Source organism: uncultured Bradyrhizobium sp. (assembly GCF_936928535.1).
Taxonomy (GTDB): Bacteria; Pseudomonadota; Alphaproteobacteria; order Rhizobiales; family Xanthobacteraceae; genus Bradyrhizobium.
Genome location: NZ_CAKZHY010000017.1, coordinates 1 through 55063, shown reverse-complemented (window position 1 = coordinate 55063; position 55063 = coordinate 1). Strand labels below are relative to the sequence as shown.

46 protein-coding genes and 1 pseudogene are annotated in these 55063 nt (G+C 64.6%); 24 read left to right on the top strand and 23 right to left on the bottom strand.

Going from position 1 to position 55063, the window contains the following annotated elements; genetic code table 11:
* Positions 1-57: 57 nt before the first annotated feature.
* From hmgA to Q0687_RS01630, 4 genes are read right to left on the bottom strand one after another with little or no spacing between them, the layout of a single operon-like run.
* A complete protein-coding gene (hmgA, locus tag Q0687_RS01645) occupies positions 58-1404 on the bottom strand; it encodes a homogentisate 1,2-dioxygenase (RefSeq protein ID WP_298871335.1) in 1347 nt (448 codons plus the stop codon).
* Between the two features lie 2 nt (positions 1405-1406).
* The gene (locus Q0687_RS01640; protein ID WP_298871332.1) at positions 1407-2363 is read right to left on the bottom strand and encodes an MBL fold metallo-hydrolase; all 957 of its coding nucleotides are present in this window, start codon (positions 2361-2363) and stop codon (positions 1407-1409) included.
* A 23-nt stretch (positions 2364-2386) separates the two neighbouring features.
* Positions 2387-2611 (bottom strand): DUF2783 domain-containing protein, encoded by a 225-nt coding sequence (locus Q0687_RS01635; protein WP_298871330.1) that lies wholly within the window; start codon positions 2609-2611, stop codon positions 2387-2389.
* A gap of 8 nt (positions 2612-2619) precedes the next feature.
* Entirely contained in the window at positions 2620-4248 is a 1629-nt protein-coding gene (locus Q0687_RS01630) for an FAD-dependent oxidoreductase (protein WP_298871328.1), read from the bottom strand.
* Between the two features lie 110 nt (positions 4249-4358).
* Here Q0687_RS01630 and Q0687_RS01625 point away from each other — a divergent pair, with 110 nt between their 5' ends.
* Positions 4359-4901 (top strand): MarR family transcriptional regulator, encoded by a 543-nt coding sequence (locus Q0687_RS01625; RefSeq protein ID WP_298871325.1) that lies wholly within the window; start codon positions 4359-4361, stop codon positions 4899-4901.
* A 121-nt stretch (positions 4902-5022) separates the two neighbouring features.
* On the opposite strand, the gene Q0687_RS01620 is transcribed toward Q0687_RS01625, so the two are convergent.
* Positions 5023-5841: an N-acyl homoserine lactonase family protein gene (locus tag Q0687_RS01620; protein ID WP_298871322.1), complete on the bottom strand. Its 819-nt coding sequence runs from the start codon at positions 5839-5841 to the stop codon at positions 5023-5025.
* A gap of 367 nt (positions 5842-6208) precedes the next feature.
* Here Q0687_RS01620 and Q0687_RS01615 point away from each other — a divergent pair, with 367 nt between their 5' ends.
* From Q0687_RS01615 to Q0687_RS01600, 4 genes are all read left to right on the top strand, one after another.
* Entirely contained in the window at positions 6209-7738 is a 1530-nt protein-coding gene (locus Q0687_RS01615; protein WP_298871320.1) for a caspase family protein, read from the top strand.
* Positions 7739-7891: 153 nt separating this feature from the next.
* Positions 7892-8563, top strand: coding sequence for an OmpA family protein (locus tag Q0687_RS01610; protein WP_298871318.1), 672 nt, complete (start codon positions 7892-7894; stop codon positions 8561-8563).
* 143 nt (positions 8564-8706) lie between these two features.
* The gene (locus tag Q0687_RS01605) at positions 8707-9636 is read left to right on the top strand and encodes an efflux RND transporter periplasmic adaptor subunit (RefSeq protein ID WP_298871315.1); all 930 of its coding nucleotides are present in this window, start codon (positions 8707-8709) and stop codon (positions 9634-9636) included.
* The gene (locus Q0687_RS01600; protein ID WP_298871313.1) at positions 9636-12785 is read left to right on the top strand and encodes an efflux RND transporter permease subunit; all 3150 of its coding nucleotides are present in this window, start codon (positions 9636-9638) and stop codon (positions 12783-12785) included. Before Q0687_RS01605 ends, Q0687_RS01600 begins: the two co-directional genes overlap by 1 nt.
* A gap of 34 nt (positions 12786-12819) precedes the next feature.
* Here the strand turns inward: Q0687_RS01600 and Q0687_RS01595 are convergent, their stop codons facing one another.
* Positions 12820-13494 (bottom strand): Crp/Fnr family transcriptional regulator, encoded by a 675-nt coding sequence (locus Q0687_RS01595; protein ID WP_298871311.1) that lies wholly within the window; start codon positions 13492-13494, stop codon positions 12820-12822.
* A gap of 235 nt (positions 13495-13729) precedes the next feature.
* Between Q0687_RS01595 and Q0687_RS01590 the strand changes: the two genes are divergently transcribed.
* The 3 genes from Q0687_RS01590 (at position 13730) to Q0687_RS01580 (ending at position 19608) form a co-directional block, all read left to right on the top strand.
* Complete coding sequence (locus Q0687_RS01590) at positions 13730-15784, top strand: AsmA family protein (RefSeq protein WP_298871309.1); 2055 nt, start codon at positions 13730-13732, stop codon at positions 15782-15784.
* Positions 15785-16039: 255 nt separating this feature from the next.
* Positions 16040-18487 (top strand): adenylate/guanylate cyclase domain-containing protein, encoded by a 2448-nt coding sequence (locus Q0687_RS01585; RefSeq protein ID WP_298871307.1) that lies wholly within the window; start codon positions 16040-16042, stop codon positions 18485-18487.
* A 254-nt stretch (positions 18488-18741) separates the two neighbouring features.
* Positions 18742-19608 (top strand): hypothetical protein, encoded by an 867-nt coding sequence (locus tag Q0687_RS01580; protein ID WP_298871306.1) that lies wholly within the window; start codon positions 18742-18744, stop codon positions 19606-19608.
* Here Q0687_RS01580 and Q0687_RS01575 read toward each other — a convergent pair whose 3' ends face one another.
* Together Q0687_RS01575 and Q0687_RS01570 are read right to left on the bottom strand one after the other, a co-directional pair.
* Positions 19609-20934: a Spy/CpxP family protein refolding chaperone gene (locus Q0687_RS01575; protein ID WP_298871305.1), complete on the bottom strand. Its 1326-nt coding sequence runs from the start codon at positions 20932-20934 to the stop codon at positions 19609-19611.
* Positions 20935-21217: 283 nt separating this feature from the next.
* Positions 21218-22345, bottom strand: coding sequence for a LysM peptidoglycan-binding domain-containing protein (locus Q0687_RS01570; RefSeq protein ID WP_298871304.1), 1128 nt, complete (start codon positions 22343-22345; stop codon positions 21218-21220).
* A gap of 178 nt (positions 22346-22523) precedes the next feature.
* Between Q0687_RS01570 and Q0687_RS01565 the strand changes: the two genes are divergently transcribed.
* The 5 genes from Q0687_RS01565 to Q0687_RS01545 all read left to right on the top strand — a co-directional run bounded on the left by Q0687_RS01565 (position 22524) and on the right by Q0687_RS01545 (position 28729).
* Positions 22524-23222, top strand: a complete 699-nt coding sequence (locus Q0687_RS01565; RefSeq protein WP_298871301.1) for a hypothetical protein — start codon at positions 22524-22526, stop codon at positions 23220-23222.
* Positions 23223-23357: 135 nt separating this feature from the next.
* Positions 23358-26021, top strand: a complete 2664-nt coding sequence (locus Q0687_RS01560; protein ID WP_298871300.1) for an EAL domain-containing protein — start codon at positions 23358-23360, stop codon at positions 26019-26021.
* Between the two features lie 202 nt (positions 26022-26223).
* A complete protein-coding gene (locus tag Q0687_RS01555; RefSeq protein ID WP_298871297.1) occupies positions 26224-26583 on the top strand; it encodes a hypothetical protein in 360 nt (119 codons plus the stop codon).
* A gap of 90 nt (positions 26584-26673) precedes the next feature.
* Positions 26674-26934, top strand: coding sequence for a hypothetical protein (locus Q0687_RS01550; RefSeq protein ID WP_298871294.1), 261 nt, complete (start codon positions 26674-26676; stop codon positions 26932-26934).
* Positions 26935-27031: 97 nt separating this feature from the next.
* Positions 27032-28729 (top strand): GMC oxidoreductase, encoded by a 1698-nt coding sequence (locus Q0687_RS01545; protein WP_298871291.1) that lies wholly within the window; start codon positions 27032-27034, stop codon positions 28727-28729.
* 6 nt (positions 28730-28735) lie between these two features.
* Here Q0687_RS01545 and Q0687_RS01540 read toward each other — a convergent pair whose 3' ends face one another.
* The 3 genes from Q0687_RS01540 to Q0687_RS01530 all read right to left on the bottom strand — a co-directional run bounded on the left by Q0687_RS01540 (position 28736) and on the right by Q0687_RS01530 (position 30247).
* Complete coding sequence (locus Q0687_RS01540; protein WP_298871289.1) at positions 28736-29584, bottom strand: L,D-transpeptidase; 849 nt, start codon at positions 29582-29584, stop codon at positions 28736-28738.
* Positions 29585-29787: 203 nt separating this feature from the next.
* Entirely contained in the window at positions 29788-29910 is a 123-nt protein-coding gene (locus Q0687_RS01535) for a hypothetical protein (RefSeq protein WP_298871286.1), read from the bottom strand.
* A 145-nt stretch (positions 29911-30055) separates the two neighbouring features.
* Positions 30056-30247: a hypothetical protein gene (locus tag Q0687_RS01530; RefSeq protein ID WP_298871283.1), complete on the bottom strand. Its 192-nt coding sequence runs from the start codon at positions 30245-30247 to the stop codon at positions 30056-30058.
* A 142-nt stretch (positions 30248-30389) separates the two neighbouring features.
* Here Q0687_RS01530 and Q0687_RS01525 point away from each other — a divergent pair, with 142 nt between their 5' ends.
* From Q0687_RS01525 to Q0687_RS01515, 3 genes are all read left to right on the top strand, one after another.
* A complete protein-coding gene (locus tag Q0687_RS01525; RefSeq protein ID WP_298871281.1) occupies positions 30390-30527 on the top strand; it encodes a hypothetical protein in 138 nt (45 codons plus the stop codon).
* A gap of 160 nt (positions 30528-30687) precedes the next feature.
* Positions 30688-31767: a beta-propeller fold lactonase family protein gene (locus Q0687_RS01520; protein ID WP_298871337.1), complete on the top strand. Its 1080-nt coding sequence runs from the start codon at positions 30688-30690 to the stop codon at positions 31765-31767.
* A gap of 73 nt (positions 31768-31840) precedes the next feature.
* Positions 31841-32011 carry a hypothetical protein gene (locus Q0687_RS01515; RefSeq protein WP_298871278.1) on the top strand — a complete coding sequence of 57 codons (171 nt, stop codon included), beginning with the start codon at positions 31841-31843 and terminating at the stop codon, positions 32009-32011.
* 7 nt (positions 32012-32018) lie between these two features.
* Here the strand turns inward: Q0687_RS01515 and Q0687_RS01510 are convergent, their stop codons facing one another.
* Positions 32019-32630, bottom strand: coding sequence for a PAS domain-containing protein (locus Q0687_RS01510; RefSeq protein ID WP_298871275.1), 612 nt, complete (start codon positions 32628-32630; stop codon positions 32019-32021).
* A gap of 283 nt (positions 32631-32913) precedes the next feature.
* Here Q0687_RS01510 and Q0687_RS01505 point away from each other — a divergent pair, with 283 nt between their 5' ends.
* Complete coding sequence (locus Q0687_RS01505) at positions 32914-33804, top strand: HlyD family efflux transporter periplasmic adaptor subunit (protein WP_298871273.1); 891 nt, start codon at positions 32914-32916, stop codon at positions 33802-33804.
* A gap of 231 nt (positions 33805-34035) precedes the next feature.
* Here Q0687_RS01505 and Q0687_RS01500 read toward each other — a convergent pair whose 3' ends face one another.
* Positions 34036-34884 carry a caspase family protein gene (locus Q0687_RS01500; protein WP_298871271.1) on the bottom strand — a complete coding sequence of 283 codons (849 nt, stop codon included), beginning with the start codon at positions 34882-34884 and terminating at the stop codon, positions 34036-34038.
* A 410-nt stretch (positions 34885-35294) separates the two neighbouring features.
* Here Q0687_RS01500 and Q0687_RS01495 point away from each other — a divergent pair, with 410 nt between their 5' ends.
* From Q0687_RS01495 to Q0687_RS01485, 3 genes are all read left to right on the top strand, one after another.
* Positions 35295-37025 (top strand): hypothetical protein, encoded by a 1731-nt coding sequence (locus Q0687_RS01495; protein WP_298871268.1) that lies wholly within the window; start codon positions 35295-35297, stop codon positions 37023-37025.
* 161 nt (positions 37026-37186) lie between these two features.
* Positions 37187-37912, top strand: coding sequence for a thermonuclease family protein (locus Q0687_RS01490; protein WP_298871266.1), 726 nt, complete (start codon positions 37187-37189; stop codon positions 37910-37912).
* Between the two features lie 105 nt (positions 37913-38017).
* Positions 38018-39205 (top strand): aminotransferase class V-fold PLP-dependent enzyme, encoded by a 1188-nt coding sequence (locus Q0687_RS01485; RefSeq protein ID WP_298871263.1) that lies wholly within the window; start codon positions 38018-38020, stop codon positions 39203-39205.
* Positions 39206-39398: 193 nt separating this feature from the next.
* On the opposite strand, the gene Q0687_RS01480 is transcribed toward Q0687_RS01485, so the two are convergent.
* Together Q0687_RS01480 and Q0687_RS01475 are read right to left on the bottom strand one after the other, a co-directional pair.
* Positions 39399-40502, bottom strand: a complete 1104-nt coding sequence (locus Q0687_RS01480) for a hypothetical protein (protein ID WP_298871261.1) — start codon at positions 40500-40502, stop codon at positions 39399-39401.
* A complete protein-coding gene (locus tag Q0687_RS01475; protein ID WP_298871258.1) occupies positions 40502-41938 on the bottom strand; it encodes an MBOAT family protein in 1437 nt (478 codons plus the stop codon). Before Q0687_RS01475 ends, Q0687_RS01480 begins: the two co-directional genes overlap by 1 nt.
* A gap of 326 nt (positions 41939-42264) precedes the next feature.
* Between Q0687_RS01475 and Q0687_RS01470 the strand changes: the two genes are divergently transcribed.
* On the top strand, positions 42265-44370 hold the full coding sequence (locus tag Q0687_RS01470) for a S9 family peptidase (protein WP_298871255.1): 2106 nt from the start codon (positions 42265-42267) through the stop codon (positions 44368-44370).
* Between the two features lie 144 nt (positions 44371-44514).
* On the opposite strand, the gene Q0687_RS01465 is transcribed toward Q0687_RS01470, so the two are convergent.
* Positions 44515-45234: a ribonuclease activity regulator RraA gene (locus Q0687_RS01465; RefSeq protein ID WP_298871253.1), complete on the bottom strand. Its 720-nt coding sequence runs from the start codon at positions 45232-45234 to the stop codon at positions 44515-44517.
* A gap of 123 nt (positions 45235-45357) precedes the next feature.
* Positions 45358-47094, bottom strand: coding sequence for an L-arabinonate dehydratase (gene araD, locus Q0687_RS01460; RefSeq protein ID WP_298871250.1), 1737 nt, complete (start codon positions 47092-47094; stop codon positions 45358-45360).
* A gap of 260 nt (positions 47095-47354) precedes the next feature.
* On the opposite strand from araD, the gene Q0687_RS01455 reads away from it, so the two are divergent.
* Both Q0687_RS01455 and Q0687_RS01450 read left to right on the top strand, forming a co-directional pair.
* Complete coding sequence (locus tag Q0687_RS01455; protein WP_298871247.1) at positions 47355-47774, top strand: response regulator; 420 nt, start codon at positions 47355-47357, stop codon at positions 47772-47774.
* The gene (locus Q0687_RS01450) at positions 47752-51348 is read left to right on the top strand and encodes a PAS domain S-box protein (protein WP_298871244.1); all 3597 of its coding nucleotides are present in this window, start codon (positions 47752-47754) and stop codon (positions 51346-51348) included. Before Q0687_RS01455 ends, Q0687_RS01450 begins: the two co-directional genes overlap by 23 nt.
* Positions 51349-51503: 155 nt before the next feature.
* On the opposite strand, the gene Q0687_RS01445 is transcribed toward Q0687_RS01450, so the two are convergent.
* Positions 51504-52139, bottom strand: coding sequence for a response regulator (locus tag Q0687_RS01445; RefSeq protein WP_092293530.1), 636 nt, complete (start codon positions 52137-52139; stop codon positions 51504-51506).
* A 164-nt stretch (positions 52140-52303) separates the two neighbouring features.
* Here Q0687_RS01445 and Q0687_RS01440 point away from each other — a divergent pair, with 164 nt between their 5' ends.
* Positions 52304-52621, top strand: coding sequence for a hypothetical protein (locus Q0687_RS01440; protein ID WP_298871226.1), 318 nt, complete (start codon positions 52304-52306; stop codon positions 52619-52621).
* Between the two features lie 54 nt (positions 52622-52675).
* Here the strand turns inward: Q0687_RS01440 and Q0687_RS01435 are convergent, their stop codons facing one another.
* The 5 genes and pseudogenes from Q0687_RS01435 to Q0687_RS01415 form a co-directional block, all read right to left on the bottom strand.
* The gene (locus Q0687_RS01435; RefSeq protein ID WP_298871223.1) at positions 52676-53179 is read right to left on the bottom strand and encodes a response regulator; all 504 of its coding nucleotides are present in this window, start codon (positions 53177-53179) and stop codon (positions 52676-52678) included.
* Positions 53180-53321: 142 nt separating this feature from the next.
* On the bottom strand, positions 53322-53639 hold the full coding sequence (locus tag Q0687_RS01430; protein ID WP_298871221.1) for a PilZ domain-containing protein: 318 nt from the start codon (positions 53637-53639) through the stop codon (positions 53322-53324).
* A 2-nt stretch (positions 53640-53641) separates the two neighbouring features.
* The gene (locus Q0687_RS01425) at positions 53642-54523 is read right to left on the bottom strand and encodes a protein-glutamate O-methyltransferase CheR (protein ID WP_298871218.1); all 882 of its coding nucleotides are present in this window, start codon (positions 54521-54523) and stop codon (positions 53642-53644) included.
* Between the two features lie 33 nt (positions 54524-54556).
* The gene (locus tag Q0687_RS01420) at positions 54557-54946 is read right to left on the bottom strand and encodes a response regulator (RefSeq protein ID WP_298871215.1); all 390 of its coding nucleotides are present in this window, start codon (positions 54944-54946) and stop codon (positions 54557-54559) included.
* Between the two features lie 35 nt (positions 54947-54981).
* Positions 54982-55063, bottom strand: a pseudogene (locus Q0687_RS01415) (chemotaxis protein CheW); the annotation flags it as partial.

Below are 55063 nucleotides of genomic sequence, written 5' to 3'. Positions count from 1 at the left end.
GTCTCGCCGCTGCGCGGCGAGCCACCCTCTCCCACAAGGGGAGAGGGGAAGAAAGCTCTACGGCCGGTTCGGGTCGAACCGCTTTTCCAGCCCGTTCCAGCAATCCGCGTAATCGTCCTGCAACGTCGACGCCTTTGCGGCGTGCGCGGTGACGCGCTGCGGGTAGCGGGTCTCGAACATGAAGGCCATGGTACCGGTGAGCTTCACCGGCTTCAGCTCGCCATTGCTGGCATGCTCGAAGGCGTCGCGATCGGGGCCGTGCGGCAGCATGCAATTGTGCAGGCTCATGCCACCGGGCACAAAGCCTTGCGGCTTGGCATCGTAGACGCCGTAGATCAGGCCCATGAACTCGCTCATGATGTTCATGTGATACCAGGGCGGACGGAAGGTGTTGTCGGCGACCATCCAGCGCTCGGGGAAGATGACGAAGTCGATATTCGCGGTGCCTGCGGTCTCCGAGGGCGAGGTCAGCACCGTGAAGATCGACGGATCGGGATGGTCGAAACCGATCGCGCCGACCGGAGAGAAGCTGCGCAGATCGTATTTGTAAGGCGCGTAATTGCCGTGCCAGGCGACGACGTCGATCGGCGAATGCGGCAATGTCGTCTTGAAAAGCGACCCGCCCCATTTCACATAGAGCTCGGTCGGCGTGTCCTTGTCCTCATAGTTCGCAACCGGCGTGAGGAAGTCGCGCGCATTGGCAAGACAATTGGCGCCGATCGGACCGCGCTCCGGCAGCGTGAAGGCGCCGCCATAGTTTTCGCAGAGATAGCCGCGTGCCGGACCATCAGGAATCTCGACGCGGAATTTGACACCGCGCGGGATCACCACGATCTCGCCCGGCTCGGCATCGATGCGGCCGAACTCGGTGACAACGCGCAAGACGCCCTGCTGCAGCACGAACATCAGTTCGCCGTCGGCATTGTAGAAATGCTGGTCCACCATGGATTTGGTGACGAGATAGACATGCGCTGCCATACCCGCTTGGGTGTTGACATCACCTGCCGTCGTCATGGTCTGCACGCCCTGAAGGAAGGTGACCTCCTCCTTCGGCAGCGGTGTCGGGTCCCAGCGCAGCTGCGCAATCGGCAGATCGTATTCGTGGCACGGTGCCGAGCGCCACAGGCCGGCATCGACCTTCTCGAAGCGACCCGAATGTTTCACGGACGGGCGGATGCGATAGAGCCAGGACCGCTCGTTGGTGCCGCGCGGCGCGGTGAAGGGCGAGCCGGAGAGCTGCTCGGCATAGAGGCCATAGGCGCAGCGCTGCGGCGAGTTGCGCCCGATCGGCAGCGCGCCGGGCAGCGCTTCGGTCTCGAAACTGTTGCCGAAGCCGGACATGTATCCCGGCGTCACCTGGGCCGAACTGCGGATGATCTGATCAGGCGAGGTATTGATGTTCATGACTATCCTCCTCCTTGCAAGGCAGCCCACATTTCCTGGTCGCGCTTGTCGGTCCAGATCACGGGATCGTCGATGCCCGAAGCTTCGTCATAGGCACGCGACACGTTGAACGGCAGGCAGTGCTCGTAAATCGCAAAACTGTGGAATTTCGGATCCATCACTTCGCGGGTCGCTGCCATCGATTCCTTCAGCGTGCGGCCCTTGGCGACCGAGATCTCGGCGGCGCCATAGAGCGAGGTGACGAAGTCGCGCGTCATCGCGATCGCTTCGCGCACGGTGGCGGTGCCCTTCAGCGCATCGCCGCGGCCCGGCGCGATTGCCTTGGGATTGAAGTTGCGGATCTCGTTCAGCGTCAGCGGCCATTCCCGCAAATGCGCATCGCCGCAATAGCAGGCCGAGTGATATTCGATGAGATCGCCGGAGAACATCACTTCGGCATCCGGCACCCAGGCGACGATGTCGCCGGAGGTGTGGCCGGCGCCAAGTTGCATCAGCCGCACTTCGCGCTTGCCGAGGTAGATCGACATCTCGCCTTCGAAGGTCAGCGTCGGCCAGGTCAGGCCGGGAATGCTGGCGGCGTCCTGGAACAGGCGCGGGAAGCGCCCGTATTCGGAGTCCCAATCCTGCTGGCCGCGCTCTTCGATGAGCCGATAGGTCTCCTGCGAGGCCACGATGCCTTGCGCCTTGTAGGCGGAGGCGCCCAGTACGCGGACGGCGTGATAATGCGACAGCACGACATATTTGATCGGCTTGTCGGTGACTTTGCGCACGCGCTCGATCACCTTGTTCGCCATCGCAGGTGTCGCCTGCGCATCGAACACGAGACAGCCGTCGTCGCCGACGATGACGGCCGTGTTCGGATCGCCCTCGGCAGTGAAGGCGTAGAGATCGGTGCCGATCTCCGAGAAAGTGATCTTCTTTTCGGCGAGATCGCCGGTGGATGCGAAGTTCTTCGCCATCAATTCGTCCTTCAACTCGGTGGTTATTGTTGTTGCTGTTGTTGCTGCTGGCCGTCGATCATGCGGCGTTTCGCCAGCACGAGCGCCTCCCGCAGCACCTCGATGTCGCCGATATGGTTGGCGAGAATCAGCACCAGCGCCGCATCGAAATCGGCGCTCTGCTCTTCGGTAAGGCCGCGATGCGCTTCGACGACGGCGCGGAAAGCGTCGTCGGGCCGCGCAAAGTTGGAGCTGGTGGACAATGCCATGCGAATCCTCAATTCAAGCCCTGAGCCCGCGACAGCGCGGCGGCAATCGCCTCGCGCGTCGGATGACGGAAGCGGGCCGCCACGTAGCCGTCGGGCCTGAGCAAATAGGCAGTATCAGGCTCGGCATCATAGCGCTTTGCGACGAGGCCCTGGGGATCGGCGAGCCCGCCCTCGCCGCCGATGCGGATATCCTTGACGCCGTCGGGCGCATCGATCGCCGCGCCATTGCTGAACGAGAGCAGGGTGAAGTCCGTTCCACCCTTGCGGAACGCATCCGTCAGATAGGCCTGCTCGCCCGCGCGGCTCGCCACAGGTGCATCCAGCATGGAACAGCCCGGCGACGGTCCGCCGCGCCAGGCATCCGCGTCGCGCGACGACAGCGGCGTGTCGTAACTGCAGGGCACCGACAGCCGGCCGCCATTGACCATGCGCTTGCCGAACTCGGTCTCCTTGGCCAGCGACAGCACCGCCTTGCGCAGCCGCGCCTCCTGATGCGAGTTGGGCGCCATGAAGTCGGTCGAACGCGTGGACTCGCGGATGTTCTCGTCGGCAGCAAGGCTCCGCTCGACATGGTAGCTTTCGAGCAGGCCCGCGGGCGAGGTGCCGCGCAGCACCCGATCGAGCTTCCATGAGAGATTCTCGGCGTCTTCAAGTCCCGAATTCGCGCCACGCGCGCCAAAGGGCGAGACCTGATGCGCGGAATCGCCGGCAAAGATCACCCGGCCATGGATGAAGCGGTCCATCCGGCGGCATTGGAACTTGTAGAGCGAGATCCATTCGAACTCGAACTTGTCGTGTCCGAGCATGCGCGCGATCCGCGGCCGCACGTTTTCAGGCTTCTTCTCGACCACGGGATCGGCATAGCGGTTGAGCTGGAGGTCGATGCGCCAGACATCGTCGGGCTGCCGGTGCAGCAGCGCCGAGCGTCCGGCATGAAACGGCGGATCGAACCAGAACCAGCGCTCGGTCGGGAATTCCGCGGTCATCTTGACGTCGGCGATCAGGAACTGGTCCTCGAACACCTGACCGGCGAAGTCGGCACCGACCATCTGCCGCAACGATGAGCGCGCGCCGTCGCAGGCGGCGACATATTGCGCCTGCAGGCGATAGGCGCCGTCAGGCGTCTCGATCGTCAGCAGGACGGAATCATTGCGTTGTTCGAGCGCCGTCACCTTGTTGCGCCAGCGCAGGTCGATAGCAGGCAGAACGCTGATGCGATCGACCAGATAAGCCTCAGCGTAATATTGCTGGAGATTGATGAAGGCCGGCCGCTTGTGCCCGTCCTCCGGCAGCAGATTGAACTGATAGAGCTGGGACTCACCATGGAAGATGCGCCCGACGCTCCACACCACGCCCTTGTCGACCATGCGGTCGGCGACGCCGAGCCGGTCCCAATATTCCAGCGAACGCTTCGAGAAGCAGATCGCGCGCGAGCCTTCGCCGATGCGGTCGGCGTCATCCAGAAGGACGACGCGCTGGCCGCGCTGGGCAAGATCAATGGCGAGCGACAGCCCGACCGGGCCGGCGCCGACGACCACGACCGGGTGCTCGGCCGGATTTTGGCCGGGGCGATCCTGATCGGGGTGGCGGCGATAGCCGAACTGGGTCTTGGCCTGATGCGTATTGGCGTTCGCCATACACTAACCTCGGCTCTGGTCAGGAGAGCACTGATCTGCTAGATAGTCTCACGTGCAACTATTTTGGACCGGGGCCGGCCGGCCGTCAACTGGAATTCGGAGCACTCTCCTTGGCGAGGACATCCAGCGATATCGCGCTGAAGACAAAGGAAGCTAATGAGGCTTCACCACGGCCGAGATCGCGGCTCGATCTGTTCAAGTTCGTGCCGTTCCGCCTCAACCGGCTCGCGGCGGAGGTCAGCTCCGCGCTCGCGGTCGAATATCAGGAGCGTCACGGCCTCGACATTCCGGCCTGGCGCGTGATCGCCACGCTCGGCTTCCGCAACGATGCCTGCAGCGCGCAATACATCTCGCAATGCACCCGCACGCACAAATCGACGATCAGCCGGGCGGTGACGACGCTGTTGCATGACGGCCTCATCGAGCGGGTCGAGAACGCAGCCGACCGCCGCGAATTCCGCCTGCGACTGACGAGCAAGGGCCGCGCGCTCTACGAGGAGCTGTTCCCGCAATTGCTGCGGCGGGAAGACGAGATCCTCGCCTGCCTCTCCGCACTGGAGCGCAAACAGCTGTCAGCGCTGCTCGGCAAGATCGAGGAGAGCCTCGACTTGATCCAGACCAGCGAAGAGGCGGACGCGAAGCAGGCGTATTAGCCACTCCTGTCATTCCGGGGCGCGCGTAGCGCGAACCCGGAATCCATTCATCCACGAAACCAGAGGCGCGATGGAGTCCGGGCCTGCGCCTTCGGCGCATCCCGGAATGACGGCTTCGTCGTCACTTCGCAAACGACCGCGTCGGCGGCAGGTGCAGCGCCCAGGCGTCGACCTTGTCGCTCGCGCGCGGATAGATTTCCGTCACAACAGGGTCATGGCCGGGGATGTAGCGATCGGGATGGCCGGCGAGGCGCTCGATCGTCTCCCAACCCACCGCCATGTCACCGACATTGTAGACGATCGGAAACGGGCTGCGGCGCTGCAGATTGGCGTAATAATGCGCGGCATCGGACGCCAGCACCACCGGACCGCGCGCGGTCTCGACCTTGACCACCTGCAAGCCGTCGGAATGGCCGCCGACACGGTGCACGGTCACGCCGGGCGCGACCTCGCCATCGCCAGCATAGAAGGTGACGCGCTCGCCATAGACATGGCGCACCATCTGGGTGACGTGCTCGACCGAGAACGGATGGCGCAGCAGTCCGTTACACATGCAGCGACCCGTTGCGTAAGCCATCTCGCGCTCCTGGAGATGGAAGCGCGCGTTCGGGAAACGATCGAGATTGCCGGCATGATCGTAATGCAAATGCGTCACGATAATGTCGCGGATAGTGGATGCGGCGACGCCAAAGCGCTCCAGCGCATCGACCGGATTGAGCGTCAGCTTGCGCGCACGCAAGCTGGCCTCCTCGGCATTGAAGCCGGTATCGACCAGGATATCGCGGCCCTGCCCGCGGATCAGCCAAACGAAATAGTCGAGGTCCTGCGCCGCGCTGTCATGCGGGTCGGGCGCCAGAAAATTCATGCTGGGGGTGCGCGGCGACATCGTCGCATAGCGCAGGGCGTAGATTTCGTAGGCGTTTCCCTCGACTTTGCTCATTGCGTTGATCCCGGCTTTTACTTTTCTGAGTGGACCTTGGCGCACCAAGCCATCGCCGGCGGCAAAGGTCAAACCTCGCGGTTGCAGCAAAGCCGACTAGCAATGTGAGACCAATCACATTTTCGTCGCGAGTGTCGGCCTAACATGGCGATCGGAACCCCTGAACGAGACCGCGTCGAGTGATGCCGTGACCGCCGAACTATTCTTCTCACAACCGGCCCGCGCGTCGCGGTCAATTGTCGCGATAGTGCCGAATCTCCAAGCGGTTGACGCCCCCACTCCCCGGTTTGATAATGCACTTTGCGTAAGTTAAGGTCGCCGCGGCGCAAGCTGGGAACGGCGCCTTTTTGGCTGGACCGCGCTGATTATGAAAACTCGCTTCCTTTTTCTGCTGCCTTTGCTTGTCTTGTTCGCTCCGACCGCGCCGTCGCATGCGGCCGGCGACCGCTTCGCGCTGGTGATCGGCAATGCCAAATACCCTGACGCCGACAGCCCGCTGAAGGAGCCGATCAACGACGTCCGTGACGTCGCCGACGAGCTCAAGCGCGACGGCTTTGCGGTGGAGGTCGGCGAGAACCTGACCGGCGACGGCATGCGCCGCGCCTTCGACAAGCTCTACAGCAAGATCAAGCCGGGCTCGGTGGCGCTGCTGTTCTACAGCGGGTTCGGCATCCAGTCGGCGCGCCAGAGCTACATGATCCCGGTCGATGCGCAGATCTGGACCGAATCCGACGTCCGCCGCGACGGGTTCAGCATCGAGGCAATCCTGGGCGAGCTCAACACCCGTGGCGCCGGCGTCAAGATCGCGCTGATCGACGCTTCCAGGCGCAATCCGTTCGAGCGCCGGTTCCGCAGCTTCTCGGCGGGCCTGACCCCTGTGATCGCGCCGAACGGCACGCTGGTGATGTATTCGGCCGCACTGGCGTCCGTCGTGTCGGATGCCGGCGGCGACCACAGCCTGTTCGTCCAGGAGCTGCTCAAGGAAATCCGCGTCCCCGACCTGATGGCGGAGGAAACGCTGAACCGCACCAAGATGGGCGTCACCCGCGCCTCGCGCGGCGAGCAGGTGCCGTGGATCTCGTCCTCGCTTGCGGAGGATTTCTCGTTCATTCCGGGCGCTAGCGGCTCGCGACCGACGGCAACGACACCGCCGCCGGCGCCCCCCGCACCCCCGCCTGCGGTCGCGACCAACCCGCCTCCGGCACCTCCGGCTCCGCCGGCCCCACCACCGGCGCCCGTGGCTGCGAACAATCCGCCCGCGCCGCCGGCGCCCCCAGCACCGCCGCCACCGCCGAAGCCACAGGTGGAAGCCGCACTGCCGCCACCACCACCGCCGGCGAAACCGGCCGAGACCGCTCCTGCGCCGAACGCAGATGGCGGGCCGAGCGCGGCCGCGCTGGCGGAAGACCCCACCATCAAGGGCCTGACGGCCAAGATCGCCGCCAATCCTGACGACGTGAACGCGCTGTACCGGCGTGGCCAGGTCTATGCCAGCAAGGGCGCCTACACCCTTGCCATCAAGGATTTCGACGACACGCTCAGGATCAATGCGAAGGACGTCGAGGCCCTGAACAATCGTTGCTGGACCCGGACCGTGGTGGGCGACCTCCAGGGCGCGCTCAAGGATTGCAACGAGGCGCTGCGGCTGCGGCCGAATTTCGTCGATGCGCTGGATAGCCGCGGGCTGGTGAACCTCAAATCGGGGGCGGTGAAGAACGCCATTGCCGATTTCGACGCTGCCTTGCGGATCAACCCGCGCCTGACCTCCTCGCTCTACGGCCGCGGCGTGGCCAAGCAGCGCAACGGCTCGGCGCAGGAAGGCTCGCTCGACATCGCCAATGCCAAGGCGATGGATCCGAACATTGTGCAGGAATTCGCAAGTTACGGAGTGCGTTGATATTTTTTTGATTTCAGGCGGACGGCGCCTCGAACCCAGGGCGTCCTACCAAGACTAATTACAAGACTAATTGAACGGATGCCGGAGGCCCTGCCTTGGGGCCTGTCGCCGAGAATTTCGGAGCCGCGCGGGCTCGCACAGGAGGGACTGACAATGAGATTGGCTGCAAAGGGACTGACCGCACTCCTCTCCGTCATCACCGTCGGCGTCGCCCTGTCGCTGACACCCCCGCCCGCCTTCGCCGGCGACGATGGCAACAGCAAGAACGTCACCGAGGACGAGATCGTCCGTGCCCTGGCGCCGCCGCCGAAAAAGCCCCTGACGCGCGGCCTTTCGATCGGCCCCCAGGCGGATCCCGTCCCGAATGCGACGGAAACCAAATTGATCCAGTCGGTCCGCGGCCGCGCCACCCGCTCGCTCTCCTCGACCGAGCGCGAGGAGATCGCAACCGCCGCCAAGGACAAGCCGAATATCGATCTCGAAATCACCTTCGACTACAACTCGGCCGATATCAGCGCCAAGTCGCTGCCGTCGGTGCAGGCGCTCGGCCGCGCGCTGAGCAGCCCCGACCTCAAGGGCTCGACCTTCGTGGTCGCAGGGCACACCGACGCCGCCGGCGGCGAGAGCTACAATCAGGACCTGTCGGAACGCCGCGCGGATTCGATCAAGCGCTATCTCGTCGAGAAGTACAGCATTGCCGCAACCGACCTCGTCACAGTCGGCTATGGCAAGAGCAAGCTGAAGGATCCGAGCCAGCCGATGGCCGAGGCGAACCGCCGCGTGCAGGTCGTCAACATGGAAAACAAGACCACCGCATCGAAGTGACCACGACGTAATCCGTTGAAGTGACAAGTTGTGATGTGGTGTAAGGTCTTGCGTCCAGCGCGCGTCCCGCAGCCCTGCGGGACGCCGCTTCGTTTCAGGGAATCGCTCCCGACAACCTCGAGCCAGGCCAGGATGATCCGGCGATGAACATCTCCGAATATCTCAAGCCTGCAGGAACCGTGGCGTTCATCGTTGCGCTCGGCGTCGGCTATTACTGGTTCGAGCATCGGCACCGCCCCGAGGCGAAGGAAACGCCGGGCGAGGCGCTGGTCATCGTGACGAAGTCGACCAATGCCTGCTTCTCGGATCTCGTGCGGGTGACCGGCTTCTTCGTGCCGCGACGTGAGGCCGTGGTCATGGTCGACCAGGAAGGATCGAAGGTCACCGACCTGTTCGTCACCGAGGGCGCCGTCGTCACCGACAACCAGGAGCTGGCGCGGCTGACCGCGCCGCCGCAGATGCCGGGCCAGCCGCAACGGCCGGGGTCTCAGGGTCCGATCTCGCTGAAGGCGCCTGCGCCGGGTCTCATCACGGAAGTCCGCACCATCGTCGGCGCGCCGGCCTCGCCGCAAGCGGGACCGATGTTCCGCATCGCCGTCAACGGCGAGATCGAGCTGGATGCGCAGGTTCCGGCCGTGCACATGCCCAAGCTCAGCCCCGGTGCGACGGTGCGGATCAGCCGCGACGACGCCGCCGATTTGATCGGCCGGGTCCGCCTGGTTGCACCCGAGATCGACCGCGCCACGCAGCTCGGCCGCGTCCGCATCAGCGTCACCAATAATCCTTCGCTGAAGGTCGGCGTGTTTGCCCGCGCCTCGATCGATGCCAAGCGAAGTTGCGGCGTCGCGGTTCCCAAGACCGCGATCGACCATCTCACCGTCCAGGTGGTCAAAGGCAACGTCATCGAGACACGACGGGTGCGCGTCGGGCTGACATCCGACAGCCAAACGGAAATCCTCGAAGGGGTCGAGGTCGGCGAGATCGTCGTCGCCGACGCCGGCTCTTCGCTGCATGACGGCGACCAGATCAAGACCATGTTCGCCGATGAACTCGATCGCACGCGGGTACGCTAATGGCTCTCAATATCTCGGCATGGTCGATCCGCAATCCACTGCCGTCGGTGGTGTTCTCGATCATCCTTTTGATCCTCGGCTGGACCTCCTTCACCAAGCTCGCCATCACCCGGCTGCCTTCGGCGGACATTCCGGTGATCTCGGTCGCAGTCTCGCAATTCGGCGCGGCGCCGGCGGAGCTCGAATCCCAGGTCACCAAGACGGTTGAAGACGCCGTCTCCGGCGTCGAGGGTGTCAGGCACATCACCTCCTCGATCACCGACGGCGTGTCGGTCACCACCATCCAGTTCGCGCTGGAGACCAACACCGATCGCGCGCTCAATGACGTCAAGGACGCGGTGACGCGCGTGCGCTCGAACCTGCCGCAGAACGTCACCGAGCCGCTGATCCAGCGTGTCGACGTGATCGGCCTGCCGATCGTCACCTATGCCGCGATCTCGCCCGGCAAGACGCCGGAGCAGCTGTCCTATTTCGTCGACGACGTGGTCAAGCGCGCGCTGCAAGGCGTGCGCGGCGTCGCCCAGGTCGAGCGCATCGGCGGTGTCGAGCGCGAGATCCTGGTCTCGCTCGACCCCGATCGCTTGCAGGCGATGGGGCTGACGGCCGTCAATGTCAGCCAGAGCCTGCGCGGCACCAATGTCGACGTTGCCGGCGGTCGCGCCGAGATCGGCAAGAACGATCAGGCGATCCGGACGCTGGCCGGCGCCAAAACGCTCAGCGACCTCGCCGGCACGATGGTCCCGCTGTTCGGCGGCGGCGAGGTCCGTCTCGACGATCTCGGCACCGTGACCGACACCATCGCCGATCGCCGCACCTTCGCCCGCTTCAACGGCGAGCCGGTGGTCGCGCTCGGCATCAAGCGCTCCAAGGGCGCCAGCGACGTCAAGGTCGCCGAAGCCGTGCAGAAGCGCATCGACGCGCTCAAGGCCGCCTATCCCGATGTCGACCTCAAGCTGATCGATACCTCGGTCGAATACACCAACGGCAATTACGAAGCGGCGATCTCGACCTTGTTCGAAGGCGCCATCCTCGCCGTCGTCATCGTGCTGCTGTTCCTGCGCGACCTGCGCGCCACCATCATCGCCGCGGTATCGCTGCCGCTGTCGATCTTCCCGGCGTTCTGGGCGATGGACATCCTCGGCTTCTCGCTCAACCTCGTCAGCTTCCTCGCCATCACGCTGTCGACGGGCATCCTGGTTGACGATGCCATCGTCGAGATCGAGAACATCGTGCGGCACATGAACATGGGCAAATCGCCCTATCGTGCCGCGCTGGAAGCCGCCGACGAGATCGGCCTCGCCGTGATCGCGATCTCGCTGACCATCATCGCGATCTTCGCGCCCGCGAGCTTCATGTCTGGTATCGCCGGCCAGTTCTTCAAGCAATTCGGCATCACCGTCTCGGTGCAGGTGTTCTTCTCGCTGCTCGCGGCGCGCTTCGTCACGCCGATGCTGGCGGCCTACTTCCTCAAGCACGGCAACCACGAAGAGCCGCCGCCCGGCCGCATCCTGCGGACCTATCACGGCCTCGTCTCGTGGTCGGTGAAGCACTATTTCATCACCGTGCTGATCGGCTTCGGCATCTTCGCGGCCTCGATCTGGAGCATCACGCTGCTGCCGCAGGGCTTCCTGCCTGCGCAGGACAGCGCCCGCTCGCTGCTGGCTCTCGAACTGCCGCCGGGCACGCAGCTCGCCTATACCGAGAAGGTCACCGAGGACATCGTCGCGCGCCTGCGCCAGCGACCCGAGGTGAAGAGCATCTTCGTCGACGGCGGCCGCGTGCCACCGGGCACGCAGGAGGTCCGGCGCGCCTCCCTGATCATCAATTACACCCCCAAGAACGACCGCAAGATCACCCAGCGCGAGCTCGAATTCTCGATCAGCCAGGAGCTGGAGAACGTTCCCGACATCCGCTTCTGGTTCCTGGACGAGAACGGCTTGCGCGCGATCTCGCTGGTCGTGACCGGCGTCGACCCCAACATCGTCAACAACGTCGCCAGCGAGCTCGCGACGCAGATGAAGCGGATTCCGACCATCTCCGACGTGATCTCGGAAACCTCGCTGGAACGTCCCGAGCTGCGCATCGAGCCGCGCGCCGACCTCGCCGCGCGGCTCGGCGTCTCGACCGAAAGCCTGTCGCAGACGATCCGTGTCGCCACCATCGGCGACGTCGGTCCGGCGCTCGCCAAGTTCGACGTCGGCGACCGCCTGGTGCCGATCCGCGTGCAGCTCGAGGATGCCGCCCGCGGTAATCTGAAGACGCTGGAGCAACTGCGCGTGCCGCTCGGCGAGCACGGCGAGAAGGGCGGCGTGCCGCTCGCGGTCATCGCCGACGTCAAGCTCGACCAGGGCCCGACCAGCATCAACCGTTATGATCGCGAGCGGCAAGCCACCGTCGCCGCCGATCTCGTCGGCTCCGCGGCGCTCGGCGATGCCACCAAGAAGATCTACGAACTGCCGGTCATGAAGAGCCTGCCGAAGGGCGTGAAGGTCTCGCCCTCGGGCGATGCCGAAAGCCTCAACGAGCTCTCCGACGGCTTTGCCACCGCGATCACGGCCGGTCTGATGATGGTCTATGCGGTGCTGGTGCTGCTGTTCGGCACCTTCCTGCAGCCGATCACTATCCTGTTCTCGTTGCCGCTGTCGATCGGCGGCGCGATCGCGGCGCTGCTGGTCACCGGCAAGCAGCTCACGACGCCGGTCTGGATCGGCATCCTGATGCTGATGGGCATCGTTACCAAGAACGCGATCATGCTGGTGGAGTTCGCCATCGAATCCATTCACGCCGGCAAGCCGCGCGACGAGGCGATGATCGACGCCGGCATGAAGCGCGCCCGCCCGATCGTGATGACCACGATCGCGATGGCCGCCGGCATGATGCCGAGCGCGCTCGCGGTCGGCGCCGGCGGCGAGTTCCGCTCGCCGATGGCGCTCGCGGTGATCGGCGGCCTGATCTTTTCGACCATCCTGTCGCTGGTGTTCGTGCCCGCGATGTTCATGGTGATGGACGATATCGGCGCGCTGATCTGGCGTTTCGGCAAGCGGCTGATCGTGCACAGCGCGGATGCAGAGACGGACGACCAGCACAGCGCTGCGCCGGTGGAAGCCCCACCGATGCCCAAGAGCGTCGTGCATCCGGCCGCCGAGTAGCCGCGGCGCCGGCGAGGAGCGGCGTCGCTACGCCCTACTCGTTCCGCGCGATCGCCGTCAGCTTGGTCATGTTCCTGAGCAGGATGCGCCCGCGCTGCAGATCCAGGATGGCTTCCTTGCGCCAGGCCTGAAGCTGGCGGTTGACGCTCTCGCGCGCTGCGCCGACGAAGACACCGAGCTGTTCCTGCGAGATGTGCACCTCGGAGCCGAAATCGGCGGCAAGCGCGCAGAGCCGTCGCGCCAGCCGCACCGGCAGCGGCTGCAGCATCGACTCTTCCATGCGTTCGCTTTGCCAGCGGATACGCTGGCACAGGAGCGCGATGATCTTGATCGCGACCTTCGGCTCGCGCTCGAGAAAGGCGAGGAAATCTTCGCGCCGCAGCACGAATAATTCGCTGACTTCGCCCGCGGTCGCATCCGCCGTGCGACTCTGGCCGTCCAGCACCGCGACCTCGCCGAACAGATCGCCCGGGCCCATGAAATTCAGCGTCAGCCGGCTGCCGTCGGAGGCGCCGGTCTCGATGCGGACCTGGCCGCGGCGCACGCCGAACAGCGCATCACCGGGGTCACCCTTCTGGAACAACACCTCACCGTTCGCCAGATGTTGGGTGTGGCAGAGGTTGGACAGCCGGTGAAGCTCGTCCGTACCGAGGTCGGCGAACATGGCATTCATTTTCAGAATGACCGCAAATTCGGCCTGCTTGCTCATTTCAACGTCCTTGTGAATTTACTCGACAATTTCCTGGGCAAATCGCTTGGAAGCACCGACGTCAGAATCGCGTAAAACCGCGCCGAAGAAGTGTGTCATAAGTCACATAACTTTGCAGCACCTCCCGATTATTTTTAGTCGCTTGGAGCGGCTTCCCGTCCCGGGATAAACTCAGGCGTAAAGGACGGGTCATCCGCCTGATGCGCCGCCGCCCGTCCGTCGTTGGAAAGTCGACATGAGAGCAGTGAAATTCGCCGGCGCGGCGGTGGCCGCGATCATCACCGTGATCGTTCTCCTGCTGGTGATCGGGGTTCCCTCGGGCTTTTTGACCGCGACGATTGCCTCGCGCGTCGAGCAGGCGACCGGATATCGCCTGTCGATCGACGGAACCGCGAAGATCAGCCTGTGGCCGACGCTGAACGTCACGCTGAACGACCTCACACTTGCCGATCCCAAGGACCGCAGCGGCATTACGCGCGTGACGATCGAAACCGTACAGGCCGACATGTCGCTCGCAAGCGTGTGGTCGGGTCATCCCGAGATCAGCGAGATCGTCGTCGCCCATCCCGTGCTGTACCAGCCGCTGCTGCGCGAGCGCCTGCCCAACACCGACACCTCGCAAAAGCCGCTCGCCGTCGACATGGACGGCGCCATCATCGATCGCGTCAGGATCACCAATGGCGAAGTCGCATTCGCGCGCGCACGCGATCGTATCGAAGGCCGCATCAGCGCAATCAATGCGGACGTCGTCGCCGGCAAGGACCGCAAGGTCAGTATCGCCGGAACCGCGCGGGTGGGCGAACACCCGACCAAATTCGACATCAAGGCGACCACCCCGGCGCCGCCGATCGAGCGGCAGACCGTGCCGGTGGATTTCGCCGTCGACATGCCCGACGTGCTGAAGTCGCAGCTCGCAGGCCATGCCGAGCTGCGGATGAGCGGCCCAGTCGTGATGATCAACGGCGTCAACGGCACGCTCGGCGATGGTGCCTTCAACGGCTGGGCTTCGGTCGATACCGCGAGCAAGCCGCTGGTGAAGCTCGACCTCGACTTCCAGCGGCTCGCAATCCCGCTGGCGAAATCGGCTGACGGCGTGGCCGGCCAACCCTGGAGCGATGCACCGATCGACGTGTCCGGGCTCAATTATGTCGACGCGCAGATCAGGATCTCGGCCAATGAAGCCGTCATCGGTGAGGCCCGTCTTGCGCCGCTGGCGCTCGACGCCAAGCTTGCTGGCGGCATCCTGAAGGCCGGCACTGCCAATCTCGGCGCCTATGGCGGCCAGGTCTCGGGCGAAGTGATCCTCGATGCAACCAGCGGCGCGCCGAGCTTTGCGATGCATTCCGACCTGGTCGGCGTGCGCGCGCTGCCGCTGCTGCAGGGCCTTGCCGAATTCGACCGGATCGACGGCAAGCTGCAAGCCAAGCTCGCGCTGCGCAGCGCAGGCACCAGCCAGCGCGCGCTGATGGCCAACATGCAAGGGACCGCCTTCGTCAATTTCCAGGACGGGGCCATCCGCGGCATCAACGTCGCCCAGATGATCCGCTCGCTGACCTCGGGCACGCTGTCGGGCTGGCAGGATAACCAGAGCGCCGGCCAGGAGCAGAGCACGGATCTGTCGCAACTGTCGGCCTCGTTCCGCATCGACAAGGGCCAGGCGGTGACGACCGATCTCAATTTGATCGGGCCGCTGGTGCGCGTCACCGGCGCGGGCACCATTGCGCTTGACACCAAGATGATGGGCTTTCGCGTCGAGCCGAAGCTGGTGATGACGACGGAAGGCCAGGGGCGCACCTCCGAACCGGTCGGCTTCGGCATTCCCGTGATGATCACGGGCGCGTGGTCGCAGCCGCGGATCTACCCTGACATGGCCGGCATGCTCGACAATCCGGAGGCCGCCTATGCCAAGCTGCGCGAGATGGGCAAGGGCCTGTTCGGCCCTGACGGCGCCGGGCTCGGCAATATCCTGAACAGCTTCGGTCTCGGCGGCGCCGCCCCGGGCGGCAGCAATGCGGCCGGCACTGCCAATCCGCAAGTCCAGCAGCCGGGGCAGGGGCAGGGGCAGAACAATTTGCTCGGCGGTCAGCTGGGCGAGGCGATCGGCAATCTGATCCAGCAAGGGCTCTCGAATGGGGCGGCAAACGGCACCGGCCGAAGCCGCAGCCTGCCGGGCAGCCCGACCACGCCGGCGCCGCAGGCCTCGCCCGCGCCGCCGACCCAGGATCCGCCTCAGGCACAGCAGGACAGCCAGCCGATGAACGACGTGATGCGACAGCTGTTTAATCGGTGATAGGCGGACCAAGGCGTCGAACTCCGCGCGCAGCCTTACACCCCGGCCTCGTCCGCTTCTTCATCCGATCGGAGGAGGATGCCTGCCGGCTGCGACAATTCACCGCCCTGTCGGCCGTCCCGGCATTCCCCAAGGGGTAACCACACGGGCCCGTTCCTTGCCCCTTGCCGGTCCAAACATCCAAATTGTGGTAGAAGGCCATAGGGCCCCTACGGCCCTTAGCGCCGGCGTCGGTCGCGGCGCGAGAGGATCCGGATGGCGGGAGCGAAAGACAAGACCTGGTTTCTGCGCGAGGGCCTGTTCGCCAAATATGTCGTCTCCCTCGTCGGCCTCGTCGTGTTCGTGCTCGCGGTCAACGGCGCGATGGAGACCTGGATCTCCTATCGCGCCACCAGGACCCAGCTGACAGGCGGGCTCGAGGACAAGGCCCAGGCGGTCGCCCGCCGCATGGAGCAGTCGATCTCGGAGCTCGAGCGCCAGATCAGCTGGGTTACGACGGCCAGCCGGGACACGATCGAGAAGCGTCGCACCGACTACGCCCAGCTCTTGCAGCAGGTGTCAGTCGTCACCCAGCTGTACCAGCTCAATGGCGACGGCCGCGAGGTGCTGCGCGTCTCGCGCCAGTCGACCACGACCGGCAACAATGCCGACCTCTCCCGCGACATGCGCTTCACCGAAACGGTGGCGCGCGGGGTGAGCTACTCGCCGGCCAGTTTCGTCGATGAGAGGCCGACGATGTCGATCTCGGTGGCGCATTCCGGTTTCAATGCCGGCGTCACCGTGGCCGAGGTCGATCTCGGCTTTCTCTCCGACTTCCTGTCGGACAACCAGGTCGGCAAGGCCGCCTTCGCCTATGTGGTCGATCCGCGCGGCCGCGTGCTGGCGACATCGTCGAAGGGGCCCGATGTCGGCACGGACGTGTCGAAACTGCCGCAAGTCGCGGCCGCGATCGCGCCCGGCCGCGAGGCGGAGACATCGGGCACCGACGTCAACGGGCATTCGGTGTTGTCAGCTGCGAGCGCGGTGCCGAAGCTCGGCTGGACTGTCATGTTCGAGCAACCGACCACGCAGGCCCTGACGCCGATCCGCGACCAGCTCGTCCGCATCGCGCTTTTGATCGGCATGGGGCTTTTGGTCGCGATCCTTGCCGGCACGCTGCTGGCGCGCCGCATGATCATTCCGATTACCGCACTGCGCGATGGCGCGCACAAGCTCGGCGAGGGCGACTTCAGCCACCGCATCGACGTGCACACCTCGGACGAGCTGGAGGAGCTCGCCGGCCAGTTCAACCGCATGGCCGGCCAGCTCCAGGAGACCTACACGGACCTCGAGACCAAGGTCGAGGCGCGGACCCGCGACCTCGCCCAGTCGATCAACGAGCTGAAGGTGCTGGAAGAGGTCGGCCGCGCGGTGTCGTCCTCGCTCGATCTCAACGCCGTGCTGCCTACGATCGCCGCCCGCGCATTGGAGATCAGCCACGCCGATGCGGTGTTGATCTACGGCTATGAGGCCGAGGCCCGCCGCTTCAACCTGGTCGAGGCAGACGGCATCGACCAATCGGTCACCGGCGCCCATGTTACCATCGACGAAGGTCAGAACATCCTGAGCGATGCCGCCGCACGCGGTGAGCCGATCGCGATTGCCGATCTCGCGCAGGCTACCGAGCAGCCGCTGCGCGACGTCGCGGTCGATGCCGGCTTCCACTCCGTGCTGGTGGTGCCGCTGGTCGACCAGCAGGGCACGCTTGGCGCGCTGGTCGTGCTGCGCCGCGCCAGCGGCGAATTCGCCGGCAGCCTCACCGGCCTGATGCGCACCTTCGCCAACCAGGCGGTGCTGGCCATGCGCAATGCGCGCCTGTTCACCGAGGTCGACCACAAGAGCCACGCGCTGGAGACCGCGAACGAGACCGTGCGCGCCCAGGCCGACAAGCTCAAGCAGCAGACCGAGCAACTCAAGGACTGGAACAGATCGCTCGAAGAGCGCGTCGCGACCCAGCTCGGCGAGATCGAGCGCATCCGCAAGCTCGAGCGTTTCCTCGCGCCGCAGGTAGCGCAGCTGATCGCGTCATCCGACAGCCCCGAGGGGCTGCTCACCAGCCAGCGCCGCGAGGTCACCGTGGTGTTCTGCGATTTGCGCGGCTTCACCGCGTTCACGGAAGCCACCGAGCCGGAAGAGGCGATGAACGTGCTGCGCGAATATCACGCCGCGCTCGGCAAGCTGATCTTCAAATATGAGGGCACGCTGGACAAATACGCCGGCGACGGCGTGATGATCCTGTTCAATGCGCCGATCCAGTTCGAGGACCACACCGCGCGCGCCGTGAAGATGGCGGTGGAGATGCGCGACACGATCGGCCCCTTGACCGAGCGCTGGCGCAATCGCGGGCATAGCCTGGGGTTCGGCATCGGCATCGCGCTCGGCTATGCCACGCTCGGCCAGGTCGGCTTCGAGCAGCGGCTGGAATACGCCGCGATCGGCAGCGTCACCAACCTCGCCTCGCGCCTGTGCAGCGAGGCCCACGCCAACCAGATCGTGGTCAGCCGCCGCGTCTACGGCATGGTCGAGCCTCACGTCGAGGCCCGCGCGCTCGACGATCTCCAGCTCAAGGGCTTCAATCACCCGGTGCTGGCGATGGAGATCCTGAGCTGGCGCGAGGACGTCGACAACATCGTCGACGCGACCGCCGCGCGGCGGCGCGGCTAGTCGTCGCGACAAAACTCGAAAACAACCCCATGCACAGTAGGCAAGGCCCTGAGCTCGGGGGCGGATGTCCTGCATTTGCTGATTTTACGAAATTCGCTTTGACCCGTCGGGCAAAACACTGGCATAATGGCATCATCGGGCTTTGCGCCTGACCTCACTGGACATGCTGTCACTCTCCGCCGAACCACATCGCTGCTTCCCGCGACTAACCCAGGCCTCAACGACGAGGCCTAAGTTCGGATGGGAGACGGCCTGTGGTGTTTGCCTTGCCTTCGCGTGCCTATGATTTGCAGATGCAGGACCGCCCCAATGATCGCGCCCGCGATCATGGTTGGGTGTTTGGCCTGCCGCCGGGCATCAGCAGCGAAGAATGGCCGATCGATCCCGTCACCGGCTATCCGCTGATGCACGGCTTCACGCTTCTGCTGCCGGAGGATTATCGCGTGCATGGCGAAGACATCGTCGCGGTGTCGTTCTTTGCGACCGCACCCGATCACAATGACGGCGGCGCGCCTGATGATCCTGAGATCCGCGAGGTGGTGGCGGCGCGCGCCTCGCATCCGCGCCTGTCGCGCATGACCGACATCCTCGATTACGAATATGCCGCGATCTTGCTGACCAAAGCCGAATATGACGGCGCCTTCGCAACGCCGCCGGCGCCGCTTGCGCTTGCGACTGCGGAGCGGCCGCGCTGGCTCGATGTCGGCGGCGCCAGCGCGTTCCATGAATCCGCAGCCCCTTACGCCAGGAAGCTGCTGCCGAGCAGGCCGCGCACCGATCTCTCTGAAAATCGCGCCATCGTGCTGACGGCCCGCACCAGCGATCCCAACGCCGGCAAGGGCCCGCGGGATACGCATGTGAAGCAGGGGCCGCCGACCGGCTATCAGCCCTATTACTACTATGTCGATGGTGTCGTCAGCCGCGCAAATTTCCGCCTGCACGATTGGGGCAAGGACCACGCGCAGAACCATCTCGGTGGCACGATGCGGCCCTGCCAGGCCGTGCCCGAGATGAGCCCGTTCTATATCGAGTTCGAGGAATATTTCGGCGGCTACAATTTTGGCGGCGGCAACGCGCAGCTCGACTTCGGGGAAATGAAGTTCGACTGGGCGTGCGGGTGATCACGTCCCCCGCTTCGGCCCCATCGCCTCAAACGCGGCCTTCTGCTCGTCGCTCAGGTCCGCCTCGAAATCGTCGAGCGCGTCGGCAACGCCCCTGACTGCTTGCTGCATCGTCTGCAGCCGCGTCTTCACGGCGGCGAGGCGGGCCTGCGGTGTCGCTTCCGGCTTCATCGGGCAGGAGCTCAGCGTCCGCATGGTGCGCAGCGTGGTGTCCTGGAGCACGTCGAGGCGGGCGCGTCCGGTGTCGTCGAGCTTCAGCGTGCCCGCAATGTCGTCGGCGGGCCATTGCTGCTGCACGAATTGCTCATACTGGCGCTGGGCCTGCACGTCATAGCGGGGATCGGTGTTGGGATCACAGACCGAGGTCGCCTGGGCCGCCTGCGCGTCCTTGTGCTGGGCCGCGGCAAGCGCCGCGCGGCGTTCGCTCGCGAGCGACTGGAGCCTTGCTTTCTGGCCGTCATCGAGAAGGTCGGTGAATTTGGCGAGCGGCGCCGCCAGCGCGTCACTGGCCTTGATCATCGCATCGAGGCGCGCCTGCATCACGCCGAGGCGTTCGGCCGCGGTTGCGGGTGCCTGCGCCGGGCACGAGGCACGGATGCTGTCGCGCGCTGCGGTCCAGGCGGCGCTGAGATCATCGAGGGCGGTGCGCTGCATCTCGTTCGGCTGCACGGCGCTCGCGATGCGGTCGACCGGCAGGCCGCCGGTGTCGCTGCTGTCGCAGACGGCTTCGACCGTCGGGACGCGGCGCGCAGGGCGGCCGTGCGGCGTGGTGTAGGCGGCAAGCTCCGGCGCCGCGTAAGGCGCGAAGATCGCGGCATAGATATCGCCATAGCCATAGAGCGAGAGGCTGGTCGTATCGCCAAAGATGATTGCGGTGGTGAGATCGTCATGCGCGAATGGCCAGAACACCGGACCGATCCAGCCATAGCTTCCATCGGGATGACGCCACCAACCCTGCGGACGGCGGCCGCCGTGCCAGCCCGACAGCGCAGCTTGCGCAGTGAGCGCAGCACGCAGGACATAGGGATTGGCAAGCTGGCTGCGCTCGGCACCGCGCGGATCCTGCGGGCGCATGGCGGCAGAGCGATAGCGGCTGCCGCGCACCGCCATGCGGGCATGGCGCAGCCGCGACAAGCCGATGACATGGCCGACGGCGAAACGGGCAACGCCAAGCGGACCGCCGCGCAATCCGAACTGGGCATGGGCCGTATCAGGCAGCAGCACTGTCAGAAGCGCCAGCACTGCGCCGGCGAGCGCCAGTCCCAAGCGCGATCTCGACAAGACCACTGACCTGACCACCGCGTTGACCTCCCGCCAAACACGCATCGCGTCGTAGGGAGAAGACGCGCCGCGGAACCAAATGTTCCGCGACGAGACGGTCGAAGCGTGGTTCTTACCTCGCCCCGCTTGCGGGGAGAGGTCGGAACGCATCGGCAGATGCGTTCCGGGTGAGGGGGTACAGGTCTATCGATCAACCGACGCTCGCGGAGAGAGCCCCTCACCATAGCCGATGCTTCGCATCGGCGTTCTTTTTTGAGAACGGCGGCCGAAGGCCGCCTACGCCTCTCCCCGTAAGAACGGGGCGAGGGAGACGATCGACCGCCGCGCCCTACTGCGCCTTTTGCGGCACCACGACGGTCTGGCCGGGATAGATCAGATTCGGATTGCGGATCTTTTCGCGGTTGGCATTGAAGATCACCGCGTAGCGGGCGCCGTCGCCATAGGCGAGACGGCTCAGCGCCCAGAGGCTGTCGCCGCGTGAGACCACGCGGCTGCCGCCTGCTTCCGCCGGGCTCGCGCCGAGCACGTCCGCCGGCGAGGCGGCTGCGACGGTCGCAGTTGCCGCCGGCACCCTCGCCATCGACTTCGGCTTCGGCGTTCCCATCATGCGCGGTCGAACCGCTGACCGCTCCGGTGTCGAGGCGAGACGCGGCGCCGGAAGGGAGGCGACAACATCCGACTTGTCGTCAGGTTTTGTTGCTTGCGGCTTTGCCTCGGGCTTCGCGACAGCCGCGACACGCGCCGGCGGCGGCGGTGCGGCTTCAGCGACCGTCACCGGCATGGTGCGGCTGGATTGCGTGACGGTGCCGTCGGGCGCCCTGGCACGCAGTGCCAGCTCATAGCTGCCGGCGGGAAGTTTTGGCGGGGTCATCACGAACTGGCCCGACGCATCGGCCACCACGCTGTCGAGCGGCTGGCCGTCGCGGAGCAGCTCGACCTTGGCGCCCGGCGCAGCCTGGCCGGCGATCACGGCGGCCTCGCCGTGATCGTCGACGCGGGCGACGTCGAAACGGGGACCACTGTCAGCAACTGAAGGCTGCGGCTTGGCCGGCGCGACATCCGCCAGCGCCGCGACCTGCTTCTGGGTCTCGGCGAGCGCGCCTGGCTTGGGTGCATCCTTGGACCCATCCTTGGACGCATCTTTGGGCGCATCGGCCGTTGCAGGCGAGGCGGACGGCGCGGGTGCAACCGCGGCGAGCTTCTGTTCGTCAGCTTTCGGCTGCGGCTTGGCCTCGGTCTTCGGCTCGACTTTGGGGCCGATCTTCGGTTCGTTCTTCGGTTCGTTCTTGGCCTCGGCCTTCACCTCCGCCTTCGCTTCGGGCTTGGCGACCGCGGCCATTTCGGTCTTCGTCTGGCCCGGCAGCATGTGGCGCAGCTCGGTCGGGCCGATCACCAAGACGGTGCCGACCACAACAAGCAGACAGAACGCGATGAAGGCCTTGGAAGCGGTAATCATCAGTCCTCAAACCTTGATCGAAAATCTCTGGGTCGCAAATCAGCCGAGCCCAAAGTGCGCCGTTTTGCTGGCCGCAGCAAGACGGTCGAAGGGATGAACCGGGCCGGCCCTATCGGCGTCAAACCAGCGAGGCCGCTTCGCGGCCATTTCCGACTGATATATTTTAGGGAATTTCCCCATGATCGCATATTGCCGCGCCGCGCCATGGCTGGCGCTTGCCCTGACGCTCGCAGCAAGCCCGGCGCTTGCCGCCTCCGGCCCACCGCCGGGCTTCGTCCTCACCGACGATACCGATCTCGCCTTCACCTCGCCTGATGGCACCACCAAGCTCGAGCAGTATATGAAGGATGCCGGCGATTGGGACGTCAAATGGCAGGTCTGGGCGCGCAAGGGCGACCAGATGACGGAGCTGAAGCCCGAGCAGGGTTACGGCGCCGGCTTCCGCTTCACCAACGATTCGCAATGGCTGGTGCGGATGCAGAAGACCGGCTCGGGCGAGCAGGATCTGTTTCTCTACCATGTCGAGAACGGCGCCTTCGTAAGCGCCACCAGGAAATCCCTCAGCGATCTCGCCTGGGCCTATTTCTACGGCCGCCCCGAGACCAAGCACTTTGCCAAGCTCGACTTCCACATCTCGGCCAATCTCCTGAAGGGGACGGAAGAGGCCTATCGCTGGCTCGGCGTGGACTGGCCCGACAACCGCTACCTCGTCATCGGGCTCGGCGGCGAATACGACAAGCATCCGAAAAACACCGTCATGAAGGGACTGGGGAGCTGGATGTGTCGGTATGATCTCAAGACCGGGAAGTTCGACGTGCCTGATGTCTTCGCGAAGAAGAATGCCGAAGCCCTGAAATGGGAAGTGAAGCGGGAGTGATGGTAGCCCTGGAGCGTCATCACCATAGCCGCGGCGCCAACTCCCTGATTTTGTTCCGATTCATAGTTCCCTAACCCTCAATGGTAACGGGGTCTTGTCGTTTTTGGCGCATCATCCATCCCAGGGGAGAGTTGGATGGGCGCATCAATCCGATGGACCGCGCGACTGCGCGTGCTGCTTCGCCAATGGCGGGGCGCGCCGCTGACGTGGTTGATTATCGGCGGCTTCGTGCTGATGGCGGCGACGGCCATCGGCACCGCCCTCACGGTTGACCGCTTCCGCCAGAACGCCATCGCGAGCGGCCGTGAAAGCCTGGAAAGCTCCGTCCGTCTGCTGGCCCGCCATTTCGACCGCGAGTTCGCCGATTTCGCGGTGCTCCAGAAGAGCATCATCGCCGAACTCGAAAGCCATGGCATCGAGTCCCCCGAGGTATTCCGCAGCGAGATGGCGACGCTCGCCATGCACGAGGTGCTGCGCACCAAGGCGAGCGGCTGGTCCGACATTGCCGGCGCCAACGTGTTCGATTCCGAAGGGCGGCTGATCAATTCGTCGAAGCGCTGGCCCGTCGCCGATATTTCCGTGTCCGATCGCGGCTATTTCATCAGGCTCAAGAACGACCCGGCCCTGCAGGAAGAGATCGAGGTCGTGCCCGGCCGGTTCGGCAAGGGTCCGGCGATCGTGTTCGGCCGGCGCGTGTCCGGACCGCATGGCGAGTTCCTTGGCGTGGTGTCACGGGCGATCACGCCGGAGCAACTCGAATCCTTCTTCGCCTCGGCCGGCCTCGGCGAGGAATCCTCGATCGCGATGCATCACCAGAATGGCCAGCTGCTCGCGCGCTTTCCGCATGTCGACGGCATGATCGGACAGAACTACCGCACCGGCTCGCCCGCGCAGCGGTCCGTGTTCGAACGTGCCTTCGTGACGACGCAGCTCGCGAGCCCCGTGGACGGCAAGGACCGCATCGTCGCCTCGCGCATGCTGACCGGCGAGCCCTTGGTCGTGGTCGCCACCAAATCCTTGGACGCGACGCTGGCAACCTGGCGCACGCAGACCAAGTTCTTCGTCACCGTGGCCGTGGTCTCGATCGGCCTGCTCGTGCTCACGCTGTTCCTGATCTTCCGCCAGGTCACCAACCGCGTCTCGCTCGAGAAGCAGCGGCTCGACACCGCCATGAACACGATGACGCAGGGCCTCTTGATGTTCGACCAGGACGAGCGGCTCATCGTCTGCAACCGCCGCTACATCGACATGTACGGGCTCTCGACCGCAGTGGTGAAACCCGGCGTCGATTTCCGCGACGTGATCCAGCATCGCGCCGAAACCGGTTCGTTCGAAGGCGACGTCGACGCCTATTGCGACAAGATCCTGAGCCAGGTCGGACAGACGCAGAGCAGCATCGTCGAGACCTCCGATGGCCGCCTGATCGAAATCAAGAACCAGCCGGGCGCTGCCGGCGGCTGGCTCGCGACCCACAACGACGTCACCGAGCGCATCCGCGCCGACGAGCGCATCGCACATATGGCGCATTACGATGCGCTGACCGACCTGCCCAACCGCGTGCTGATGCGCGGCCATCTGGAACGCCGCGTCGCGGAGCTCAGCCACGGCAAGCCATTTGCAATCCTCTATATCGATGTCGACGAGTTCAAGGGCGTCAACGATTCGCTCGGACATGAGGTCGGCGACGAATTGCTGCGCCAGGTCGCAAACCGCCTGCGCGCCTGCGTTAGCGGCAACGACCTGGTGGCGCGGCTCGGCGGCGACGAGTTCGCGATCGTCAAGGCCGCCACATCAGACCAGGCCGAGCTGTCTGCACTGGCCGAACAGATCCTGAAGTCGCTGCGCGCACCGGTCGATTGCAAGGGGCAGGAGATCACGACCGATGCCAGCATCGGCATCGCGATCGCGCCCGACCATGGCGAGGCCATCGACGACCTGCTCAAGCGCGCCGATCTCGCAATGTATGCGGCGAAGTCGGAAGGGCGCGGCACGTTCCGCATCTTCGTGCCCGAATACGACGCCAAGGCGCGGCAGCGCCGCCAGCTCGAGCTCGATTTGCGCCAGGCGCTGGCTCGCCGCGAATTCGAGGTGCACTACCAGCCGCTGGTCGATCTCTCCGCCAATGTCGTGACCGGCTGCGAAGCGCTGCTGCGCTGGCGCCATCCGGAGCGCGGCATGGTCTCGCCCGCGGATTTCATTCCAGTCGCCGAGGACACCGGCCTGATCGGCGAGATCGGCGAATGGGTCTTGAGGCAGGCCTGCACCGAAGCCGCCTCATGGCCCGGCGACATCCACATCGCGGTCAACGTCTCCCCGGTGCAATTCCGCTCCAAGACACTGGCGCTGAAAGTTGCCTCCGCGCTCGCCGAGTCGGGCCTGGCGCCGGGACGGCTCGAGCTCGAGATCACCGAGACCGTCCTCATTCGCGACGACGAGGAGGCGTTGACCATCCTGCAGCAGCTGCGCGAGCTCGGCGTGCGCATCGCGCTCGACGATTTCGGCACCGGCTATTCGTCGCTGAGCTATCTGCACCGCTTCCCCTTCGACAAGATCAAGATCGACCGCAGCTTCATCAGCGACATCGGCCAGTCCGAGGATTCCTCGCCGATCGTGCAGGCCGTGGTGCACATGGCCGCCGCCCGCCACATGGCGACGACCGCCGAAGGGGTCGAGACCGAGGCGCAGCGCGAGGTGCTGCGGCAGCTCGGATGCAGCCAGATGCAGGGCTGGCTGTTCAGCCCGGCCATACCGGCGGCGAAGCTGAAGCAATTGCTGTCGAAACAGGCGGTCGCGGCCTGAGGCCGACCGCTCACCTGCCATTGCGGCGATGACTGCATCGCCTTTCCGAAAAATTGGATCAAACCTCGCATCTCGCAGTTATCGCGCTGCCGAGACGGCCGGGAACTTTCGGCCGGCGGGCACCAGTCAACGTTGCATCACGCGCATCGCAGGCGACTGCCGCCTGCGATCGGTTGCGCGTGACCACATCGAGCGAGGCGACATGGCGATCGTGACCTCCAGGATGATCCCACTCATAGCGACCGCTGCATTGATCGGCTTTGCCGCACAGGCGCGCGACGACGGCCGCTATGCGAACTCACCCCTCAAGGGCTGGTTCGAAAGCCTGCACAGCAAGGGAGGCGGCCCCTGCTGTGCGGACGCCGACGGCACGGCGCTCGACGACGTCGATTGGGAATCGCATGACGGGCACTATCGCGTCAGGATCCAGGGCGATTGGATCGACGTGCCCAATGACACCGTCATCACCGAGCCGAACCGCGTCGGCCGCACCATCGTCTGGCCCTATTATGTCAACGGCCGCGCCAACATCCGCTGCTTCATGCCCGGCAGCATGACGTGAGATTGATCGGAGCAACGGGGCCTCGGCCGAATACTGCCGGGCTGCCGGGCCGCATCTTGTATTCGCGCGGCGCTGCCATATCTCATCGTCATGATGAAGCTCACACGCGTTCAGGACCAGGCCATTCAGGCGCTGATGGCAGGCATTGTCGGCGCCGAGGCGTTCGATCACGTCTTTGCCGGCATCCGCTTCGACGAGATCGAGGGCACGATGCTCTACGCCTTCGCCAGGAACGAGGATGTCGCCTCCGACATCGAGGACAGCTACTCGCCGCTCATCGCCGCCGTCGCATCGCGCGTGCTGAACAAGCAGGTGGATGTCGTCGTCGTGATGCCCAAGGTCCTGCAATAACGTCCTGACGCAACTCGCCGGCTGCATGGGCCGGCGCGTGACCTCCGCCTCAAACCACGCTACCCTCTTGTCACAAGAACAAGGGGAAACGGCAATCGTGTACGACTACATCATCGTGGGCGGCGGCTCGGCAGGGTCCGTGCTGGCCCACCGGCTCTCCGCCAGGAGCGCCAACAAGGTCCTGCTGTGCGAAGCCGGACAGGACACCCCACCAGGCAACGAGCCGGCCGAAATCAAGGACAGCTATCCGGGCACCGCCTATTTCGATCCGCGGTTTCACTGGACCGAGCTCAAGGTCACGACCCAGGTCGTCAGCCACAACAATCCGAACGAAGCCCGTCCGCCCTTGCGCAAATACGAGCAGGCGCGCGTGCTGGGCGGCGGCTCGTCGATCAACGGCCAGATGGCCAATCGCGGCGCACCGACCGATTATGACGAGTGGCAGACGCGCGGCGCCGAGGGCTGGAGTTGGAATGACGTGCTGCCCTTCTTCAAGAAGGTCGAGCGCGATCTCGATTTCGACGGGCCGTATCACGGCAAGGACGGTCGCATTCCCGTGCGGAGAATTCCCAGGGAGCACTGGACCAAGCACTCGCAGGCGTTCGCCGATGCTTTCCAGGAGGCCGGCCATCAATATCTGCCGGACCAGAACGGCGAGTTCGTCGACGGCTATTTCGCGGTGACGCATTCCAACCAGGCCGAGCAGCGCGTCTCGGCCGCGATGGGCTATCTCGATCGCGACACCCGCAAGCGCGACAACCTCACGATCTCCACCAACACGCAGGTCAGGGAGCTGATCTTCGAAGGCACGCAATGCGTCGGCGTGAAGGCCGTGATCGATGGACGCGAGCAGGAATTCCGCGGACGCGAGATCATTCTCTCCTCGGGCGCGATCCATTCGCCCGCGCATCTCCTGCGCGCCGGCATCGGGCCGGTCGGCCATCTCAAGGACATGGGCATTCCGGTGCTGATGGGGCTCGCAGGCGTCGGCCAACGCCTGATGGATCATCCCTCGATTTCGCTGTCGTCCTTCGTCCGTCGCGGGGCGCGCATGAACGAGCACACGCGGCGGCACATGCAGCTCGGGCTGCGCTACTCGTCCGGGCTTGAAGGCGTTCCGAAGGGCGACATGTTCGTCGTCGTGCTCTCAAAATCGGCCTGGCACGCGGTCGGCGCGCAGATCGGCTCGCTCCTCACCTTCGTCAACAAGACCTATTCCGAGACCGGGCAGGTCAAGCTCGCCTCGCGCGATCCCACGGCTGAACCGATCGTCGAGTTCAATCTGTTGTCCGACCGTCGCGACCTCGACCGCCTGATGAGCGGCTTCCGCAAGATGGCGGCGATCCAGATGAGCGACATCGTGAAGAAGGTGACGGACAAGCCGTTCCCGGCCGCCTATACCGACAAGGTCCGCAAGATCGGCGTGGTCAATACCCCGAACAAGATCCTGACCAGGATCGCCGCGACCATGATGGACGGTCCCGCGGCACTGCGCCACTATCTGATCGACAATTTCGTGGTCGAGGGCTTCACCTTCGATGACGTGATCAACAACGACGAGGCACTCGAAGCCTTCGTGCGCAAGGCTACCATCGGCGTGTGGCACGCCTCCTGCTCATGTCGCATGGGCCGGGCCGACGATCCGATGGCCGTCGTCGACACGCAAGGCCGGGTCAAGGGCATTCAGGGCTTGCGCGTCGTCGACGCCTCGATCTTCCCGGTGGTGCCGTGCGCCAACACCAATTTTCCGGTGCTGATGTCGGCAGAGAAGATCGCCGCCGCGATGATGCAGTGATGCGAACTACTGGACCTCGGCGACCTTCGGGCCGGATGACGACATCTGTGCCTCGTTTGCCGCGGGCCGGTTCGACGACGATGCCGGGTCGGACGGTCGGCGGGTAGCGCTTGCCGGAAGCACGATCACCTTCGCTCCGACTTTCACCCGCTCATAGAGGTCGGTGACGTCGTCATTGGTCAGGCGGATGCAGCCGGACGAGACCCGCTTGCCGATCGTATCGGGCTTGTTGGTGCCGTGGATCCTGAATTCGGTCTCGCCGAGATACATCGCCCGCGCGCCGAGCGGGTTGGTGGGACCGCCTGCCATGAACCGCGGCAGATAAGGCTGACGCACGAGCATCTCTGGAGGCGGCCGCCAATCCGGCCATTCCGTCTTGCGGGCCACGGTCTGTTCGCCGGACCATGTGAAACCTTCGCGGCCGACACCGATGCCGTAGCGCAGGGCCTGCGTGTCGTTCAGAACCAGATAGAGGAATGTGTTCTTGGTATCGACGATCACGGTGCCCGGCGTCTGATGGCTGGTGTAGTCGACCACCTGCCGAACCAATGCGCCGGGGCCTTCAGCGGCTTTAGGCGGTTCGACCACAGGCGCCGGAGCCGGAATCGGAATCGGAACTGGAGCTGGAGCCGGAGTTGACGCTGATGCTGATGCGTGAACTGGCGTCGCCACATAGACGGGCGTTGACGATGCGAGGGCTTGGTGCGCGGGCGGCTTCCGGGTCGGCTGAAGGCTCTCCTGGTGCGACAGCAAGCCGTACCCCAACGCGGCGACGGCTACCGCGCCGATTGCAACTCGCCCGGCCATGGGGAGTGCGAGGGTCTCGGCCTTTCCACGTTTGGCCCGCTTAGCCATGTCTCTCCCCGGATCACGCGACCAGCGAGAGGTACCCAGCAAAATTTAAGAAACTTCAAAGCGATTTCCGGCCAGACCGGAACCGTTAACGGTGGTTAACGCCGAACTCTCGTCCGGCAACTGGGCCGCCCGGAGATCGCCGACAAAGCGGTCGACGTCGCGCTTCAGATCCTGAAGGGGCTGGCGACCTCAGGCCATGCCGTTCATTTCACCCGCCTTGCGGCCTGGACCTCGACGAACTCGGCGTCGGGATGGGTGACAATGGTGGCGAACATGATGCCACTGACGATGAGCGACCAGGCGGTGTCCCAATAAATCCAAAACACTTTACAGCCTCCGTTTGGCAGCCTTCGTTTTGGCGTCCTTCCACCTGCGAGCCCGGGCTAACGGCGGGAGGAGACTGCCGTTCCCCGGCGATCCCGTGACGGGGCCGGCGGCCTGCGCAAGAGAAAGAACAAGAGCAGGCGAAGCTTAGCGCTTTCGTATGTTGGTCGGCGAGACCTTGTGGCCGGTTTGATCGGCTTGACCGGTGTGGCGCTTTGCCACGACGTCTTCATCGTGTCCGCCTTCACGCGGACGCGACGGCGACTTGGGCTGGCCGGCCTGGCCGCCGTGCTTACCGCCCATGTCGGGCTTTCCTTCGAGGTCGTTTTCGCGGGGCATGCCGGGTCAATGCACACAGAAGGCAATGGTTCGGAATTTGGCACGAGCGCTGTTCTGATGTGAACGAGTTCATAGGGTCGCCGCTTTTTGCGGTGCACGATGGCCAGTGTGCACCGATCTCGGGATCGACGGATTTGGCCTGATGCGGAAGCAACTCGTCGCCTGGACCATCCTGACCTCCGCCATCGTGGCGGTCGCCGTGTGGAGCGTGCTCGGGCCGCCCGACCATGTGACCGGCCCGCGTCTACCCTCGCGCGACCTGACGGCGTCGGTGCGTTAGCGGCGGTCTGCGAGAACGATACGATTTCGGCATCGATCAATCCCATCTGGATTTTGGTGCGACGAAACCCGAGCCGCTATCCTCCGCCGAAAAACGACATTGCCACATCGGCAGGAGGACGCCCTTGAACAAACCCACACGTATCGCACACCGCGCTGCGATCGCCACCACGCTCTTCACTGCTCTAGCCCTCGTCCTGGGAGCTCGCACCGGCATGGCCGACACCTTCGCCTATATCGGCAATGCCGACAGCAACGACATCAGCGTGTTCAAGCTCGGTGACAACGGCGAGATGACACCGGTGCAGACCGCCGGCTTCACCGGCGTCGAAAAGCCCGGCGCCTCGACGCCGCTCGCGATCACGCCTGATCATCGCGTGCTGATCGCCGGTGTCCGCTCGCAGCCGTTCCAGGCGGTGAGCTTTGCGATCGACCAGAAGACGGGCCAGCTCAGCCATATCGGCAACGGACCGCTCGCCGACAGCATGGCCAACATCGCCACCGACCGCGACGGCAAGGTGCTGTTCAGCGCTTCCTATGGCGGCAACAAGGTTGCGCTGAATCCGCTTGGGGCAAATGGGGTCGTCGGCGAGGCCAAGCAGGTGATCCCGACCGGGCTGAACGCACACGCGTTCCTGCCTTCGCCGGATAATCGCTTCGTGTTCGCGACCAATCTCGGTTCGGACCAGGTGCTGCGCTTTGCATTCGATGCCGCTGCGGGCACGCTGACACCGGGCGATGCGCCAGCGGTCAAGACGCCCGAGAAGTCAGGGCCGCGCCACTTCGTGTTCAGCCCGGGCGGCAAGTTCGTCTATCTCGTCCATGAGCTGAACGGCGACGTCGCAGCCTACAGCTATGAGGCCAAAAGTGGCGCATGGAGCGAGATCCAGCGCACGACGGCGCTGCCGGAGGGCTTTTCGGGAAAACCTTGGGCGGCCGACATCCACATCACCCCGGACGGCCGTTTCCTCTACGCCTCCGAGCGCACCACCAACACGCTCACCGCCTACAAGGTCGACGCATCATCAGGCAAGCTGACCACGATCGGCAGCGTACCGACCGAGAAGCAGCCGCGCGGCTTCAACATCGATCCGACCGGCCGCTACATCGCCGCCGTCGGCGAGCTCTCCGGCGGCATGGCGGTCTATGCCATCGACCAGAGCAGCGGCGCGCTCAGCAAGCTGAAATCCTACCCCACCGGGAAGAAGCCGAACTGGGTGGAGTTCTTAACCCTGCCCTGAGCGGGATCGGGCGGACGACCTAAGTAAACATCCGGAATTTCGCAATGTCCGCGCTGGCGTCATATCAGCGCCAATGGACCGTCATATTGTCTTCAAGTGCCCCCAGACCGGCATGAATGTGCAGCATCGGCTCGGCGATGAGCCGGACGACCGAACGCACCTGCCGGTGACCTGTCCGGCCTGTATGCGTCTGCATTTCATCGACCGATCCACCGGCAAGCTGCTGGGCGACCGCCGAACCTGAGCGGTCGCTACGGACGCAGTGCGACCTCGGCAGTGACGTCTTCGACGTGGTGCAGCAGGTAGACCAGATGGCCCACAGCGTCGTGGATCGGCGAGTTGATGGGCTGCCAATGGCGCTCGACGAAAGTGCCGTCGGGATCCCGGATGTCGTAGCGCTGCACCTTCATGGCGTGGGCGCGTCCGGTTTCGCCGACGATCCTCAGGCTGCTGTAGAGATTGCTGACACCATCGGCGAGCGGATCGTCGGGATTGTCAGGGAATATCTCGAACAGAGACCGGCCGACGACGTCGAACCGGCTGATGAAGGTCGCCGCTGCATAGGCAGCGTTGATGTCGACAATCGACAGGCCCGGTCCGGGGTCCAGCAGCATATAGGGATGCGGTGAGCTGTCGAACTCCGGCTGGAATTGCTGCCGGATCGTCGCGGTGTCGGTCTGGTGGCGCCGGCGCTGTTCGAAGGGCGTCGTATCGGCACCTGATGCAGCCGAGTTCAGCAGCGCCAACTCACGCTTCGCCGATGCCAGCAGACCACGCACGGTCTGCTGAACCGTTGCGTCAGCCGTCTCGCTGAGCAGCCGCTCGAAGTGAACGATGTTCTGCTCGCAAACGAACCGTTGCATCCCACCTCAACCATGAGCTGTGCGACCGCCACGCCACGCTGTTCCAGACTGTAGCTCCATACAGCCGGTCCAGCAGATGAGAAGACCGTGATCGCCGCACCCACGGCCTCAGCGACACCGCCGCCCCGCCGGTGGGCGGCGAACCGCATTTCCATTTCCGCGACTAATCCAGGCGTTGCCGCGGCAGCCGGCGGCCCGGCATCTTGCCTTGGGGCAACGCTATCCTAGTCCGCAACTCTACCATCTGCTATCGATTGGAGACATAGCCCCCGTGGAATTTCCAATGCACCCATTGCCCCGCGCCGTCGTCCGAAGCCTGTGTCCCGCAGCCGTCGCCGGAGTGCTCGTTTTCGCCTCATATCCGGCTGGAGCCGCCGACGACGATGCCCCCAAGGGACCGGCGGTCACGGTGCTGAAGGCGGCTAAATCCTGCTTCTCCGACATCGTCGAGGCCACCGGCTCGATCATCGCGCGCGAGGAAACGTCCGTGCGGCCCGAGCGTCCCGGGCTGAAGGTGACGGACGTGCTGGCCGAGGCCGGCGACACCACGACGGCCGGCCAGGTGCTGGCGCGGCTGGCGCTGCCCGAAGGCGGCACGCTTCAGGTCACCGCGCCCGTGGCGGGCGTCATCGCCACCTCGACGGCACAGATCGGCAACCTCGCCTCGGCCAAGGGGGAGGCGCTGTTCACGATCGTGGCGCGCAGCGAATACGACCTCGTCGGCCTGGTCGCGACCAACGACGTGCGAAAGCTGGCGGTCGGCCAGCCTGTGACCGTGCGCATTGCCGGTGCCGGCGATCTCGACGGCAAGGTGCGCCGCATCGGTCCGACCGTCGAGCCGAACATCCAGCAGGGCATGGTCTATGTCGGCATCTCTTCACAGAAGCGGCTGCTGATCAACGCGAGCGGCCGCGCGCTGATCAAGACCGGGCAGAGCTGCAACGTCGCAGTGCCGCTGACAGCGGTGCAATATACCTCCGCGGGCACCGTGGTGCAGGTGATCCGCCGTAACCGCGTCGAGACCAAGCGCGTCGAGATCGGGCTGATGTCGGGCGGCAATATCGAGGTCCGCGACGGCCTCAACGAAGGCGATATCGTCGTCGCCCGCGCCGGCGCGCTCTTGCGCGAGGGCGATCCGGTGCGCCCGGTAATGGCTGCTGAAGCGGCGAAGTAGGCCTCGCCGCCGTCATTGCGAGGAGCTCTTGCGACGGAGCAATCCAGAGAGCGACGGCGGAAGCGTGCCCACGTCTTCTATCGAACGCTTGGAAAGATCGTGGGCACGGCGCGTTGCGCCTTTGCCCATCCTACGAGACTATTCGTGTTGAGAGAAAAGCGGTGGATTACGCCGGCGGACTGCGCTTCGCGCAGCCGCGGGCTAATCCACCTTGCAAAACCTACAAATCAACTAGCCGCCGGCCTGATCGAAATGCACGTCCTCGAGCAGCGAGGACGACACCGTCGGGACCTGATCGCCTTCGGAGGCGCGGGCGATGGCGACGCGGGTCTTGTTGAAAACGCTTTCCGCGGTGCCCTGCGCATTGAGGTTGTTGAGCAGCTCGGTGACCAGCGTCGAGTGCTCGCCCTTGCCGTCGTCGACGACCTTGCCGGGCGAAGCGGACGACAGGATCAGCGCATTGTCGGGCGTGCCGATCGGCGCGAGGCCGTGCGAGTAAGAGCGGAAGCGGCGCTCGTAAGGATTGCGGCGCGAGGCATCGACGACGACGAGCTTGGCCTTGGCGCCCTTCTCCTTCATCATCTCGAGCACGCCTTCGATCGAGACGCCCTGGCGACGGACGTCGCTTTCCTTCCAGATCACGGCATCGACGGGCAGCATGTAGCTTTCGCGGCCGGCCTGCACACCATAGCCGCCGAAGAACAGCAGGACGGTGGTGTCGCGCTTGATACGCGACTTCAGGCGGTTGACGGCGCGGACCATGTCGTCCTTGCTCGCGTCCTCCACCATGTCGACGTCAAAACCGTTCTTGCGCAAGCTGGAGGAGAGCGCGCGCGCGTCGTTGATCGACTGCGTCAGCGGCGCGCTGGCGTCGGGATAATGACCATTGCCGATGACGAGCGCGAGACGCGAGGTCTGGCCGACCGTATCAGTGATCTGGTCGGTCGAAACCGCCTTGGCGGCGTCGAGCGAACGCATGTTGAGGGCAGCATGGGCGCCGATCGCCAGCGACACCGTGCCGATGAGGGCCGCGGCGAGCGCAATCGAACGTCTGGAAATGTCGAGCTGCCTTACATTCATCTCGGTTCATTCCTGTCAGTGCCAAAGACCTGCCAAGCGCGCGCACACTGTTTGAGTAGCGCGATGGCGTCTTTAGGTTTGCGGGATCGGCCGGGGGAGTGCCCCCGAATTGCGCGCAATTTGCGGCGCCGCAGCAAACAAACCTTTAACCTGAGATCGCCGGCCCGGCAATAGATCGCCCGAAATTAGATATAAGCCACTGAATATATTTGCTAATTCGTCGCGTGAGATTCCTCTTTTTCAGGTACCTCCGTAGCCTTCCGGAGGTCGGTCATGCAGCCCTCGTGCCGAGTTTTTATGTGACGTCAGTCACATTTGAATTTCCTGCGAATCCGGGTAGCTTTTTCAACGACTTGCGGGGGCGGGTCATCGACCTGCCTCCGGATAAGTCCCCCGCGACCAGGTATTTCATGAGCTTTCATTATTTCGCAGGTGCCGCGTGCCGGGCGCTGACGGCCCGCAAGGACGGCCCCTCGCTTTACGACGTCTGCGATCCTGTATTGTCCATTCCGGTCGGCGGCGATCCGCATCTGGCCAAGTTTTACAAGACCGCGCTCGGCAATCCCGCATTGCGGATGCTGCTGCGGCGGGCCGGCTTGCCCGAGCTGCGCGACGAAGGGAAACTGGCCCGTCTGCGCGAGGCTCTGGTCCGCGCCCGCGACGATGCCGAGCCCGACTGGACCGCGGTCGGCGCGCCCGTGGCCGAACTCGTCGACACCATCGCGCTCGACCATCCAAAGCCGCCGCCGACCGCATTCGTCGGCGCGATGCCGGCGCCGGCGCAGATCGACGCCGTGATCCGCGATTGCGCACAGCATCTGCTCGGCTCTTACGGCAAGCATGGCTTCCTGCCGACCTATGCCGCCTTTAACCTGATCGGCGATCCTGATTTCCGCGGGCGCGAGCTGACCATGGCGCTGACGGGATTGAATGCGCGGGGCTACAAGAACTCCTCGCTGCTGTTCAACCTCGCCCGCGTCTTCATTGCGCGCTCGCCCGCGCGCGCCGTCGTCAATCCGCCCTGGCGCGGGATTGCCGAGCCGATGTGGGAGCCGGTGCAGATCCGCCACCGCTCGGCCTATTACGATGCCTTCTTCATCGAGGCGTTGCTGAGCTACATCGAGACCGGGCTCGCTTCGCCTGATGACAAGATCGCGGCCGAGCGCGCCATCGCCGACATGGTCGATTTCTGCGTCAATATCAGCCGCGAGGAAGTGCAAGGCGCAGACGGCGCACGCTTCAATGTCATCACGGCGCTCGCGCCGGCGCCGCATCCGCGCTTCTCGCGCTATTTCGCCCAGATCAAGCAGGACCTCGGCTTCGGCGTCTATGTACCGGACTGTGACACCACGGCGTGCTCGATCTCTGCTGCGACGCAGGCCGGCTGCCTTGATGCGATCATCGACCAGCCGCTGCTGGATTTCTACGCGGGCTACCAGGTGCAGGCCGGCGTCAACGAGCCGCGCGTGACGGTGCCGCTCAACGACAACATCGACTACGAAGGCGGAGTCGCGACCTGGATCGATAACCTCAGGGGCGAGCGTCCCTACGGCAACGATCTCGACCCGACACTCAATCTCGACATTCTCGAGGTGAGCTTTCGCAACCTTGCGCGCTGGAAGATCCTGGAGACGCCGGCGCGGCTTGCGACCGTGCATCGCATCATCGGCTTCCAGAAGCGCCTCGCTGCGAGCGGCGCTTTCGCCAATCCGCGCTCGCACATCTACTATCTGCCGGAGCTCTACAGCGCCTATTTCGGCCGCTGCTATGCGGCCTTCCTGGCGTTGCCGCTGGCAGCGCAGGCAGCGATCGATCCCGACGGCGATTTCGATTTCATCCGCCACCGCGTGCTCTCCTACGTCAAGGGCGAGCTGATGGCCGCGGAGATGAACGTGTTCGACGCCGCGCTGGCGCTGATCGCGCTCGGTCATCTCGGTGCAGACCCGCGCGCCTTCGCGCCGGCGCTGAACGTGATCACTCGCGCCGTCGGCGAAGGCGGCCGCCGCGGTCCGTTCCGCGCCTATGAATGGAACAAGATGAAGACCCCGACGCGGATCCTGGTCGGCGGCCCGGAAGTGACGTCGGCGTTCGTGCTGATGGGACTGGCGGTGGCGCGCAGGCGAATTGTGAATGGCGAATAGCCAATGGTGCAGTGCGCGCTATTCGCCACTCCCTGCTCGCCACTCGCCCGCCAATGACGGGAAGTTGAAAGCCTCTTTGTTCGGCATATGCTGGCCTGATAGCCCAAAGCCGACCACAATTGCGCGGCTTATCAATGTGTTCCCAGATAACGCGGACCGGCATGTTACGAAAATTCCTGATTGCGCTGTCTTTGCTCAGCTTGCCCTCGCTGGCGCTGGCCGCCGATATCACCGGCACCGCAAAGGTCCGCGACGGCGATTCCGTTCTGATCGGCACGACGCGGATCCGGCTCGGCGGCATCGACGCGCCCTCGCTCGATCAGCTCTGCCTCAACACCAAGAGCGAACGCTGGACCTGCGGCGTCGCCGCGCGCGACGAACTCGCCAAACACGCGGAGGGCAAGAATTGGGTCTGCCATGCCCGCTCGATCGACCGACGTGGCCGCACCGTGGCGCGCTGCGAGGTCGGCGGCGAGGACATCCAGAAATGGCTGGTGCGCAGCGGCTGGGCGCTGGCCTATACCCGCCTCTCCAAGGACTACGTGCCCGACGAGGCTGCCGCGCGTGAGGCCAAAGCCGGGATGTGGCAAGGCGCCTTCATCGCGCCCTGGGACTGGCGCGTGCGCAACAAGAAGACCGCGATCCTGGGCGCCACCAAGCCGCCCGAGGGCGCCCATGCGGTGCTGCTCGCCTCGGCCTCCGGCCCGGTCGCGCCGTCGCCGGACTGCACCATCAAGGGCAACGTCAACTCGTCAGGCGAGTGCATCTACCACCAGCCAACCAGCCGCTGGTACGCCCAGATCAAGATGAAGATCAGCAAGGGCACCCGCTGGTTCTGCTCGGTCGAGGAGGCCGAGGCCGCCGGCTGCCGCGAGACCAAGCGATGAGAGCCCCAGACCTGCGTTTTGCGCGCTTTTCTCGGGCCGCCTGGCCGCGTAGAACAACCAGCCAGTGACCCACCAGACAGTCTTCACGACACAAGGAAGATAGCAATGACCGTTCGCGCGGGCCGGGAATTTCTGGCCATCCCCGGACCCACCACGATGCCCGACGCGGTGCTCCAGGCGATGCATCGTCCGGCGATCGACATCTACTCCAAGGAGATGCTGGAGCTGACTGAAAGCCTTCTCCAAGACATCTCCAGTCTGTTCGCAACCAAAGGCAAGTCCTACATCTACATCGCCAACGGCCATGGCGCCTGGGAAGCCGCTTTGAGCAACGTGCTGTCGCGCGGCGACAAGGTGCTGGTGCTGGAGAGCGGACGCTTCGCGATCGGCTGGGGCAATGCGGCAGCCCTGATGGGCGCCGAAGTCGAGGTGCTCAAGGGCGACTGGCGCCGCGCGGTGCGGCCGCATGAGGTCGAGGAGCGGCTGCGCCGCGACACCGAACACAAGATCAAGGCCGTCGTCGTCGTCCAGATCGATACGGCCTCCGGCGTGCAGAACGACATCGAGGCGATCGGCAAGGCGATCAAGGCGGCCGGCCATCCGGCGCTGTACATGGTCGACACCGTGGCCTCGCTCGGCTGCATGCCGTTCGAGATGGACAAATGGGGCGTCGACGTCGCGATGTCCGGCTCGCAGAAGGGCCTGATGACGCCGCCCGGCCTCGGCTTCGTCGCGGCCGGCGCACGCGCGCAGGAGGTGCACAAGAAGGCCAACATGTCGACGCCCTATTGGAGCTGGAGCGAGCGCGAGGGCACCGAGAACTACCGCAAATATGCCGGCACCGCGCCGGTGCATCTGCTGTTCGCGCTGCGCAAGGCGATCGACATGATCCACGAGGAAGGGCTGGAGAACGCCTTCCGCCGCCACAGCCTGCTCGGCGAGGCCACGCGCCGCGCAGTCGGCGCATGGACCGAGGGCCAGGTGCTCGGCTTCAACGTCGCCGAACCGCATGAGCGCTCCAACACCGTGACCACGGTGACCATGACCACCGGCCACGATCCCGCGGTGCTGCAGCGCTATTGCAAGGAGAAATGCGGCGTCGTGCTCGGCACCGGCATCGGCGATCTCTCCGGCCAGGCCTTCCGCATCGCCCATATGGGCCATGTCAACGCGCCGATGCTGCTCGGCACCCTGGGGGTCATCGAGGTCGGCCTCAACGCGCTGAAGATCCCGCACGGCAAGGGCGGGCTCGAAGCCGCGGTGTCGTATCTCGGCGAGCAGGTGGCGGTGTAAGAGCTGGCGCAGCTACAATCACCGATGTCGTCCCGGCGAACGCCGGGACCCATACTGCGTGGTCTATCGACAAACCCGAGATCGCAGTACCGCGCGTAGATATTTTCACTGCGAGTCTTCGCCAAAGTCCTCCCTGTGATTATGGATCCCGGATCTGCGCTTCGCTTGTCCGGGACGACGGCGGAGTGTTTGGCTAAGGCTGCGGCACCCGATACGCCTGCACCTGCGCCTTCAGCTCGTCCAGCGACGCGAGCGGCTTGCTCGGGTCGACGCGATATTGCCCACTCGCCAACCACCGCAGCACCTTCGCATCCACCACCGGCGAATGGTGGATGACGTCGCCGTAATTGGCTAGATCGTGCGTCACCGCCTTGATGGCGCGGAAATCGTGCAGGCGCACGTTCGGAAGCTGCGTCAGGCGCTGCGCAATGACCGCGGTGAGATCCATCACGATCTTCAACGTCTCGGGCGAGGCATCGCGCATCGCGACGAATTGCAGGATCGAGTATGGCGGCAGGTAGATGTCGAACGTCACGTCCGGATGGCGCGTGATCAGGCCGACGGCATCCTGCTCGAAATGCCTGACCATGGCGTCATAGCCATAGCCTTCGCCGAGGAAGCGGCTGCGCGAGGGCGCAGTGATGTAGGCAAACGACGCTCGCGCCTTGCTCGCGTTGTAGTCCCGCGCGACGTCGAAATTTCGCGGCAAGGCATAGATGTCGTCGACATCTGATAGCGCGAACTTGACGGGCAGATAAGGCGTCGCCCGTGTCAGCGGCTCGCCCAGCAGCGGGGTCGAGCGCAACAGCGTGAACAGGGCTTCCTTCGCCATCGCCGCGCTGAACAGATAGGACGCGATGCCTTTCGCCGTTTTGCGGTAGAGGTCGACGGACAGATAGGGATCGGACTCGATGTCGGCGGCATCGACGAAGATGAAATCATCCATCTCCCAGATCACCCGTCGGGCGCCGCGATCGATCGCCTGCTCCAGCACGAAGCTCTGCTGGCGCGAATTGGATCCGGTCATCGCCAGCTTCAGCGAATGCACGCCGAGCACGCGGTCGATCTCGCTCTGGCGGAAGTGAATCGCCAGCGAGGTGCCCATGAAGACGGTGTCGAACGACTGGCTGCGGATCAGCCCGGCATTCTGTACGCGGGTGTCATCGGAATAAAAGGCGAGGCGCGAAGGACGAAACAGCTGCAAGGGATCGATGACATAGACGAGCGCGGCTGCGCCCAGCACGCAGACAATGCTCGCGAGCAGAAGGCGCTTCAGAGGAGTGAAAGGCCCGCGCATCAGAACCGGAAATAGATGAATTCGCTGTGGCTCTGGATGCCCAGAATGCCGAACGCGAGCACCAGCGAGACCGCGTAGAGCAGCAGCGGCCGCATGCGCCCTGCCCGCAGGGTCTCGCCGACGCGGCGATTGCCGTGATCATAGCCCATGATGCCTTGCGTGTTCGGCGCCAGCCACACCAGCGCGGCATAGATGGCGATCAGCACCATCGCAGCGATCTCCTCGCGGCCGAACACGATATCAGAGGGATCCGCCATGGCGTGGAGGACCCGCAGCGCCCACGCCACGCTTTGCGCGCGGAAGAACACCCAGGCGACGACGACGGCAAGGAACGTCAGCGCGGCTCCCGCAATGCGGGCGGGACGCGCAAGCGCCGACGGCATGTTCGGCACCAGCGCATTGAAAGCGTGATTGACGCAGAGATAGGCGCCGTGCAGCGCACCCCACGCCACGAACGTCCAGGCCGCGCCGTGCCAGAGTCCGCCGAGCAGCATCGTGATCAGCAGATTGACGTAGCGCAGCAACCGGCCACGCCTGTTGCCGCCGAGCGGGATGTAGAGATAGTCGCGCAAGAACTGCGACAGCGTCATGTGCCAGCGACGCCAGAACTCGACGATGCTGGTTGCCTTATAAGGCGAGTTGAAATTCACGGGCAGGAAAATGCCGAACATCAGCGATATGCCGATCGCCATGTCGGAATAGCCGGAGAAATCGAAATAGAGCTGGAAGGTGTAAGCCAGCGCGCCAAGCCAGGCCTGATCGAAGCTCGGGAAACGCGCCTCGAAGGCGAGCGCGACCAGCGGCTGGATGCCGTCGGCAAGACAGGTTTTCTTGAACAGCCCGATCGCGAAGATGATGACACCGCACAGGATCAGATGTGCGTCGGGATGTTTCGTCTGTTCCCGCTCGAATTGCGGGATCATGTCCTTGTGGTGAAGGATCGGACCCGCGATCAGATGCGGGAAGTAGGTCACGAACAGCGCGTAGTGCGGCAGCGCGTAGGCCGCGACCTGCCCGCGATACGCATCCACCAGGAACGCAATCTGCGTGAAGGTGTAGAAGGAGATACCGACCGGCAACAGGATGTGGACCGCAAAGTGCGTGCCGGCCAGCGCGTTGATATTCTCGGTTGCAAAGCCGGCATATTTGAAGATCCCGAGCACGAGGAGATCGCCGGCAACGCCGAGCGCGAGCGCAGCCCTCCGTTGCGAGGGCCCGAGCTTTGCCACGATGAGGAGATGGCCGATGCCAAAATTGAAGGCGATCGACAGCAGCAGCAAGGCCACAAACTGCCAGTTGCCGATGGCGTAGAAGGCCAGCGAGGCCAGCGCCAGCCAGATCACCGGGGCCAGATTGCTGCGCCGCCCCAGCCAGAAGTAGCCGGCCAGCACCAGCGGCAGGAACAGCAGGATGAACGGGTAGGAATTGAACAGCATCAGGCTGGACCAGCGGCGGGACGATCGCTCCCTAGAGCACACCAGGGGCGGATCAACAACCCGGCGACGTGAAGCAGGGGCGCTGGCAATTCGTGGAATCGGGACGATATAAGGTGGTGCACGTGAACACGGCGCGCTCTTTCCTCCCCCTCTCCCCGTTCTTACGGGGAGAGGGTTGGGGTGAGGGGCCTCTCTCCACACATGAGATCGTAGAGAGACCTTTACCCCCTCACCCGGATTGCATCTTCGACGCAATCCGACCTCTCCCCGCAAGCGGGGCGAGGTTAAGAAAGGGCGCTGCGCAAGTACGAGATAACGAGGATCGAGTGACCCAGGCCAAGACATCTTCAAGATCCCCCGTCGCACCGCGCCGGCCGCATTCCTTTACCCGGCACGGCATCACCGTCACCGACGACTATGCCTGGCTGAAGGATGCGAAATGGCAGGAGGTGCTGCGCGACCCGAAGGTGCTTGATCCGGACATTCGCAAATATCTGGACGAGGAGAACGGCTACACCGAGAGCCTGCTCGGCCATACCTCAGGCTTGCAGAAGACGCTGGTGCGCGAGATGCGCGGACGCATCAAGGAGGACGATTCCAGCGTGCCGTCGCCGGACGGGCCGTTCGCCTATTTTCGCAGGTTTCGCGAAGGCGGGCAGCACGAGCTGTTCGGCCGCATGCCGCGCGATGGCGGCGTTGAGCATATCGTGCTCGACGGCGATGCGCTGGCCAAGGACCACAAATATTTCAAGTTCGGCGGCAGCCGTCACTCGAACGATCACAAGCTGCAGGCCTGGAGCGCCGACACCAAGGGTTCGGAGTATTTCACGATCCGCGTCCGTGACTGGGCGAGCGGGAGGGATCTCGACGACATCGTCGAGGAGACCGACGGTGGCGTGGTCTGGGCCGCGGACGGCAGGAGCTTCTTCTATGTGAAGCTCGACGACAATCACCGGCCCATGCAGGTGTGGCGCCACAGGCTCGGCACCGTACAGGCGGACGACACGCTGGTTTATGAGGAGCAGGATTCCGGCTGGTTCACCCATCTGCACGAGAGCACCAGCGGACGCTTCTGCGTGATCGCCGGCGGCGATCACGAGACGTCGGAGCAGCGACTGATCGATCTTTCCGCCCCCGAGGCGCCGCCGCGCCTGGTCGCGGCGCGCGAAGAGGGCGTGCAATATTCGCTCGCCGATCGCGGCGACGAGCTCTTGATCCTCACCAACGCGGATGATGCCATCGACTTCAAGATCGTGACGGCGCCGCTTGGCGCACCCGAGCGCAAGAACTGGCGCGACCTGATCCCCTATCGCCCGGGCATCTATATCATCGACCTCGATCTCTATGCCGGCCATCTGGTGCGGCTGGAGCGCGCCAATGCGCTGCCCTCGATCGTGATCCGCGACCTCGCCACCAGGGACGAGCACGCCATCGCCTTCGACGAGGCCGCCTATTCGCTGGATACGATGGGCTCCTACGAATTCGACACGACGAATTTGCGCTTTGCCTATTCGTCGATGACGACTCCGTCGGAGGTCTATGATTACGACATGGCGAAGCGGACGCGCACGCTGCGCAAGCGCCAGGAGATTCCGTCAGGCCACAACCCGGCCGACTACGTCACCACGCGCATCATGGCAAAGGCGCAGGACGGCGCCGAGGTGCCGGTCTCGATCCTCTATCGTCGCGGCTTGACGCTCGACGGCGCGGCGCCGCTGCTGCTCTACGGTTACGGCTCCTACGGCATGGCGATGCCGGCCTCGTTCAACGCCAACCGACTGTCGCTGGTCGATCGCGGCTTCGTCTACGCCATCGCGCATATTCGCGGCGGCGCCGACAAGGGCTGGGGCTGGTATCTCGACGGCAAACGCGAGAAGAAGACGAACTCATTCGACGATTTTGCCGCCAGCGCTCGTGCGCTGATCGACGCGAAATACACCAGCGCAAAGCGCATCGTCGGCCATGGCGGCTCGGCCGGCGGCATGCTGATGGGCGCGGTCGCCAACCGCGCCGGTGAGCTGTTCGCCGGCATCGTCGCCGAAGTGCCGTTCGTCGACGTCCTCAACACCATGCTCGACGACACGCTGCCGCTGACGCCGCCGGAATGGCCCGAATGGGGCAACCCGATCGAGAGCGAAAAGGATTTCCGCACCATCCTGTCCTACTCGCCCTACGACAACGTCGCGGCGAAGGACTATCCGGCGATCCTGGCGATGGGCGGATTGACTGATCCGCGCGTCACCTATTGGGAGCCCGCCAAATGGATCGCCCGCCTGCGCGCGACCATGAGTGGCGGCGGCCCGGTGCTGCTCCGCACCAACATGGGTGCCGGCCACGGCGGTGCCTCCGGCCGGTTCGACCGGCTCGATGAAGTCGCGATCGTCTATGCGTTTGCGCTGTGGGCGACGGGACTGGTGGAGGCCGGGGTGTAGCGACACCGACAGTCTTGTAGGGTGGGCAAAGCGTAGCGTGCCCACGATCTCATGCCGTTTCGAACAGAAGGTGGGCACGGCGCAAATGCGCCTTTGCCCACCCTACGGCAGCCCGGCGCAGGCGGTTGTGCTTGGGGCCGTCGCCTACCTTCCGTTCTTCTTCCGCCACGCCGCGAAATCGGTGAGCGTTTGCGGATCGGTCGCGGGATAGAGGCCGAAGATGCCGCGGCCCTTGCCGACTTCCTCTGTGACGAAATCCTCGAACGCGGTCATCTCGAAAGTCTCGTTGGCGATCTCGTCGGCAAGATGCGCCGGGATCACGATGACGCCGTCGGCGTCGCCCAAGATGACGTCGCCGGGAAACACCGGCGCGTCACCGCAGCCGATGGGAACGTTGATCTCGATCGCCTGATGCAGCGTCAGATTGGTCGGCGCACTCGGGCGGTGATGGTAAGCGGGAATGCCGAGCTTGGCGATCTCGGCGGAGTCGCGAAAGCCGCCATCGGTGACGACGCCGGCGACACCGCGCTTCATCAACCGCGTCACCAGGATCGCGCCAGCCGAGGCCGCGCGCGCGTCCTTGCGGCTGTCCATCACCAGCACGGCACCGGATGGGCAGTCCTCGACTGCCTTGCGCTGCGGATGCGAACGGTCCTTAAAGACATCGATGGTGTTGAGATCCTCGCGCGCCGGCATGTAGCGCAGCGTGAAGGCCTCGCCGACCATGGTCGGCTGGTCCGGACCGACGGGATGCACATCCTGGATCATCTGGATGCGCAGGCCGCGCTTGAACAGCGCGGTGGCGACGGTCGCCGTGGAGACGGATTTGAGCTTGGTGCGGGTGGCTTCGGAAAGTTTGGACATTTTTTTCTCTCTCTGTCGTCATTCCGGGGCGCGCGATAGCGCGAACCACGGTGCGCAATTGCGCACCTGAGAATCTCGAGGTTCCGGGTTCGATGCTTCGCATCGCCCCGGAACGACGATAGGTCAATAAATCGACGGCTCGCCGATCGGGGCGCCGAAGTCGGTCTCGAGGAAGTCGAAGTCGCAGCCGTCATTGGCCTGCTTGATGTGCTTGGTGAACATCCAGCCATAGCCGCGCTCGAAGCGGCGCTCGGGCTGCTTCCAGGCGGCGCGACGTTTGTCCAGCTCGGCTTCGGGGACGTCGAGATTGATGGTGCGCGCGGCGACGTCGAGCGTGATGCGGTCGCCGTTCTGCACCAGCGCCAGCGGACCGCCGATGTAGGATTCCGGCGAGACGTGCAGGATGCAGGCGCCGTAGCTGGTGCCGCTCATGCGCGCATCCGAGATGCGCACCATGTCGCGCACGCCCTGCTTCACCAGTTTGGTCGGGATCGGCAGCATGCCCCATTCCGGCATGCCCGGCCCGCCCTGCGGCCCCGCATTGCGCAGGATGAGGATGTGATCCTCGGTCACGTCGAGATTGGGATCGTCGACGGCCTTCTTCATCGACGGATAATCGTCGAACACCAGCGCGGGTCCGGTGTGCTTGAGAAAGCGCGGCGCGCAGGCGCTCGGCTTGATGACGCAGCCGTCGGGCGCGAGATTGCCCTTGAGCACCGCGAGCGCGCCTTCCTTGTAGATGGGATTGGCGACCGGGCGGATCACATCGGCATTGTGCACCTCGGCGCCGTCGATGTTTTCGCCCAGCGTCTTGCCCGTCACCGTGATGCAATCGAGATGCAGATGCTGCTTGATCTCGCTCATCAGCGCCGGCAGGCCGCCGGCGTAGAAGAAGTCCTCCATCAGATAGGCATCGCCGCTCGGGCGGACATTGGCGATGACAGGCACCTTGCGGCTCGCGATCTCGAAATCGTCGAGCCCGATGTCCTGGCCGGCGCGGCGGGCCTGCGCGATCAGATGGATGATGGCGTTGGTCGAGCAGCCCATCGCCATCGCCACCGCAATCGCGTTCTCGAACGCCTTGCGGGTCTGGATCGTTTTCGGCGTCAGGTCTTCCCACACCATCTCGACGATGCGGCGGCCGCATTCGCTGGCCATGCGGATGTGATTGGCGTCGGCCGCGGGAATCGAGGACGCACCCGGCAGCGTCATACCGATCGCTTCGGCGATCGCCGTCATGGTCGAGGCCGTGCCCATGGTCATGCAGGTGCCGTAGCTGCGGGCGATGCCGGCTTCGATGTCGAGCCAGTCCTTGTCGGAGATCTTTCCGGCGCGCCGCTCGTCCCAATATTTCCAGCCGTCGGAGCCGGAGCCGAGCGTCTTGCCCTTCCAGTTGCCGCGCAGCATCGGGCCGGCCGGCAGATAGATCGCGGGGATGTTCATCGAGGTCGCGCCCAGCAGCAGGGCCGGCGTGGTCTTGTCGCAGCCACCCATCAGCACGACGCCGTCGACCGGATGGCTGCGCAACAGCTCCTCGGCCTCCATCGCCAGCAGGTTGCGATAGAGCATGGTGGTCGGCTTGAGCAGAGATTCCGACAGCGACAGTGCCGGCAGTTCCACCGGCAGGCCACCGGCCATCAGGATCCCGCGCTTGACGTCATCGACGCGCGACTTGAAGTGCATGTGGCAGGGCTGCGCCTCGGACCAGGTGTTGATGATCGCGATACACGGTCGGTCCTTCCACTCCTCCGGGGCGTAACCCATCTGCATGGCGCGGGAACGGTGGCCGAACGAGCGCAGGTCGTCGGGTGCGAACCAGCGCGCACTGCGGAGCTGATCGGGTGTTTTCTTCTTGGTCATGATCCTTGTCCGTCGAGAAATCTGCCTGCTCTTCTCACAGGCCATCTATCCCTCGCAAGGCGTCCTGCGGCGCGCGAACCGGGCCCCTGCTATGCACGCAGAGGTGCATATGTTCTCGTGCGATGCAATATCGGGCCTCACCATGGCGAGGAACTGTGAAGTGCTTGCAGGACGGCCCCGATCCGCGCAACAATTTCGCATTTCAGGCTTTGATTTGGGACGCTGGGAGCTTTCCTGGCCGCCCCCGGAGGGCTTTAGAGGTGGCCAACATCCTGATCGTGGATGACGACCCCGCCGTTCAGTTGACAATCCGGCTGCTGCTGGAGCGGGCCGGTCACCGCGTGACGGTCGCGGGCGACGGTCGCAAAGGGCTTGCTTTGTTCGACGACAACCAGTTCGACCTGCTGTTCCTCGACATCTACATGCCGGGCATGGACGGGCTGGAGACGATGCGCCACGTCCGGGCTCTGCAGCCGACCATTCCGATCATCGTCATTTCCGGCCGCTCGATCACGCCGGATGCCTATGCCGAGCCGGATTTCCTGAAGATGGCGACCAAGCTTGGCGCCGTCGCGAGCTTGCAGAAGCCGTTTCGGGCCGACGCGCTGCTGGCGGCGGTCGACAATTGCCTGAAGGCGGGCGAGTCTGAGGGGTCCGATGTCAGCGCCAGCCGCCGGTGATGGGAGCACCTCCGCCGCTCAAGGCCAGAACAGGCTCGATCATCCAGGGAGTCCTGCAAGGATCTCCATGACGCTGGCAACCCGACTGGCCGCCGCGATGATCCTGCTGGTGGCGGTTACGGTGGCTGCGGTCGGCTGGCTGGGCTACCGCAGCATCACGCAGGCGGTCATTCCGCGCGTGCTGGAGCGCGTCGAAGCCCAGACGCGCCTCTTGGCCAATAATCTCGAATCCTACGTTGCCGGAGTGCGCGGCGATTTGACCGGCTACCGCTCCGCCGCGGCCATCAACGGCCTGATCCGTGCTCACGTCGGTGGCGGTATCGACGCGCTCGACGGCGTGTCCGAGCAAACCTGGCGCGATCGCATCGCGGCACGGCTCGCGGCCGAGATCGAGGCCAAGCCCAGCTACGGGCAGTTTCGGATCATCGGTCTTGACGACGATCAGCGCGAGCTGGTCCGCGTCGATCGTTCCGGCCCGAACGGAACAGCGCGGATCGTTCCCAACAGCGAGCTGGAGCACAAGATCGAGCGATCCTACTTCCAGGAAACCATCCGGCTCGCGCCTGGCGAGATCTATGTTTCGCCAATCGATCTGGCGACGCACCGCGGCGGGACCACGGAGTTGCACATTCCGACCCTCCGGGTCGGGACGCCACTGTTCACATCTGACGGCAAGCCGTTCGGCATCATCATCGCCAATGTCGACATGCGTCCGGCGCTCGACCGCATCCGCTCGACGACGAGCTCTGGGGGCGCGATCTACGTCGTGAACGCGCGCGGCGACTATCTCGTTCATCCCGACCCCGCACGGGAGTTCGGTTCATTGCGTGGCCACCCTGGCAATTGGCGCAATGATTTTCCCTTCTTTGCAGCCCTGGTCGGCACGCGGGACGTGTCCGCGCAGCTCACCACCGATTCCACCGGCCGGCCGAGCGGCGCGGCACTTGCGCCGGCGCTGCTCGCGAATGCGGATTGGATTGGAATCATCGAGACGATTCCGCCGGCCGTCTTCGGCCGCGTGCCGGCCGCGATTCAGAAAACCTCCTTGCTGGTCGGCATGCTTGCGGTGTTCGCCGCAGCTTCACTCGCGGTGCTGCTCGCACGCTCATTGACGCGCCCGATCACCCGCCTGACCACGGCGGTGGAAGCTATCGGCAACGGGCGGCCGGCGGACATTCCGGTCGACGCGAGCGGCGAGACCGGCGCGCTGGCGCGCGCCTTTGCCCAGATGGTCGAGGAAACGCGCGCGAAGGCAGCCGCTCTCGAACGCGAGGTCCAGGAGCATCGGCGCACCGAGGCCGCACGAAGCCATCATGCGACGCGCGAGCTCCTGTTCAGCGCCGCCGTGGAATCATCCGACGATGCGATCGTGATGCAATCCCTCGATGCCATCATCACCGGCTGGAATCCTGCCGCCGAACGGCTCTATGGATATCAGGCGAACGAAGCGATCGGGAAGCCCACCTCGATCATTGTCCCGCCCGACCGCCGAGAGCAGGGCAGGGACTATCTGGCGCTGATCTCGAGGGGCGAGACGGTCGAACGCTTCGAGACGGTCCGGCTGCGCAAGGACGGCACGCCGGTCGAGATCTCACTCGGCCTGTCGCCGATCAGGGCACCGTCGGGCGAGGTCATCGGCGCCTCGGGGTCCGCGCGCAGCCTGACCGACGCGCGCCGCGCGGAGCGGGCGCTGCAGCAGCAGCTGGAGGAGCGACGGCAGCTGTTCGACACCTCGCAGGATCTGATCATGATCATGAACTCGCGCGGCTATATCGTGCAGATGAGCCCGAGCAGCGAGACCATTCTCGGTTACCCGCCCGACGAGATGATCGGGCGCAGCGGCGTCGATTTCATCCATCCCGCGCATCTCGAGCAATCCCGCGAGGAGATGCGCGAGCTTCGGCGCGGCGGACATCCGAAGCTCGCCGACACGCGCTGCTTCCACAAGAGCGGCCGCGAGGTCTGGCTGTCCTGGCTCGGCAACTGGTCGGATCAGGCCAGGCGGTACTTCTTCGTCGGACGCGACATGACCGAGGCGAGGCTGGCTGCCGAATCGCTTCGCGACAACGAGCAACTGGCGCGCAATATCGTCGAGACCGCGATCGACGCTTTCACCCAGACAGACCAGATCGGTACCATCCTGATCTGGAACTCGCAGGCCGAGAAGCTCTTCGGTTGGCCGCGTGAAGAGGCAATCGGCAAGAATGCACTGGATCTCTTCATTGCCCCCAGCGAACGGGAAGGGATCTTGGCCAGACTCCAGGTCTTTCTTGATTCCGGGGAACAAACGCTACCCAGCCCCCGGCGCGAACTCCTGGTGCAGCGGCGCGACGGCAAGGAATTCACGGCCGAGCTGAGCGCCACCGCGCTCCGGCAACGCGACGGCGTCTTTCTGAATTCGTTCTACCGCGATCTCACCGACAAGATCGCCGCGGAGGAGCGGGTTCGCCACGCCGAAAAGATGGAGGCGGTCGGCCAGCTCACCGGCGGCGTGGCGCACGATTTCAACAACATCCTCACCGTCATCACCGGGACGATCGAAATCCTGGCCGACGCGGTGGCCAAGGATCCGGGGCTTGCGGCGATCACGAAGATGATCGACGAGGCTGCCGGCCGCGGCGCCGAGCTGACCCAGCACCTGCTCGCCTTTGCCCGCAAGCAGCCGCTGCAGCCGCGCGAGACCGACATCAATTCGCTGGTCATCGACACTGCGAAGCTGTTACGGCCGACGCTGGGCGAGCAGATCCAGATCGAATCCGTGTTCGAGGACGAGAGCTGCGTCGCGGTCGTCGACCCGAACCAGCTCACCACGGCGATCCTCAACCTCGCGCTCAACGCGCGCGACGCGATGCCCGGCGGGGGCAAGTTGATCGTGGAGACGGGCGCTGCCTATCTCGACGAGGTCTATGCCAGCGCCAACGACGTCCCGCCCGGTCACTACGTGCTGATCGCGGTGAGCGACACCGGCAGTGGCATTCCGTCCCACATGCTGGCGCGCGTATTCGATCCCTTCTTCACCTCGAAGGGACCGGGCAAGGGCACCGGCCTCGGCCTCTCGATGGTCTACGGCTTCATCAAGCAGTCCGCGGGCCACATCAAGATCTACAGCGAGGAAGGCCACGGCACCACGATCAAGATGTACTTGCCGCCGGGCAAGATACCGGCGGCGGTCAGCGAAGGCGTGACGCCTGCTTCGATCGAGGGCGGGCACGAGATCATCCTGGTGGTCGAGGACGACCGGCTGGTGCGCGACTATGTGCTGGCCCAATTGCATTCGCTGGGCTACGTCACCCTGCAGGCGGCCAATGCCGCGGAGGCGCTCGCGATCGTCGCCAGGGGCAAGCGGTTCGATCTGCTGTTCACCGACGTGATCATGCCCGGCAAGATGAACGGACGGCAGCTCGCCGACGAGGTGCTGAAGACCCGGCCCGATCTCAAGGTGGTCTACACGTCAGGCTATACCGAGAACGCGATCATCCATCACGGCCGGCTGGATTCAGGCGTGCTGCTGCTGGCGAAGCCTTATCGGAAATCGGACCTGGCGCGGATCATCCGCAGGGCGCTGAGTGGGTGAGAAGCGCTCTCATGTCCCGGACGCACTGCAGCGCGAGAGCGCTGCTGTACAGAGCCGGGACCCAGAATTGCGAGATTTGAAACCGGAGAAATGGGCCCCGGCTCTGCAGCGCATCACTGCGTGACGCGCTGCGTCCGGGGCAAGAGAGACAATGCCTACGACGCGCGCTGGGCTGCGGTCATCACGATGCGGATCAGGTCGGCGGCATTGCGGGCGCCGAGCTTCTTCATGATGTTGGCGCGGTGATCCTCGATGGTACGCGGGCTGATGCCGAGCGTGCGGCCGGCTTCCTTGTTGGAAGCGCCGGCAGCGAATTGCTCGAGCACTTCGCGCTCCCTGCGGGTCAGCGGCTCGCGTCCGGGGAAATGCAGTGAGCCGAATTTCGGCGAGGCGTTCTCTGCCTGCCTGCGTGCATAAGCGCCGATCGCCTCGTCCAGCCGGCCCACGATCTCGCTGCCGCGAAACGGCTTCTCGATGAAATCCAGCGCGCCGCTCTTGATCGCCCCCACCGCCATCGCGATGTCACCCTGCCCGGAGATCATGAAGATCGGAGCCGGATAGTCCTCGCCGTGCAGCTCCTTCAGAATGTCGAGGCCCGACTTTCCGGGAATGTGCACGTCGAGCAAGATCGCAGCCGGTGTCCGGTTTCGTGCAACGGACAGCAGTGCCGCACCGTCCGCAAAACAGATCACCTCATAGCCCGCCGCCTTCAACACCATCGACAAGGTGTCGCGAACAGCAGGGTCGTCATCGACCACGAAGATCTCACCACGGGAGCTTTGTTCGACCATGTGCCACGTCCATTCGCCAAGCCACGCCGGCATTCAAGGACTCGCGTCCGCGCCTGACGTTTATGGCTTTCGGCGCAGATTCGGCCCACCCGCATTTGTACGGGACATGAACTTAACGCACAAGTAGCGCTGAGGTGCCTTATTGCGGGGGACGGAGAATATCCATGCTAAATTACGCCGGCACACCCCCGCTCGTCGCAATGGCTGATACGGACAGCCGTCAGTTGATTGCGGCTGAACTTCGCTCCCTGATCGCGCGCATCGAGATCAGCATGCGTCTGATCGACGCTGCCATGACCTCGGAAGACATGGAGACTGACGACGATAGCGCTAGCTTGAGCGCCGATCCGGGTTCCAGCGAGATCGTGGTGCTCGACGATGTCACACCCCGTTTTGCCACGGCGAGCGCGGCCCTCAATGCCTGCCGGGCAGAGCTCGGTCACGCCCTGAAAAAGCTGTCGGAATTTGGCAATCCCGCGTAGGCGGCAACAGATGCGGCCGATTTGCCGCAGCCGACCGCATGGCAGCGCCGCGCCTCAGGCGCGGTGCCGTTCCACGATGGCGTCGGTCGCAACGCCGCCCCAGGTATGGATCGTGGGCAGTCCCATCGCGGTCTTACCGAGATTGGCCAGGCTGATGCGCAGGGCAGCAAGATCGAGCGGCTTCGGCAGGCTTTGAAGCTCGATCCCGACGGAGCGAGCGAAGCTGCGCGCGGCGCTGCGGCGCTTGCCGTCCATGCCACTGATCACGATCACCGAGCCGGTGAATTTCGCCGCGGCCATCTCGCGCAGCACGTCGATGCCGTCACCGTCTTCCAGCACGAGGTCGAGCGTCACGCAGTCGAAGCGCGCGGCACGCAGCTTTTCGATGGCTTCCGCAACCGACGGAGCAACGGCCACTTCATGGCCGGCCTGCTTGGCAGCGACCGTGATCAGGCTGCGCTGCGTGGCGTCGTCATCGACCACCAGGAGCTGAAGCGCGCGCCGCTCGGCACCATCGGGCAGGTTTGACGACATGGGGGAGAGAGAGCTTCTTGGCATGGCCTGACCCTGAAATTGCGACCTGCTTATTGATACATCGCACGCGCTTAGGCCACGTAAAGCTGCGCCAGCGAATTCGTTCGGATGTTTTCAGAAAATGTGAAGCAATCTGCCGGCAAGGGCCGCACGATGCGCGTGGCGATCACGCCGCCGCGTCATGGCCGCCGGCGGGGCCGCGCTTCTTGCGGTTCTTGCCGCGCAGGAACTGGATGTCCATCTCGGCGCCGTTGACGCGCACCAGCTCGCAGCGACGGTAGGCAAGGCCGGTCGACGACAGCAGCAGGAAGAACTCCTTCAGGTTCAAGCCCTGGATCGAGCCCTCGACCGTGAGGATGGCGTCGGTGTCCGAAATCGCATTGAGCGTACAGTCGCGGCGCCACGTGCCGTCGATGGCCATGATGCAGACATCATAACCACGACTGAACGTGACGCGCTCTGCGCCCTTGCCCTCTTCGGCCATGCCTATCGTCCCGCCATGGCCGCGACGCGGGGCGCTGCCACACCATCGACCGCCGGCCTTGCCGCTGCGGCACGCGGATCGTTCGGTCTGTAGAGGCCGCGGCGATCGGCGACCGGCTTGAACGTATCGGTCAGCCCGACCACGGTCTCCGCGGCGCCGAGCACCATGAAGCCGTCGGGCTCGATCTGGCGGGCAAGGCGGTTGAAGATGTTGATCTTGGTGTCCTGATCGAAATAGATCAGGACGTTGCGGCAGAAGATGACGTCGAACGTGCCGAGATGGGAAAAATCCTGCAGCAGATTGAGCTGGCGATGCTGGATCATCGCCCGCAGCTCGGGGTTAATCTGCCAGGTCTCGCCAGTCTGCTTGAAATATTTCATCAGCATCTGGATCGGCAGGCCGCGCTGCACCTCGAACTGGCTGTAGACGCCCGACTTGGCCTTCTCCAGCACCTCCTGCGAGAGGTCGGTCGCGATGATCTCGACGCGCCAGCCGGTCAGCGCCCCACCCATTTCCTTCAGGGCCATGGCGAGCGAATAGGGCTCCTGCCCTGTTGAGCCTGCGGCGCACCAGATCCGTACGCTGCGGCGAGCCGCGCGGGCCTTGAGGACCTCGGGCATGATGGTGTCGCGGAAATGATCGAACGGGACCTTGTCGCGGAAGAAGAAGGTCTCGTTCGTGGTCATGGCTTCGACCACGCTGGTGATCAGCGCGCTCGAGCCGCCTTGCAGCTTCTGCACGAGATCGGGGATACCGGACAGGCCGGCCTTGCGCGCCAGCGGCAGCAGGCGGCTTTCGAGCAGATATTGCTTGTCCGCGGACAGGTCGAGGCCGGAGCGCTCTTTCAGCAGCTTACGCAGATACTCGTAGTCAGGCGAGTTCACAGGACACCTCTTGACGCTACTAACGGGTGGATTTCAGGCCGCGGTCTCTTCTTCGCGCGCGACCAGCCCGACTTCCTGGAACTTCGCCAACACGATGTCCTTGTCGAACGGCTTCATGATGTACTCGTTGGCGCCGCCACCCATCGCCTTCGTGATGTGGTCGATGCCGTTCTCGGTGGTGCAGAACACCACCTTGGGCTCTTCGCCGCCGGGCATGCGGCGCAGCGTGCCCAGGAACTGGAAGCCGTCCATGACGGGCATATTCCAGTCCAGCAGGACGGCCTCCGGCATAGCCTTCTTGCAATGAACCAGTGCCTCGACGCCGTCTTCCGCTTCAATGACTTGGAAGCCCAGCGCTTCGACGATGCGGCGCGCGACCTTGCGCACGATGCTGGAATCGTCAACCACCAAACAGGTCTTCATCTTGGATCTCCGGCTAAAATGTCTTTCGTGAAAGTTCAGGCAGCCATTTGCACTTCAGTCTTGAGCTCGAGGACGCGATCGACGTCGAGGACGACCATGAGCTGGCCGTCGAGACGG

What these genes read in the sequence shown, in the direction of transcription:
- hmgA (WP_298871335.1), bottom strand. Translation starts at nt 1,404, where the DNA reads ATGAACATCAATACCTCGCCTGATCAGATCATCCGCAGTTCGGCCCAG.
- Q0687_RS01640 (WP_298871332.1), bottom strand. Translation starts at nt 2,363, where the DNA reads ATGGCGAAGAACTTCGCATCCACCGGCGATCTCGCCGAAAAGAAGATC.
- Q0687_RS01635 (WP_298871330.1), bottom strand. Translation starts at nt 2,611, where the DNA reads ATGGCATTGTCCACCAGCTCCAACTTTGCGCGGCCCGACGACGCTTTC.
- Q0687_RS01630 (WP_298871328.1), bottom strand. Translation starts at nt 4,248, where the DNA reads ATGGCGAACGCCAATACGCATCAGGCCAAGACCCAGTTCGGCTATCGC.
- Q0687_RS01620 (WP_298871322.1), bottom strand. Translation starts at nt 5,841, where the DNA reads ATGAGCAAAGTCGAGGGAAACGCCTACGAAATCTACGCCCTGCGCTAT.
- Q0687_RS01615 (WP_298871320.1), top strand. Translation starts at nt 6,209, where the DNA reads ATGAAAACTCGCTTCCTTTTTCTGCTGCCTTTGCTTGTCTTGTTCGCT.
- Q0687_RS01610 (WP_298871318.1), top strand. Translation starts at nt 7,892, where the DNA reads ATGAGATTGGCTGCAAAGGGACTGACCGCACTCCTCTCCGTCATCACC.
- Q0687_RS01605 (WP_298871315.1), top strand. Translation starts at nt 8,707, where the DNA reads ATGAACATCTCCGAATATCTCAAGCCTGCAGGAACCGTGGCGTTCATC.
- Q0687_RS01600 (WP_298871313.1), top strand. Translation starts at nt 9,636, where the DNA reads ATGGCTCTCAATATCTCGGCATGGTCGATCCGCAATCCACTGCCGTCG.
- Q0687_RS01595 (WP_298871311.1), bottom strand. Translation starts at nt 13,494, where the DNA reads ATGAGCAAGCAGGCCGAATTTGCGGTCATTCTGAAAATGAATGCCATG.
- Q0687_RS01590 (WP_298871309.1), top strand. Translation starts at nt 13,730, where the DNA reads ATGAGAGCAGTGAAATTCGCCGGCGCGGCGGTGGCCGCGATCATCACC.
- Q0687_RS01585 (WP_298871307.1), top strand. Translation starts at nt 16,040, where the DNA reads ATGGCGGGAGCGAAAGACAAGACCTGGTTTCTGCGCGAGGGCCTGTTC.
- Q0687_RS01575 (WP_298871305.1), bottom strand. Translation starts at nt 20,934, where the DNA reads ATGCGTGTTTGGCGGGAGGTCAACGCGGTGGTCAGGTCAGTGGTCTTG.
- Q0687_RS01570 (WP_298871304.1), bottom strand. Translation starts at nt 22,345, where the DNA reads ATGATTACCGCTTCCAAGGCCTTCATCGCGTTCTGTCTGCTTGTTGTG.
- Q0687_RS01565 (WP_298871301.1), top strand. Translation starts at nt 22,524, where the DNA reads ATGATCGCATATTGCCGCGCCGCGCCATGGCTGGCGCTTGCCCTGACG.
- Q0687_RS01560 (WP_298871300.1), top strand. Translation starts at nt 23,358, where the DNA reads ATGGGCGCATCAATCCGATGGACCGCGCGACTGCGCGTGCTGCTTCGC.
- Q0687_RS01555 (WP_298871297.1), top strand. Translation starts at nt 26,224, where the DNA reads ATGGCGATCGTGACCTCCAGGATGATCCCACTCATAGCGACCGCTGCA.
- Q0687_RS01550 (WP_298871294.1), top strand. Translation starts at nt 26,674, where the DNA reads ATGATGAAGCTCACACGCGTTCAGGACCAGGCCATTCAGGCGCTGATG.
- Q0687_RS01540 (WP_298871289.1), bottom strand. Translation starts at nt 29,584, where the DNA reads ATGGCTAAGCGGGCCAAACGTGGAAAGGCCGAGACCCTCGCACTCCCC.
- Q0687_RS01530 (WP_298871283.1), bottom strand. Translation starts at nt 30,247, where the DNA reads ATGCCCCGCGAAAACGACCTCGAAGGAAAGCCCGACATGGGCGGTAAG.
- Q0687_RS01525 (WP_298871281.1), top strand. Translation starts at nt 30,390, where the DNA reads ATGCGGAAGCAACTCGTCGCCTGGACCATCCTGACCTCCGCCATCGTG.
- Q0687_RS01515 (WP_298871278.1), top strand. Translation starts at nt 31,841, where the DNA reads ATGGACCGTCATATTGTCTTCAAGTGCCCCCAGACCGGCATGAATGTG.
- Q0687_RS01510 (WP_298871275.1), bottom strand. Translation starts at nt 32,630, where the DNA reads ATGCAACGGTTCGTTTGCGAGCAGAACATCGTTCACTTCGAGCGGCTG.
- Q0687_RS01505 (WP_298871273.1), top strand. Translation starts at nt 32,914, where the DNA reads ATGCACCCATTGCCCCGCGCCGTCGTCCGAAGCCTGTGTCCCGCAGCC.
- Q0687_RS01500 (WP_298871271.1), bottom strand. Translation starts at nt 34,884, where the DNA reads ATGAATGTAAGGCAGCTCGACATTTCCAGACGTTCGATTGCGCTCGCC.
- Q0687_RS01495 (WP_298871268.1), top strand. Translation starts at nt 35,295, where the DNA reads ATGAGCTTTCATTATTTCGCAGGTGCCGCGTGCCGGGCGCTGACGGCC.
- Q0687_RS01490 (WP_298871266.1), top strand. Translation starts at nt 37,187, where the DNA reads ATGTTACGAAAATTCCTGATTGCGCTGTCTTTGCTCAGCTTGCCCTCG.
- Q0687_RS01485 (WP_298871263.1), top strand. Translation starts at nt 38,018, where the DNA reads ATGACCGTTCGCGCGGGCCGGGAATTTCTGGCCATCCCCGGACCCACC.
- Q0687_RS01480 (WP_298871261.1), bottom strand. Translation starts at nt 40,502, where the DNA reads ATGCGCGGGCCTTTCACTCCTCTGAAGCGCCTTCTGCTCGCGAGCATT.
- Q0687_RS01475 (WP_298871258.1), bottom strand. Translation starts at nt 41,938, where the DNA reads ATGCTGTTCAATTCCTACCCGTTCATCCTGCTGTTCCTGCCGCTGGTG.
- Q0687_RS01465 (WP_298871253.1), bottom strand. Translation starts at nt 45,234, where the DNA reads ATGTCCAAACTTTCCGAAGCCACCCGCACCAAGCTCAAATCCGTCTCC.
- araD (WP_298871250.1), bottom strand. Translation starts at nt 47,094, where the DNA reads ATGACCAAGAAGAAAACACCCGATCAGCTCCGCAGTGCGCGCTGGTTC.
- Q0687_RS01450 (WP_298871244.1), top strand. Translation starts at nt 47,752, where the DNA reads ATGTCAGCGCCAGCCGCCGGTGATGGGAGCACCTCCGCCGCTCAAGGC.
- Q0687_RS01445 (WP_092293530.1), bottom strand. Translation starts at nt 52,139, where the DNA reads ATGGTCGAACAAAGCTCCCGTGGTGAGATCTTCGTGGTCGATGACGAC.
- Q0687_RS01440 (WP_298871226.1), top strand. Translation starts at nt 52,304, where the DNA reads ATGCTAAATTACGCCGGCACACCCCCGCTCGTCGCAATGGCTGATACG.
- Q0687_RS01435 (WP_298871223.1), bottom strand. Translation starts at nt 53,179, where the DNA reads ATGCCAAGAAGCTCTCTCTCCCCCATGTCGTCAAACCTGCCCGATGGT.
- Q0687_RS01430 (WP_298871221.1), bottom strand. Translation starts at nt 53,639, where the DNA reads ATGGCCGAAGAGGGCAAGGGCGCAGAGCGCGTCACGTTCAGTCGTGGT.
- Q0687_RS01420 (WP_298871215.1), bottom strand. Translation starts at nt 54,946, where the DNA reads ATGAAGACCTGTTTGGTGGTTGACGATTCCAGCATCGTGCGCAAGGTC.